We start from the raw sequence: 56,686 nt of genomic DNA, 5'->3' as shown, positions 1-56,686 counted from the left end.
TTGTCGCCGCTGTCCAGATGTAATGAAAACCAGTCCCAGCCGGTCTGGGACGGCGCGAGGGGTTGCGACGACCATTCCCGGTCCAGCCACGCCTGCCCGGTGACCGCCACCGGACCGGAGGGCAAATCCAGATGACCGCTGACTTGGTAGCCGGGTTGCGCGTAGTAATAGCTGGCCTGACCGCGCGGCGATTTCACCGAATAGCCGCCATCGCCGTGGCGAATGAGCGGTCCGTCGGCATCCAGTTGCAGGTCATAGGCAAAATCGGGTCCACGCGCGGTCAGGTCGAGGGCGCTGAGGCCGTCTTGGCCCGGTCCGGCGCGTCCGGTCATTGCCCAGTCGTTAATGAACGCCGCAAAGGGCGTCGCGGTGACGCCGGCCTGCCCGATGCCGCCCCGGGCATAGCTTTGTCCGACCAGATGGCGCTGGGCGCTGGTCACCGCAGCATGCGCAAACCAGATTTGCGGCGAGTCCCAGCCGGCGGTCTCGCCGGGATGCAGGGCCGAGCGGAACAGGGTCCACTGAACGCCGTAATCGCGCCCGGCCGTGTCGCTGAGATTGGCGGTGACATACCACCATTCAATGCGAAACGCCGGATGGGGGCCGTGATCGCGGGGAAAACTGAAACTTGGGTTCGGCTGGGGCAGGGCAAAGCCCTCGGCATCGCTGGCCAGACCGGCAAAGCCCTGTGCAAGACCAAGGCTTGGTTGCAGGGCGATGAGCCCGGCGCAGAGAAGGGATCTAACGCTCACTGGCAAATACCTTTAGCAGATCGGCGGCAGGGCGGGTGGCAAGGCGGCGCGCGGGCCATGCGGCTGCGGCCAGCGCCGCCAGCACGGCGATGCCGCCCAATAGCGCCCAATCGCCGGGAAACAGCACCATCGGCAGGCGCCAGCCGAACGCCGCGACATTGACCCGGGCCAGCAATATCCACGCCAAGGCCAGCCCCACCGGCAGCGCCAGAATGGCGGTGAACAGGGCAAGGACACCTGCACGCAACAGTTCAAGCTGCCCCAGACGTGCCCGGGTCATCCCCAGCGCCCAGAGCGGCGCAATCTGCGGCAAGCGCAAGCTGGCGAGGGTGAGCAAGCTGGTCAGGATCGCGACGCCAGCGACCCCCAAGGTCAGAACATTCAGTGCGGCAGTGACGGTGAAGGTCTGTTCAAAAACCCGCAGCGACGCAGCCTTGATGCTGGCCTGATCGATGATCTGATCCGGGCGCAACCCGAACCGGCCCTCCAGATCAAGGCGCAAGGCGGGCAGGTCCTCGGGGTCCATGTGCAGGCCGTAGCGTTGGACCGCGCGGTCGGGGAACAGCGCGGCAAAGGTGGCTGCGCCGACGATCGCCTGCGGGCGCGGATTGCCGTAATCGGAATAGATGGCTAGGATCGGCAGCGCGGTGCCGTCGAGGGTCACGGGATCGCCCGGAGCAAGACCGCTGCGATAGGCCAGTTGTTCGTTGATCAGCGCGCCGCGGCCCTCAGCCAGCCCCTCCCACACCCCGGCGGCGGGGCTGAGCAACGGCCAGTGATCGCGATAGCTGTGATCGTCGGACAAAAGTTGCACCTCGCCGGGGTGGCCATTCAGCCGGGCCTCGGTGGTGATGCGGGGCAGGATGGCGGTGGCGGTCTGGCGGAGGGCCGGCAACACTGCCTGCGCCGTTTCGGGCGATCCTGCGTCGATATAAACGTCCGCGACAAGGCGTTGGTCCAGCCACCCGGTGAAGGTGGTGCGAAAACTGCCGACCATGGTTGAGACACCGATATTGGCCGCCAGCGCCAGCAGCAGCGCCATCAGGGCCAGCGACAGGCCGGGGAGTTGCTGTTGGCTGTCGGCCCAGAACCACTGGGCGACGGGGCCGCGGGCCAGCCGGGTTCCCAGCGCCAATAGCCCCGCCAGAAGCGGTGGCAGGGCGAGGGCCGCGCCCAGCATCATCGCCGCAAGGCTGGCGAAGGCGCTGCCAAGGTGCGGCGGGGCGGCGGTTTGGGTCAGCAAGCCTGCCGCCAGCAACAGCAGCCCCGCCAACCCACCCTGCCAGCCCAGCCCCTTGGTCGAGGCGCGGCGCCATGCCCGCGGCGCGGCGCTGGCCAGAATGGGCAGGCGGTGCAGACGCCACAGGGCCTGACCGCCCGCCACCACCGTACCCAATAGCGACATGAGCAGCCCGGCGGCGATCCACCCGGGCCGCAGCCCAAGGCTATCGCGGGCCGGTGCGCCGTAGAGACCGCGCAGGGTGGCGGCCACGTCCGGCAGCAGGGCTGCGGCGATGCCATAGCCCATTGCGACGCCCAGCAGCCCGGCCATCAGCGCCACGGCCAGCAGTTCCAGCGCCAGAAGGCCGGTGAGGGCGCGGGCTGACAGGCCCAAAGCCCGCAGCGTTCGATACATCGGCCGGCGCTGTTCGAACGCCAAGCCGATGGCGCTGTGGACGATGAACAGGCCCACCGCGAAGGCCAGCGCGGCGAAGGCGGTCAGGTTCAGGTGAAAACTGTCGGTCAGCCCGGCAAGGTCGGAGCCGGGGGCGGGATCGGCCCGGATCAGGGCCGGGGCGATTTGGTCGAGGGGGGGCAGGTCGGTGGCTTGCGCGGGGGCAAGGACCAGACGGGTCAGGTGATCGGGTCGCCCCAGCAGGCGGGCCACAAGGGCAATATCGCCGATCAGATGATCCGGTGGCAGATCGTCTGATACGACGATCTCGGGCTGGACCGCGCCGTTCAGTTGGGCGGCGGTGTCGGGCGCGGCATAAAGTTGACCGGGCGGGCCAATGAACGGGGCAATGCCACCGGATCCTAGCGGCGCAGTTTGGGGCAACACCGGCCCGGACAGCGGATCGAGGCCCAGCAGGGTCACGGTGCGTCCGGCCAGCCGGGTGGTACCTTCCAGCACCGGGGCAACCTGCCACCCGGCTCGGCGCAGGCGCACATAGGTCGCCACCGGAATCGTGCCGCCATCTCGGGCGATTAGCGTTGTCTGGGCGTCTTGTGTCAGCACGGCGGTGGCGCGGGCATAGCTGGCGCGGGCCTCGGCGTTGATCGCCTGTACGCCGGTCCATAGCGCCGTTGCCAGCGCCAGCCCCAGCACCAGCGTCAGGGCCTGACCGGGGTGACGCCGCCAATGGGACCACAGCGCGTGGGCGGCGGCGCGTTTCATGCCAGCCGCCCATGGCTGAGATGGGTGCGGCGCCCCAGCCGTGCGGCGAGGCGGCTGGAATGGGTGACCATCAACAGCCCCGCGCCACTGTCGATCACCAGCTCCAGCATCAGATCGATGACCCGGTCGGCGGTGGCTTCGTCCAGATTGCCGGTCGGCTCATCCGCCAAGACCAGCGCGGGCCGCGCGGCCAAAGCTCGCCCGATGGCGACGCGCTGCTGCTGGCCACCGGACAACTGTTCGGGATAGAGCGACAGATGCCCGTCAAGGCCCAGCCGCTGGGCCACGATCGCGGTCCAGCCTTGGTCAAAGCGGCCCGCAAGCCGGGCCTGAAACGCCAGATTTGCCGCGACATCCAAAGAGGGGATCAAATTGAACTGCTGAAAGATCAAGCCAATCTGGCGACGGCGCATCTGGGCAAGGCGTCGGTCGGGCCAACCAGCGATGTCGGCCCCTTCGATTCGGATCTGGCCGCTATCGGGGCGGTCCAAGCCCGCAATCAGGGTCATCAACGTGCTTTTGCCGCTGCCGCTTTCACCGGTCAGGGCCAACGTCTCGCCAGCATCTAGCGTCAGCGAGACGCCGGACAGAACATGCCGAGCCGCATCCGTACCCGGTGCTGCCGGATAAGTCTTGGTCAGAGATTGAACCTGTAGCAGCATCGATGTGCCCTCCGTGCCCCCCGTCACCTAGGGCGCGGAAAGGGGCGGGACAGGGGGCGTGGTCAGTCTTGCGCCAGTTCAATCAGCTTCGCAACCTCAGGGCCGATCTGGTCAACGATCAGGGTCACACCATCGGGATTGGGGTGAATGCCATCGGCCTGAAAATAGCGCTGACGGATCGCGGCCGTGCCGCCGGGCTGTGCCTGAAGCGCCGCGAAGAAATCTGGCACCAGAAGGGTGCCGTATTTGGCCGCCAACTCGGGATAGATCGCATCGAAGTCGGATTTAAACGTCGCGCCGTAATTTCCGGCGGCGGGCAGGCCAATCAGCAGAACCGGCAGGTTGCGGGTCTGAACCTCGGATAGGATCGCATCCAGATTGGCGCGGCTGGTGGCCGGATCAAGCCCGCGCAGCATGTCATTGCCCCCCAAGAACACAATCATGGCATCGACATCAGGGGTCAGGGTCCAGCCCAGACGAGACAGGCCACCCGCCGTGGTGTCCCCCGACACTCCGGCATTCAGAATTATGGCCTCTGCACCATGATCTTGCAGCCATTGGTCCATTTTCGGGACGAATCCGTCGCCTTCGGGCAGGCCGTAGCCTTGGGTCAGGCTGTCGCCAAGCGCAGCGATGGTAACCGGTTCGGCCCAGACCGCAGCGCCGCTTGAAAGGACGGCGACCAAGGCAACTGCCGACAGGCGCTTGCGATGGGCGGCTGTCGCGCCATATGCAAGGGGATGCCGCAACCGCAGGAGCGCACTTATGGCCGACCCGATCCTATCCCTCACCGATGTGCGTCTGACGCTTGACGGCAATGCCGGGCCGGTGGACATCCTGCACGGGATCACGGTGGCGGTAAGTGCTGGTGAAACGCTGGGGCTGGTGGGGCCATCCGGGTCCGGCAAATCGTCTCTCCTGATGCTCATGGGCGGCTTGGACCGCGCCACGGGGGGGCAAGTCACGGCGCTGGGCCGCGATTTAGGGGCGCTGGATGAAGACCAGCTTGCGGTGTTCCGCAGGGATCATATGGGGGTTGTCTTTCAATCCTTCCACCTGATCCCGACCATGACCGCGCTGGAAAATGTCGCAACCCCGTTAGAATTGGCCGGACATAAGGACGCGTTCGACCGTGCCGCCGAAGAACTGGCGGCGGTCGGACTGGCCAGTCGGGCGGACCATTACCCCTCGCAGATGTCCGGGGGCGAGCAGCAGCGCGTGGCGTTGGCCCGGGCGGCGGCACCGCGCCCGGCGATCCTGTTGGCCGATGAGCCGACGGGCAATCTGGACGGGGCCAATGGGCAGGCGATCATGGATCTGCTGTTTGGATTGCGGGACCGACATGGCGCGACGCTGGTGCTTGTCACTCATGCGCCGGAACTGGCGGCGCGCTGTGACCGGGTGCTGCATCTGGCGGATGGCCGGGTGATCGATGACGCATCGGCGAGGGCGGCAGAATGACGCTGCGCGTTGCGGCGCGGATCGCCCGGCGTGAATTGCGTGGTGGCTTGGCGGGCTTTCGGATTTTCCTGTTGTGCCTGACCCTTGGGGTGACGGCGATTGCCGCGGTCGGCATGGTCCGTGCTGCGATTGAGGCAGGCTTGACGGATCAAGGCGCGGTCATTCTGGGCGGCGATGCCGAGATGGAATTCACCTATCGCCGGGCCGACGCGACAGAGCGGGCATGGATGGCCGATACGGCGACGGGCCTGTCGGAGGTGATTGATTTTCGGTCCATGGCCGTGGTCGGCGCGGGCACCGCAGCCGATCGCGGGCTGACGCAGGTCAAGGCGGTGGACGCTGCGTATCCGTTGGTGGGCGCGGTGGTCCTGGACCCGGTCATGCCGTTGGCGACGGCTTTGGATGGGTCCGGCGATCTGCCGGGGGCCGTGATGCAGCGCGGACTGATCGACCGGTTGGGCTTGGCGGTCGGTGACACCTTTCAACTGGGGGTGCAGACCTTCCGCCTGACGGCGGTGCTGGTCACCGAACCGGATGCGTCATCGGCTGGGTTTGGCTTGGGACCGCGCACCATTGTGCGGGCCAGTGATCTGGATGGATCAGGCTTGTTAAGCGAGGGCACGCTGTTTGACGCGAAATACCGCCTGAGCCTGCCCGAAGGCACCGATCTTGCCGCGCTGGAAGTCGTGGCCGAGACCCGGTTCCGCGATGCCGGAATGCGCTGGCGTGACAGCCGCAACGGCGCGCCGGGGGTGCAGCGCTTTGTCGAACGCATCGGCGCGTTTCTGGTGTTGGTCGGGCTGGCGGGGCTGGCCGTGGGCGGGGTCGGGATCTCGGCCTCGGTGCGGGCCTATCTGGCGGGCAAAACCGGGGTCATTGCGGTGCTGAAAACCTTGGGCGCTGACCGCGCCACGATTTTTGCCACCTATCTCATTCAGGTGGGGGTGCTGACAGTGGTCGGAGTGACCGCTGGGGTGGTTCTGGGCGCGGCACTGCCGCTGGCGCTGGCACCGCTTATTCAGGCGCAGTTGCCGGTGCCGGTTGCCTTTGGCGTCTTTCCCGCTCCGTTGCTGGAGGCGGCGTTGTACGGGACATTGACGGCGCTGATTTTCGTGCTGTGGCCGCTGGCCCAGACCGAGCGGGTCCGCCCCGCCGCGTTGTTCCGGGGGACGGGGCCGGGGGATGGCGGCTGGCCGCGATTGCCCTATCTGGCGGTGATTGCCGGACTGTTGCTGTTGCTGGTCGGGGCCGCGGCGCTGTTCTCGGGGGTGCCGGGGCTGGCGTTGTGGACGGCGGGCGGAATTGCCGGGGCGCTGGCCGTGCTGGCACTGGCGGCGCGGGGGTTGCGTTGGATGGCCCGGCGCTTGTCGCGCAGCCCGGTCTTGCGCGGGCGACCCGCCTTGCGCTTGGCCCTTGCGGCCGTTGGCGGGCCGGACGAAGCGGCGGTGTCCGTGGTGCTGTCGCTTGGGCTGGGGCTGACGGTGCTGGCGGCGGTTGGCCAGATCGACACCAACCTGCGCTCGGCCATTCAGGGCGAATTGCCCGCGGTGGCGCCGTCGTATTTCTTTGTCGACATTCAGCCCGACCAGATCGACGGCTTCCGCGACCGGCTGGACGGTGATGCGGGCGTCAGCCGCACCGATACGGCGGCGATGCTGCGCGGCGTTATTACCAAGATCAATGGGCGTCCGGCGCGTGAGGTTGCGGGCGATCACTGGGTGGTGCGCGGCGACCGGGGGCTGACCTATTCGGCAACACCGCCGCCGCGCACCATCGTGACGCAAGGCGCTTGGTGGCCGGAAGATTACACTGGCCCACCCCAGATGAGCTTTGCCGAAGAAGAGGCGCTGGAAATTGGTCTCAAACTGGGTGACCGGGTGACGGTCAACGTGCTGGGGCGCGAGATCGAGGCCGAGGTGACCAGCTTTCGGGTGGTGGATTTCTCGACCGCTGGGATTGGCTTCGTGATGACGATGAACCCGGCTGCGCTGGCCGGGGCGCCGCATACCTATATCTCGACGGTCTATGCCGATGAGGCGACGGAGGCCGCCGTGTTGCGCGATCTGGCGACGGCCTATCCCAACATCACCGCCATCCGGGTCCGGGATGCCATCGACAATGTCGCGGGCGTGCTGGCCGGGATCGCGGCGGCGACGTCCTATGGGGCGGCGGCGACGCTGCTCACCGGCTTCGTGGTGTTGATCGGTGCGGCGGCTGCGGGCGAGCGGGGCCGGATCTATGAAGCGGCCATCCTGAAGACGCTTGGGGCCACGCGTGGACGCATCTTGGGCAGTTTCGCGCTGCGGTCCGCCTTGCTTGGCGGCGCGGCTGGGCTGGTGGCGCTGGCCGCTGGGGCGGCTGCGGGATGGGGGGTGATGACTTATGTGATGGACGCGCCCTTCGCGCTGGCATGGGGGTCGGCACTGACGATCATTCTGGGCGGGGTTCTGGCGACGCTGATCTCAGGATTGGCCTTTGCATGGCGTCCGCTTGCGGTGCGTCCGGCCCGCATTTTGCGCAATCAGGATTAACGGGCCGGTCCCTTTCCCCGGCGCTAAGGGCAGTGTATCGACGGGCATGACTTTTCACCTGACCAACCTGTCCGATCTGGACGCCGCCGGGTTCGATGACCTCATCGATGCCCGCTCGCCCGATGAATTTGCCGAAGACCGGGTGCCGGGGGCGATCAGCCTGCCGGTTCTCGACAATGACGAACGCGCCCGGGTTGGCACCATGTATGTGCAACAAAGCCGTTTCGGGGCCCGCAAGATGGGGGCCGCGCTGGTGCTGCGGAATGTGGCCCACCATGTGGATACAGCATTGGCGGATCGGGATGGGGCTTGGCGGCCCTTGGTCTATTGCTGGCGCGGCGGGCAACGCTCGGGCACCTTTGGCTGGCTGTTGCGTGAGATCGGTTGGCGGGCCGAGATCCTTAATGGCGGCTATCGGACCTATCGTCGGTTGGTGGTTGAGGCGCTGTATGACCGGCCTTTGGCGCATCGGCTGGTGGTGCTGGAAGGCATGACCTGTACCGGCAAGACCGCGTTGCTGCACCGTCTGGCCGAGCGCGGCGCGCAGGTGCTGGATCTGGAAGGGCTGGCCCGGCATCGCGGCTCGGTCTTTGGCGGGCAGGCGGATCCGCAACCCAGCCAGAAATGGTTTGAAAGCACGATCGCGCGCACCTTGTCGCGGTTTGATCCGGCGCGTCCGGTTCTGGTCGAGGCCGAAAGCAGCAAGGTCGGCAATCTGCTGGTGCCGCCGCAAATCTGGCGCGGCATGATCATCGCGCCTCGGGTACAGATCGAGGTGCCGTTGGCGGCGCGTGCGGCGTTCTTCCCGCATGCTTATGCCGATCTTGTCGCAGATCCAGCGGGATTCAGCGCCTTGATCGGCAAGTTGAAGCCGTTGCACGGCGCGGCGCGTATCGCCGAATGGCAAGGGCTGGTGGCCGAGGGCGCGTTTCAGCAGGTGGCTGCGGCGTTGATGCTGCACCATTACGATCCGCGCTATGGTAAATCCGCAGACCGGCACAGCGATGCCGTCGTCGCCGGTGTGCATTTGGACGATCTCAGCCCCGACGCTGTGACCGCAGCCCTGCCGGAACTGGAAGCGGCGATTGAACTGGCAGACAACGGCGCTGTTGCCTCTTGAAACTGGCGGCAGAGGCCGTACTTAAGGCGTGCGAGGACGACCTCCCCCACTTGGGTTTTTGATTGGGACGACCCAATATCAATGAAGAGGTCGTCATGCGCACGTCCAAAGATCGTTTGCGTCACGCAATATCGTTTGAAATTTTCGGGTTGGCCCTGATTACCCCGCTGGGCGCGTGGGCGTTCGGCACCCCGATGGGCCATATTGGCATCGTCGCACTGGTGGGGGCCACCATCGCGACGGTGTGGAACTATGTCTACAACCTTGTCTTTGATAAGGCGATGATGCGCAGCTTCGGGCATACCCGCAAGACGCTGTGGTTGCGCCTTGGCCATGCTGTTCTGTTTGAGATTGGCATTCTGGTCAGCTTGCTACCGTTTATTGCGTGGTACATGGGGATCTCGGTAATGCAGGCCCTGTGGATGGATATCGGCTTTGCCGGCTTCTATCTGGTCTACGCGCTGGTGTTTAATTGGGTGTACGATGTGGTGTTCCCGGTTCCGGGCCCGCGGGTATTGGCCGGGGCCGACTGATCCCGCTTAGGCCCCCGCGCGTCGGTGCAGGCAGGCCGGTCCCGGTTCGACGTCCCCGATGTGGTGCGACGGCAGGCCCTGCGCCTCCAGTTCGGCCAACAACCGGCACATCTGATCCTTGGGAACCGCGGCCAGCAGACCGCCACAAGTCTGCGGGTCGAACAGCAGATCGGTTTGTGGGCTGTCGTCAAAGCCAAACATCCGCGGCAAGACGTGATCCCGGTTCGACGGAAACAGCGACGAGCGTAGTCCGGCGGCGGCGAGGTCTGCGGCCCCGTCGTAAAGTGGCAAGGCGGCAGGATTAAGGGTCATGGCGGTGCCTGAAGCGTCCGCCATGCCCAGCACGTGACCCGCCAGACCGAAGCCGGTGATGTCGGTCATCGCATGGGCAACCGGGGCCAGAATGGCGGCGGCCGGGCCTTGGCTTTTGGTCATCGCCCTATAAAGTGCTGCCATCCATCGGCCTTCGGCCCGGCCCTGCATCTCGGCGGCCAGCAAGACGCCGCTGCCGATGGGCCGGGTCAGGATCAGGGCGTCGCCGGGGCGCGCTCCGGCAAGGGTCAAGGGGCGGTCGGGCACAAGGCCGGTGACGGTGAAGCCAATGGTCAGTTCGGCGCCCAAGGTGGTGTGCCCGCCGACAATGTCGGCACCGGCGGCGCGGAATACGTCGGCGGCGGCGCGGGTGATCTCGTGCAAGGTTCGGGCTTGCAGCGCGGCAGACAGCGGCGGCAGGATCAAGGATGACAGCGCGCATTGCGGTGTCGCGCCCATGGCCCAGACATCGCCCAAAGCATGATGCGCGGCGATTTGGGCCATCAACCACGGGTCGTCCGTGACGGCGCGCAAGTGATCAGTGGTCAGCACTTGGCGCTGCCCGCCGATGTCCAGAACCGCAGCGTCATCGCCCGGTGCGGATAAGATGTCGGTCCTGATCGTCGGCGGCAGCAAGTCAATTGCGCTGTGCAGCGTGCCCGCGCCGACTTTTGAACCGCACCCCCCGCATAACGGTTTGCCGCCAGCCAGTTCATCGTGAACCCCGGCGGCGACGAGGTCGGGCAACGGCGGCGCGGGCATCGCCGGGGCCTGCCGGAATTGATCCATGAAGCGGCGATCAATGCGGTCCTTCAGCCGCCACAGCCACGGGGCCGCAAGGGTCACCGGGCCTTTCTCGACAAGGGCGGCCCGCTCGCCAAGCGAAATCAGCTTGAGGTAATCCCGCTGCGGCCAATAGGACCGGCGCGCGCCTTCGGTCAGATCAGCACGCAGGTTGTGGTCCAGAATTGGGGCTTCGCGCACCGCAAAAACTCCGGCTTTGGGGCGCGGCGCATGGGTCAGATGGGCGCAATCGCCAACCGCATAAATCGCCGGGTCGCCGGTGCTACACAGATCGGCGCCCACGTCGACGAACCCGTCGGTCAGCGGCAGGCCCGTGCTGGCCAGCCAATTATGTGGGCGGGTGCCAGCCGTGCCGGTGCAAAAGTCGAAGCTGAGGCTCTGGCCATCTGCCAGATGGATTTCGTTGGCGGATATATGGGTGATCTGGCGCTGTTCCAGAAGGGTGATGCCCTGTTGGTCCAGCGCCGTGCGCAGCCGGGCTTGGGCCGGGGGACGCAGGGCTGCGAGTGCGGTGTGCGCCTCAATCAGCGTGACCTTTGGCTGCCTCCCGCCGATCTGCCGCAGGCGGTGCGCCATGGCCATGGCCAGTTCAACCCCGGCGACCCCTGCGCCAATCACTACGACTGCGCCGTCCGCCTGACCGCCGGTTTCGGTAAACGCCCGCCACCGGGCGGCGAAGGGCCCCAATGGCTTGGCCGGAACGGCGTGGTCGGCAAAGCCCGGCAGGTCCGGCATGGCCGAGGTGATGCCGATATCGATGGAGGCCACATCATAGGCCACCGGGGCACGCCCGGCCAACAGCACCTTGCGGGCGGCCCGGTCAAGGCCAGTGGCAGCGTCAAGGATCAGGCGCGCTCCGGCCATCCGGGCCAGACGCACCAGATCGATCTCTAGGTCCTGACGGGAATAATGTCCGGCCACATGGCCGGGCAGCATGCCGGAATAGGCGGCAGCAGGCTGCGGATCGATCAGGGTCAGGCGTGTCCCGGGCAGGGGCCGCATCGCCCACCGCTTCAGCACCAAAGCATGGGTATGACCGCCGCCAACAAGCACCAGATCGCGGGTCAGAGGCAAAGGCATGTGCATGGTCAGGATCCTCGGGTGCGGGGTGAGGCCGGGATGAGGGCCGTGGGGGCGTGGCGTCCCGAACGGGCCGTTCTGTCGCATGGGACAGGCGTTTCGTACAGGACTGGCTGTGCTATCCCACGCCAAGGCTGCCTGATGCAACGCGTTGACGCGCTGGACCGAGTGCCGCAGCCTGACAGATACGGGGCGCGCACAGATCCGAACGCGACGAGGAAGGTTAAGACAATTATGATCCGGGATCACGAACTGCGCTATGCTTTGGCGAATGAACTTCATGCCCGGCCCTTTCCGGTGGTCTCGGCCCCCGGCACGGCGTTGTTTCTGGCGATCAAGCAGCCACAAGATGCGGCTGGGCGTGACCGCGAGGCCGACCGGGCCCATCTGATTGATTTGCTGGATCGCCACGGTGCCCCCCATCCGACGCCGGGGGCGACGCATTATTCCGGGGAAATCGGCAAACATGTCCTGAAATGGGAAAGCCATACCGAATTTGTGACCTATACGCTGTTTTCCGACGGCGACACCGGCGTGGCGTTTGATGGCCAGTCGTTCAAGATGTTGCCGGAAGATTGGCTGGACGCCGCGCCGGGGGTGCGGATGACCTCGGCCCTGATCCGGGTTGAGCGGTATACCGATCCTGACGAGGTCTCGGGCAAGGTTGAGGACTGGTTCGTCAATGAAAGCGTCGCGGTCAGCGAAGTGGTGGGCAGCGGGCTGATCATCGCCTCGGACTTTCGGATTGATGCCGCAGGTCACAAGCGGATTGCGGTGTTCGCGCCCGCAGACGTCACCTCGCGGCAGATCGGGCGCATCGTGCAGCGGATGTGTGAGATTGAGATTTACAACACCATGTCGATGCTGGGTCTGGCAATGGCGCGGGATCTGGGGGATGGGATGGCCCCCATTGAGGCCCGGCTGACCCGGATCGTGGAGGGCATGAGCGATCCGACCAACAGCGCCGAAGAGACCCTGAAATCCTTGCTTGAAATCGCCGCCGAACTGGAAAATCTATCGGTTCGGTCCAGCTTTCGCTTCGGCGCGTCCGGGGCCTATGAGGCCTTGGTCAATCAACGGGTCGAGGTCCTGCGCGAGACCCGCTTTCAGGGCCGCCAGACCTTTGCCGAGTTCATGATGCGGCGGTTTGATCCGGCGATGCGTACGGTGAAATCGGCCGAACGTCGACTGGCGGGCATGACCGACCGGGCCAATCGGGCGGGAGAGTTGCTGCGCACCCGGGTAGACGTGGAACGCTCGGCCCAGAATCATCAGCTTCTCGAAGGCATGAACCGCCGTGCCGAACTGCAATTGCAGTTGCAAGAAACCGTCGAGGGGCTGAGTGTGGTTGCGATCAGCTATTATGCCATCAGCATTTCGCTGTATGTTCTGGCGCCCGTGGGCAGCGCGATCGGCCTGTCGAAACCGGTGATCGGGGCGATGGTGACGCCCTTGGTCGTGGTGGCGGTCTGGTGTTTGGTGCGGCGGATTCGGCGGTTGGTGCACTGACCGAACAACGCAGCGACTGACCCGGTTGCGAGCTGCCGCAAAAAGCGGCGCATGCGGCAAAGGCGGCGCGCGGACAGCGCCGGGGCTGGTGATGCGCGGCGAGGTAGACTATCCGGGACAGGTCTGTCAGGGAATTGCGTCATGCCGATTAAGAACCGATTTGCCGAACTTCTGCCCGAAATCACCGCGTGGCGGCGCGATTTGCACGCCCATCCCGAACTGATGTTCGACACCCACCGCACCGCTGCATTTGTGGCGGATCGGCTGAAAGAGTTCGGCTGTGACGAGGTTGTCACCGGAGTCGGGCGCACCGGGGTTGTTGGTCGGATCCGCGGCCGCGGTGATCAGTCGGGACGGGTGATCGGCTTGCGCGCCGATATGGATGCCCTACCAATCCTAGAGGCGACGGGGCTGGACTATGCCTCGACCACGCCGGGAACAATGCATGCGTGCGGTCATGACGGGCACACCGCCATGCTGCTGGGCGCGGCGAAATATCTGGCCGAGACCCGGAACTTCGATGGCACGGTCATCGTGATCTTTCAGCCCGCTGAAGAAGGCGGTGGCGGCGCCAAGGTGATGATCGATGACGGTCTGCTGGACCGCTTTGATATTCAGGAAGTCTATGGCATGCACAATTGGCCCGGCTTGCCCGATGGGCGCTTTGCCATCCGGCCCGGCGCGTTTTTTGCTGCCACAGATACCCTTCGGATCACGCTGACCGGGCGCGGTGGTCATGCCGCTAAACCGCATGAGACGGTGGATCCCATCGTCATGGCCAGCCATCTGGTCCTTGCCTTGCAAACCATCGTCAGCCGGAATGCCGATCCCGTGGCGCAGGTCGTGGTCTCTGTGACCAGCATTGAAAGCGACAGCAAAGCGTTTAACGTCATCCCGCAATCGGTACAACTGCGGGGCACCGTCCGCACGCTGGATCCGGTGCTGCGCGATCTGGCCGAAGCCCGGATCACGGCGATTTGCCATGCCACGGCAGAGATGTTTGGTGGCAGCGCCAGCGTCACCTACACGCGCGGCTATCCGGTGATGGTCAATTCCGAATCCGAGACCGACTTCGCCGCCGAGGTGGCGCGCGGCGTGGCCGGCGAATGCGGGCTTGCGCCGCTGGTCATGGGGGGCGAAGATTTCGCCTATCTGCTGCAAGAACGGCCGGGTGCCTATATTTTGGTGGGCAATGGCGACAGCGCGGCGATTCACCATCCAGAGTACAATTTTAACGACGAGATCATCCCGGCGGGCTGTTCATGGTGGGCCGAAATCGTCGAACACCGCCTACCCATCGCTTGAGGCGGGCGCAGAGCGGACAAGACTGGACGCACATTGAAAAATAAGTCACTTCTTGGGCGCGATACAAAAACTTGTGTCGTCATCGAAACGCGGCAGCGCTGACTGCCGCGGAACAAATACAAGGATGATATCCATGGGTTCTGCACGTTATTTTGGCTACGGTCTGGTTGGGGCAATGATGGGGCTGCTTGGCAGCCAAGCCCAAGCTCAGGAACTGCAGATGGTCGACCAGCTGGGCGACTGGACACTGTATTACAGCAAGGCCTTGGGGGATAGCTGCCTAGCATCGCGCACCGATGCAGAAGGCCGTCAGTTTCAGGTCGGCGTCGACCGCAAAAAAGAGCTAGCCTATGCTGGCCTGTTTGCCAAAGTCGAGGCAGGTACCACAGAGGGTGATTTCGTGCCCGTGGCCATGACGCTGGGTGAAACTATCTTCACCGGCGAAGCGAAAGAGTACAACAAAGAAGGCGTTCAGGGCGGCTACGTCTTTTTCAACAACCTGAACTTTGCCTATGAGCTGGCCAAGCAGCAGACCCTGATCGTTGACCGCTCCAACGGTGAGTCGGTGACTGTTGACCTGACCGGATCGGCCAAAGCGATTGAAGCTGTAATCGATTGTCAGATTGCGACCATGCAGTAAGCGATCTTGATCCGTCGCGGTCGTTCTGATCGCGGCGGATCAGCCGCCGGTATGGCTCATGTGGCGGGTCATCTGCCCATCCGGCCGTGCCCGGGAATAATCAAAGTCGTGCCCCTTGGGCTTGTGCGAAATCGCGGTGCGGATGGCGGCTTCCAGCGGCGCATTGCTAGTCAGATCAGCGCGCAGCGGTTTGCGCAGATCGGCCATGTCTTCCTGCCCGAGGCACATGTATAATTCGCCAGTGCAAGTCAGGCGGACCCGGTTGCAGCTTTCACAGAAATTATGGGTCAGGGGCGTGATAAAGCCGATCTTCTGGCCGGTTTCCACCACACGCACATACCGGGCGGGGCCACCGCTGCGTTCGTCCAGATCGGTCAGGGTGACGCGCTCTGACAAGCGGGCGCGCAGGTCCTTTAGGGACCAATACTGACCAACCCTGTCTTCGTTGCCAAGATCACCCATCGGCATCACTTCTATGAAGGTCAGGTCCATATCGCGGCGAGCGCACCAGTCGGTCAGGGTGAACAGTTCATCCTCGTTGAAGCCTTTTAAGGCGACCGTGTTAATCTTGACCCGCAGGCCCGCAGCCTGTGCCGCATCGATCCCGCGCAGCACTTGCGGCAGTCGCCCCCAGCGCGTGATCGTGGCGAACTTCGTCTCATCAAGCGTATCGAGTGAGACATTGATCCGACGCACGCCGCACGCCGCCAGATCGGCGGCGTATTTTTCCAATTGCGAGCCGTTGGTGGTTACGGTCAGTTCGCTCAGCGCGCCGCTGTCCAGATGCCGGGTCATGGCGCGGAAAAAGGTCAGGATGTCGCGACGCACCAATGGTTCGCCGCCGGTGATGCGCAATTTTTTCACCCCAAGGCCGATAAAGGTGGTGCACATGCGATCCAGTTCTTCCAGCGTCAGCAATTCACGCTTGGGCAGAAAGGTCATGTTTTCGGACATGCAATAGACGCAGCGAAAGTCGCACCGATCCGTCACCGATACCCGCAGGTAGGTGATTGCGCGGGCGAAAGGGTCGACAAGGGGCGCAGTCATGTCTCTGTCGTAATCCTGCGCGCCTTTCCCGGCAAGGGCTAACGCAGGGACGCCGGACCGCCGGCGCGCTTTTATTTCCGGTCGTCGGCCTGTACTGGCACAGCGACAGGGACCGTTTGGAACAACAGGGCAGGCACCGGCATGGCGACAGTAGTTTTCGATCTGGATGGGACATTGGCAGACACGTCGGGCGATTTGATTGCCGCAGCCAATCAGGTGTTCCGGGGCATGGGCCATGGCGATCTGTTGGACCCGGCGCTGGATCAAGCTGCGGCGTTCCGCGGTGGCCGGGCGATGCTGGCCTTGGGATTTTCCCGCCTTGGCCAGCCCGAAACGGGCCCGGCGATTGAAGCCGGGTATCCCGATCTTCTGGCGGCCTATGAGGCTGCGATCGATGTGCATACGGCGCTGTATCCCGGGGCGATCGCTGCCGTGGATCGGTTGCTGGCTGCCGGATACCGGACGGCCATTTGCACCAACAAGCCCGAAGCGCTGGCCGAACTGCTGTTAGGCAAGTTGGGCATTCGCGATCGGTTTGGGGCGCTTGTCGGGGCCGACACCTTGCCGGTACGCAAGCCCGATCCGGCGCCGTTCGTCGAAGCGGTACGCCGTGCAGGGGGGAACCCGGCCCGTGCCGTTTTGATCGGGGATACGGTCACGGATCGTCACACGGCTAAAGCCGCGGGGGTGCCATGCGTGCTGGTCACCTTCGGTCCCGATGGCGAGGACGTGGCGGGGCTGCATCCCGAAGCCCTTCTGCGGCATTTCGATGATCTAGACCGGGTGCTGGAACCATTGTTGTCCGTCACGGCGTAGCGCCATTGCGTGGTCCCGTGCCACGGAACTGCCCGCCGTTTTTTCACTGGACGTCGACGCGTTGCGCGGGGATCATCTGACGACAGTCGGGCAGGGCATTTTAACATGGGGTCAGGATTGCGATGAAGGTTTTACTCGGATGTGTTGGGATCGCGGTCCTCATCATGACGTTTCCGGCGCAGGCAGACACTTATGCAGCTATTCTTGACAACTGTCTGGCGAACAGCGCCGGGGAAGACGGCGATCTTGCCTGTCGCGATCTGGTTTATGAAGCGTGCCAAGCTGCCAGCGGCGATCAGACCACATACGGAATGAGCGCCTGCTTGGTTGCCGAAAACGCCGAGTGGGACCGGGTGTTGAATGACCTGTGGCCCGCGATCCTTGCCGACGCTAAGGCCCGCGATGTCGATGTTCCGGATCAGCAGGGTGCCAATGTGGAGCACCTTCTGGCGGCGCAACGGGCTTGGATCGCCTTTCGCGATGCGGAATGTGCCAACGTTTATCAAACGTTCATCGGCGGCACGATCCGATCCATTGTCGGCGGGGCCTGCCTGATCGAACTGACCTCGGATCGGGTGATCCAGTTTCGCCACGGAATGGCCTACGGCAACGAACCGCGCTGAGGGCTGCGTTTAGATCATCGCCAGTGCCAGCGTTCGGCATTTTTCAGCGCGCCGCATCTGGGCGTTATGCGGGGCAGGGCGCTCAGGGGCGTGTCGCCCTTGTGCCAATCGCGCCTTGCACAGGCCCGCAATGAGGTGATCGGCCCGGAAGTTCTGGGCTGCGCCAATTGTCACCGTTCCGATCTGTCCATCCGGTTCCACATGCACGATCCGTTGCAACATCCGCGCAGCCGTGGCGACGCCAGACGTCACACCGATATCGAACATCATCAGGTCGACGCCGGGGGCAAGCGCATCGCAGTTCAGTCCATTCCAATAGGTGATCCGCAACCGCGCCGCCGTCTCGGCCGGATCGCGATCTGTGGCGGCAGCGCCATCAAGGCAGGTGCCGGGAAAGGCCAGTGACAGTTTGCGCACCTGCGCGAGGCAGAGCGAGAACTGCCGGGCATCCTTAGGGTTTGGTGCCGTCGTCGGCGCGTGGGATTGTAAAGGGGCGACGTGTGCCGGGGGCAGGACATTGGTGCTGACCCTTTGCAAAGCGGTCCGGTCCTTTAGGCGCGAGCCCTCGGATGAGCCAAGCCAAAAGCTGACCACAGTGGCAAATGCAGCGGTGAGGGCGCCCACCGTAATGTTGACGATCTGAATGACGCTTTGATTGGCGCTGCTGCTGGCGTCGGGTGACCGGATCAGCGCGATCAGAAAAATTAGGGTGGCGAAGAAGCCCCCGGTCACAACAAGCGATACGGCGACCGGTGCCCAGGCCAAGGACAGATTACCTGCGGCAGGTTGGGCGATTGGAGATGGCGTGCCCCATTGATTGCTGAACCGGTTCGCAAAGTCGTGAACCATCTCAGCCCGAAATTGCGCTTGCGCGTCGGTTTCGATTTCAGCCAGCCGCAAGCGCAGGGTTCCGGCCAGATGCATGTCGGCGACGCGCAGGGCGGCCTCGTCTGGATCGTCGGTTCCCAGAACATCGCGGACTATCGCAACGACCCGGTCTTGGATTTCCGGCATGGCGCCCGGGGTCAGGTGTTTGGCGAGATCAGGAAGCACGGACAGGGCAAGGGCAATTATTGGGCTCATCTGGTCCTCCGGCATGGCGGCGATTCAAACGCTGCCACCGGTGATACGCTGATATTTCAGGCTGTTGCGGTGCAGGGTGATTAACCGGACGCGGCGTCAATTACGTCAAAAGGACCGGATAACGGGTTGGAAAAAAGCAGAAAAGGGCCATGCGGCATACCGGCGCTACCAAAAAGTGGCGCCAAGTAAGGCTGTGAAAAATATGCGCTTTTTTCATCGCCTAGAATAGGGACTTGCGGTTGACCGGTTTGGGGTGGAGGTTTACACGGAGGGCTACTCGATAACGACTGAACGCCGCGTAACGGAGGCCGAATCTCTTGGAAGAGCTGCTTCGCGAATATCTGCCGATCCTCATTTTTCTCGGAATAGCGATTGCGCTGGGATTGGTCCTGCTTCTGGCGGCTGCCATTCTTGCAGTGCGGCACCCGGACCCCGAGAAAGTCAGCGCCTATGAGTGCGGGTTTAACGCTTTTGATGACGCGCGGATGAAATTCGACGTGCGCTTCTATCTGGTGTCGATCCTGTTTATCATCTTTGACCTTGAAGTTGCATTCCTGTTTCCGTGGGCCGTGGCCTTCAAGGATCTCGGGATGCTGGGCTTCTGGTCGATGATCATATTCTTGGGTGTGTTGACGATCGGGTTCATCTACGAATGGAAAAAAGGGGCGTTGGAATGGGAGTGAGCACTGCCGTGAACACCGCCGGTCCTGATCGCGAAGTTGCGACGCAAGAGTTGAATCGCGAGTTGCAGGACAAAGGGTTTCTGCTGACCTCGACTGAGGATATCATCAACTGGGCCCGGACCGGGTCCTTGCACTGGATGACCTTCGGTTTGGCCTGCTGCGCCGTTGAAATGATGCACACCTCGATGCCGCGCTACGATCTGGAACGGTTCGGAACGGCGCCGCGCGCCAGCCCGCGTCAGTCCGATCTGATGATTGTGGCCGGAACGCTGACCAATAAGATGGCTCCGGCGTTGCGCAAGGTGTATGATCAAATGCCCGAGCCGCGCTATGTGATCTCTATGGGGTCCTGCGCCAATGGCGGCGGCTACTACCATTACAGCTATAGCGTCGTGCGTGGCTGTGATCGCATTGTTCCCGTGGATATCTATGTTCCCGGTTGCCCGCCCACCGCCGAGGCGCTGCTTTATGGCATTTTGCAGCTTCAGCGTCGGATCCGGCGCACCGGTACGATCATCCGCTAAGCCGCCCGCGACCAAGGACACCACTGCCCATGACCGAACAGCTTCGCGATCTTGCCGAATATCTGGAAGCCACGCGCCCTGATTGTATCGTGACCACGTCAATCGGGTTTGGCGAGTTGAATGTCACCGTGACCGCGGCGGCACTGGTTCAGTTCTGCGAGTTTCTGAAGGCCGATCAGACCTGCCGTTTTTCGACGTTGGTGGATATCACCGCCGTCGATTACCCCTCGCGCGAGCGGCGCTTTGATGTGGTCTATCAGTTCCTGTCGATGTACCAAAATCAGCGCATTCGTGTGCGGATCGAGGCGCGCGAAGAAGACATGGTGCCATCGCTGATCGACGTCTACCCGGCTGCAAACTGGTTTGAGCGGGAAGTGTTTGACATGTTCGGCCTGTTGTTCTCTGGCCATCCCGATCTGCGCCGCATTTTGACCGATTATGGGTTTCGTGGGCATCCCCTGCGGAAGGACTTCCCAACCACAGGGTATACCGAGGTCCGCTATGACGAAGTGCAAAAGCGCGTCGTCTATGAGCCGGTGACCCTTGTTCAGGAATATCGGCAGTTTGATTTCATGTCGCCGTGGGAGGGAGCCGAATACATCCTTCCCGGAGACGAAAAGACAGGTGCTTGAATGACGTCGGGTCTGGCATCAACGGCATGCGCTGGCGCTTTGCGTAACGGCACTCCGGCGGAGGCCGTATGATGGGCGTTTTGTGGTTCCTACTGATTGGCGCGCTGACAGTGTACCCACTGTTCAAGTTGCTTCCGAAATATAAGCTGAACCCGTGGTGGTCGGTGGTTGCAATTCTACCCGTTGGCTTGATCATCTTGTTGTGGATGATGGCCGCGCGGGCGGACGAATAAAGGACGACCCGATGGACGGTACCAAATTCGAAGACGCCCTGACCGGCGAACAGAAGATCCGGAACTTCAATATCAATTTCGGGCCGCAGCACCCGGCTGCGCACGGCGTTTTGCGTCTGGTTCTGGAACTGGATGGCGAGATTGTCGAGCGTTGCGATCCCCATATCGGGCTGTTGCATCGCGGCACCGAAAAATTGATGGAAAGCCGGACCTACCTGCAGAATCTGCCCTATCTGGACCGGCTGGATTATGTGGCACCGATGAACCAAGAGCACGCGTGGTGCTTGGCGATTGAGAAGCTGACGGGCACCCCAGTGCCGCGCCGGGGCAGTCTGATCCGGGTGCTCTATAGTGAAATGGGCCGAATTCTCAGCCACCTGCTGAACGTGACCACGCAAGCGATGGATGTCGGGGCGCTGACGCCGCCGCTCTGGGGCTTTGAAGAACGCGAAAAGCTGATGGTGTTCTACGAGCGGGCTTGCGGTGCGCGCCTGCACGCAGCGTATTTCCGTCCGGGCGGGGTGCATCAGGATCTGCCGCCTGCCTTGATCGATGATATTGAGGCGTGGTGCGAAACCTTTCCTCATGTGCTGGACGACATCGACGGCCTGCTGACGGAAAACCGGGTTTTCAAACAGCGCAACGCCGATATCGGCGTCGTCACAGAGCAGGACATTCTGGATTGGGGCTTTTCCGGCGTCATGGTCCGGGGGTCGGGCCTGGCGTGGGATTTGCGTCGGTCACAGCCCTATGAATGCTATGACGAGTTTGAGTTTCAGGTGCCGGTGGGCAAAAACGGCGACTGCTATGATCGCTATCTCTGCCGCATGGCTGAGATGCGCGAAAGCGTGAAGATCATGCAGCAGGCCTGCGCCAAACTGCGCCTTGAAAAGGGCGATGTGATGACGCGTGGCAAGCTCAGCCCGCCGACGCGCAGCGACATGAAAACCTCGATGGAAGCGCTGATCCATCACTTCAAGCTGTACACCGAAGGCTTCCACGTCCCCGCCGGTGAAGTCTATGCCGCGGTTGAAGCCCCGAAAGGGGAATTCGGCGTCTATCTGGTGGCAGATGGCAGCAATAAGCCGTATCGCGCCAAGCTGCGCGCCCCGGGCTTTTTACATCTTCAGGCCATGGACTATATCTCTAAGGGCCATCAACTTGCGGATGTCGCGGCCATCATCGGCACGTTGGATGTGGTTTTTGGGGAAATCGACCGATGACCGATTTTGCAACACTGGGCCGGGCTTTCGTGCGTCTTGGCCAACCTACTCTCGCCGGGGGCCTGCGCCCATGCCGTGCGCCCTCTGCTCAGATTTCGAAGGACTGCGCCTGACATGCTCCGCCGCCTCCACCCCACCCAGCCTGACAGCTTTGCCTTCACGCCTGCCAATCAGGCTTGGGCCGAAGCACAGATCACCAAATATCCCGAGGGCCGTCAGGCCAGCGCGATCATTCCGCTGCTTTGGCGCGCACAGGAACAAGAGGGCTGGCTGACCCGGCCTGCGATTGAAGGTGTCGCACGGATGCTGGATATGGCCTATATGCGGGCGCTGGAGGTTGCGACCTTCTACTTCATGTTCCAGCTGCAACCCGTCGGCTCGGTCGCACATATTCAGATTTGTGGCACGACGTCCTGCATGATTTGCGGGGCCGAGGATCTGATCGCGGTCTGTAAGGACAAGATCGCACCGCAGGCGCATGCCCTTAGCGGTGATGGAAAGTTTTCGTGGGAAGAGGTCGAATGCCTTGGGTCCTGCGCCAACGCGCCGATGGCCCAGATCGGCAAGGATTATTACGAAGACCTGACCACCGATGGTTTCGCGACCCTTTTGGACCGGATGGCCGCGGGCGAAGTGCCTGTGCCCGGACCGCAGAACGGGCGTTATGCAGCGGAACCTTTGGGTGGTCTCACCAGCCTGACTGCACATGGCGACAATCGCCTTCCTCAGAATGCGTCTGTGACCTTGGCGACCGAGATCGGCGATACCCTGAAGCGGATTGATGGCACCGAAGTTCCGCTGACGACCCCGTGGCTGGGCATCGGCGCAGGAGGTGAAGAGGATGCTTTGGATGACGCCCCCGAAGTCGAGGACGACGCGGTCGGCGACGATCCTGTTCTCGCACCCGGCGCGTTGACCGAAGCCCGTTATGGCAAGGCTGACGATCTGAAGACCATCAAGGGTGTTGGGCCGAAGCTTGAAAAGCTTTTGAATTCCATCGGGATCTTCCATTTTGACCAGATCGCAGTCTGGAACGACACGGACGTGGCCTGGGCGGATGAGGAACTTGTGGGGTTCAAGGGCCGGGTCTCTCGCGATGAGTGGGTGGCGCAGGCGCGCGCGCTTGTTGCTGACGGCCAAGCAACCACACCTGATGATAAGGACGCCGACTGACATGTCACCGGCTTCGCCCCCCCAACGTGATGCCGCCAAAGCGACGGAGCGTCAGGCACGCACCGTTGCCTTGGTCATCGCGGGTGCGATGCTGCTGTGGCTTGCGGCACAATTTCTTGGCCAGCATTTCGACTGGCCTGCGCGCTATGCGTTTTTATTCGATTTCGCGGCATTGGCGGCCATGTTCTGGTCCCTGGTCGTGACATGGCAGATCTGGCGAAAGCGCCGATCCGGGCAAGCGACCGATATGAGTGAGGATAGCTGAATGCTGAAAGACGAAGACCGGATCTTCACCAATATCTATGGAATGCACGACCGGTCCCTCGCGGGGGCCAAGTCGCGCGGACATTGGGACGGCACAGCGGGCATCCTTGATAAGGGTGCTCCATGGATCGTGGACCAGATGAAAGCCAGCGGCCTACGTGGGCGTGGCGGGGCAGGGTTCCCGACCGGCCTGAAATGGTCGTTCATGCCCAAGGAAAGCGACGGTCGCCCCAGCTATCTGGTGGTGAATGCCGACGAATCCGAACCCGGCACCTGTAAGGACCGCGAGATCATGCGCCATGATCCGCATACCTTGATCGAAGGCTGCTTGATCGCCAGCTTCGCAATGCAGGCACATGCCTGTTACATCTACATCCGCGGTGAATATATTCGGGAACGCGAAGCCCTTCAGTTGGCCATCGACGAGGCCTATGAAGACGGCTTGATCGGCAAGAACGCCTGTGGTTCGGGCTGGGATTTCGATCTCTACGTCGCCCACGGCGCTGGCGCCTATATTTGCGGCGAAGAAACCGCGTTGCTGGAAAGCCTTGAAGGCCGCAAGGGAATGCCGCGGATGAAGCCGCCATTCCCGGCTGGCGCGGGGCTGTATGGTTGCCCAACCACAGTGAACAACGTCGAATCCATCGCGGTTGTGCCGACCATTCTGCGCCGTGGCCCGGAATGGTTCTCCAGCTTTGGACGTCCCAACAACGCGGGCACGAAGCTGTTTGCGATCTCGGGCCATGTGAACCACCCTTGTGTGGTCGAAGAGGCGATGTCGATCTCGTTCCAAGAACTGATCGACAAGCATTGCGGCGGTATCCGCGGCGGGTGGGGCAACCTCAAGGCGATCATTCCGGGCGGCTCATCGGTTCCGTGTCTGCCGGCGCCGATCGCCAAAGAGGCGATCATGGATTTCGATTGGCTGCGCGAGCAGCGCTCGGGTCTGGGAACGGCGGCCGTGATTGTCATGGACGAAAGCACCGACATCATCAAAGCGATCTGGCGGTTGTCGAAGTTCTATAAGCATGAAAGCTGCGGTCAGTGTACGCCCTGCCGTGAAGGCACGGGTTGGATGATGCGGGTCATGGACCGCTTGGTTACGGGCGAAGCCGAGGTTGAAGAAATCGACATGCTGTTCGACGTCACCAAGCAGGTCGAAGGCCACACGATTTGCGCCTTGGGCGATGCGGCGGCATGGCCGATCCAAGGCCTGATCCGTCACTACCGGAACGAGATTGAAGACCGCATCAAGCACAAGCGCACTGGGCGCGTCAGTGCCGTGGCGGCGGAATAAGGAGAGGGGTGTTGGATATGATGCATATCGGCGTCCCTGCCTTGATTGTCGCGCTGTTGTATCTGGTGTTCCAACCGCTTTGCTTTTGGAAAATTTGCCAGAAGGCGGGGTATAACGGTGCGTGGGGCTTGCTTTCCGTTGTGCCGATTGGCGCAGTGGGTCTGCTTGGCTTTCTGGCATTTTCGGACTGGCCCCCCCGTGCGAAAGACGTGGCTTAGGGATGCAGCCTGCTGGCCATCATCTTGCGCAGCTGAATATCGGGCGGCTGATTGCGCCGACCGATGATCCGCGCGTTGCGGCCTTTATGGCGGCGCTTGATACGGTGAACGACATCGGCAAGCGCAGCTCGGGCTTTGTTTGGATGATGGAGGGATCGGGAGAGCCCGGCACCGGCAATACCAACACCAAGGTCGGCAATGACCCGCAGGCGGTGATGAACCTGACAGTCTGGACGGATGTGCCCAGTCTTGAAAGTTTCGTCTGGAATACAGTACACCGACAGGTCTACAACCGCCGGGCAGACTGGTTCGAGGGACTCGGTAAACCGCATTTCGTACTGTGGTGGGTGCCGGCCGGACATCACCCGTCCGTAGATGAGGCACTGGCCCGGCTGGACCATCTTGAGACACATGGAAACACGGATCACGCCTTTGGCTGGTCCCATTTGAACGACGCGCAGCTCTGGAAAACCCAGTCCTGCGCGCAAGTTGCAGCGGAGTAGCGAATGACCAATCTGCGCAAGATCATCATTGACGGCCACGAGGTCGAAGTCGATCCGGCAATGACGCTGATTCAGGCCTGTGAGCAGGTCGGGGTAGAAGTTCCGCGCTTCTGCTATCACGAACGACTGACCATCGCTGGCAACTGCCGGATGTGTCTGGTCGAAGTTGTCGGTGGCCCACCCAAGCCCGCCGCGTCCTGCGCGATGCAGGTCAAGGATTTGCGTCCCGGTCCGGAAGGCGCGCCGCCGGTGATCAAAACCAATTCGCCCATGGTCAAGAAGGCCCGTGAAGGCGTGATGGAATTCCTGCTAATCAACCACCCGCTGGATTGCCCGATCTGCGATCAGGGCGGCGAATGTGATCTTCAGGATCAGGCAATGGCCTATGGTGTGGATTTCAGCCGCTACCGCGAGCCTAAGCGCGCCTCTGAGGATCTGGATTTGGGTCCGTTGGTCGAAACCCACATGACGCGCTGCATTTCTTGCACCCGTTGCGTGCGCTTCACGACCGAAGTGGCCGGAATCAGCCAAATGGGCCAGACGGGTCGCGGCGAAGACGCCGAGATCACCAGCTATCTGGGGCAGACGCTCGACAGTAACTTGCAGGGCAACATCATTGATCTTTGCCCGGTGGGCGCTTTGGTCTCCAAACCCTATGCGTTCACGGCGCGGCCTTGGGAGTTGACCAAGACCGAAAGCATCGATGTCATGGATGCGCTGGGTGCGAACATCCGGATCGACACTAAAGGGCGCGAAGTCATGCGGTTTTTGCCGCGCAATCATGATGGCGTGAACGAAGAATGGCTGTCCGACAAATCCCGCTTCGTGTGGGACGGGTTGCGGCGGCAACGTTTGGACAAGCCCTATATTCGCGAAAACGGCAAATTGCGTCCGGCAAGCTGGGAGGAAGCCCTTGGCGCGGCCGCAGCAGTAATGGCGGGCAAGAAAGTGACGGGCTTGGTCGGCGATCTTGCGCCGGTTGAAGCGGCGTTCGCGTTGAAGCGGCTGATCGAAGGCTTGGGCGGGAAAGTCGAATGTCGGACCGATGGCAGCAAACTGCCCGCTGACAACCGCTCGGCCTATGTGGGCACGGCGACGATTGCAGATATCGACTCGGCTGAGATGATCCTACTGGTCGGCACCAACCCCCGCGAAGAAATGCCCGTTCTGAACGCCCGGATCCGCAAAGCGTGGCTGGCCGGGGCCGAAGTGGCCGTAATTGGCCAAGCCGGTGATCTGACTTACGACTATTTCCACGCCGGAACAGATCGTGCCGCGTTGGTTACCATGGCAGGTGAAACGGTTTCGGACGCGACCCGCGACAAGAATACCGTCGTGATCATCGGGCAGGGCGCCTTGACCGAAAGCGATGGCGAGGCGGTGCTGAGCCAAGCGATGCGCATGGCCGATGTGTCGAACTCTAAATTTATGGTGTTGCACACCGCTGCGTCCCGGGTCGGGGCGATGGACGCCGGATGTGTCACCGATGGTGGAATCACGGCAGCACTGGAGGGTGCTGAGGTGGTCTACAACCTTGGCGCGGACGAGATCGAGATCGCGGCAGGGCCTTTTGTGATCTATCAAGGCAGCCACGGCGACCGCGGCGCACATCGGGCCGACATCGTGTTTCCTTCGGCCGCATGGACTGAAGAGCAGGGCCTGTTTGTCAACACCGAAGGGCGTCCTCAGTTGGCGCTGCGCGGCAGCTTTCCCCCGGGCGAGGCCAAGGAAAATTGGGCGATCCTGCGGGCGCTGTCCCCGCGTCTGGGTAAAACCCTGCCATTCGACAATCTGGCACAATTGCGCACCGCGTTGATCAAGGCCGTGCCGCACCTGAAGAAAATCGACACGGTTCCGGCTAACGCTTGGACGCCATTGCCAGTGGCGGAGCCTGCCAAGGCCGACTTCCGTCTGGCGATCAGCGATCACTACCTGACCAATCCGATCTGTCGGGCGTCGACCTTGATGGCGGAACTTAGCGCCAATGCGCGGGCACGTGCCTCAACGGCGATGGCGGCGGAATGATGATGCAAAGCGAAGCCAGAATGCCGCGACATCTCCGCACAAGACCACCTGTGCCTGCTGGAATTGTGGCGGGACATGCTGTTTATCAGCGCTCAACGGGGGCCGCCGTGTCGCCCTTGCCTGTCGTTCACACGCAGTATCCGGAGGTAACCGCCAATGGCTGATTTCTTTGCCACCACTGCCGGGATTGCCGTGATCATCGTGGCGCAATGTCTGGCTGTGCTCGCTTTTGTCATGATCTCGCTGTTGTTTCTGGTCTATGGCGACCGCAAAATCTGGGCCGCGGTTCAGATGCGCCGGGGGCCAAACGTTGTTGGGCCTTGGGGCCTTCTACAGACGGTGGCTGACGCACTGAAATATGTCGTCAAGGAGATCGTCGTTCCTGCCGGGGCGGACAAAACGGTCTTCCTGATGGCGCCGATGACTTCATTCGTGCTGGCCATGGTCGCGTGGGCGGTGATCCCGTTCACGGACACATGGGTCCTTGCCGACATCAACGTCGCCATCCTTTATGTCTTCGCGATCTCGTCTCTTGAAGTGTATGGCGTGATTATGGGGGGCTGGGCGTCCAACTCGAAATACCCGTTCCTAGGCAGCTTGCGGTCTGCGGCGCAGATGATTTCCTATGAAGTCTCGATCGGGTTGATTATCGTTGGCGTCATTCTAACCACCGGGTCGTTGAATTTCGGCGATATCGTGCGGGCGCAAGATGGCAACCTTGGGTTTTTCAACTGGTACTGGCTGCCGCACTTCCCGATGGTCTTCCTGTTCTTCATCTCGGCCTTGGCCGAAACCAACCGGCCGCCGTTTGACCTTCCGGAAGCGGAAAGCGAACTGGTCGCTGGCTATCAGGTAGAGTATTCATCGACCCCGTTCCTGCTGTTCATGGCGGGCGAGTATATTGCGATCTTCTTGATGTGCGCCTTGATGACCCTGCTGTTCTTTGGCGGCTGGTTGTCCCCGATCCCGTTCCTGCCGGATGGGGCGCTTTGGATGGTTGCGAAGATGGCGTTCTTCTTCTTCATGTTCGCCATGGTGAAAGCCATCACACCACGCTACCGCTATGACCAACTGATGCGGATCGGCTGGAAGGTGTTTCTGCCGATGTCGTTGGGCTGGGTCGTCTTCGTGGCGTTCATGGCGAAATTTGAACTGTTCGGCGGCGCCTATGCCCGCTGGGTAGTAGGAGGCTGACATGACGGTTATGGACTGGACCCGAGCCGGGAAATATTTCCTGCTGGCGGATTTCGCGGTCGGGATGAAGCTGGGGCTGAAGTACTTCTTCGCTCCCAAGGCCACCCTGAACTATCCGCATGAGAAGGGGCCGCTTAGCCCTCGCTTTCGCGGCGAACATGCCCTGCGCCGTTATCCGAACGGCGAAGAACGCTGCATCGCGTGTAAGCTGTGCGAGGCGATCTGCCCGGCGCAGGCCATCACCATCGACGCCGAGCCACGGGAAGACGGCTCGCGCCGCACCACCCGCTATGACATTGACATGACCAAGTGCATCTATTGCGGGTTCTGCCAGGAGGCCTGTCCGGTGGATGCGATTGTCGAAGGCCCGAATTTCGAATTCGCGACGGAAACCCGCGAAGAACTCTTCTACGATAAGACCAAGCTTCTGGAAAACGGAGATCGCTGGGAAGCCGAGATTGCCCGCAACCTCGAGATCGATGCGCCGTACCGATGATCCGTGAAACCCATATGTCCGCCCAGCAGGTTTCGGACCGACAGGAGGCCAAAGCATGAGCGTGGTAACCCTTGCCTTTTATGCCTTTGCGATCTGCGTGATCGCGGGTGGCCTGTTTACGGTAATCTCCCGAAATCCGGTCCATTCGGTGCTTTGGTTGATCCTTGCCTTTCTGTCCTCGGCGGGATTGTTTGTTCTGCTCGGCGCCGAATTCGTCGCGATGTTGCTGATCATCGTCTATGTCGGCGCGGTAGCCGTGCTGTTCCTGTTCGTTGTCATGATGTTGGATGTCGATTTTGCCGAGCTTAAGGCGGAGATGGCAAAATACATTCCGCTGGCCCTGTTGATTGGGGTCGTCATTCTAATGCAGTTGACGCTGGCTCTTGGGGTTTGGGATTACTCGAACGACGCCCTTGCGGTTCGGGCCAACGTGACGCCGGATCCGGAAGTTGTGCACAACACGGCGGCGCTTGGGCTATTGATCTATGACAAGTACTTCCTGCTGTTCCAACTGGCTGGTTTGATCCTGCTTGTGGCCATGGTTGGCGCCATTCTTTTGACCCTGCGGCACCGTGCCGACGTCAAACGTCAGGATGTGTTGGCGCAGATGTACCGTGACCCGGCCAAGGCGATGGAACTGAAAGACGTGAAGTCGGGCCAAGGGCTATAAGATGCGCCGGTACACTTCTTCTGTACCGGCACAAGACGACGAAACGGGCTCAAGACCCGAAGGGACATGTGATGATCGGACTTGAACACTATCTGGCGGTGGCGGCCACGCTGTTCGTCATTGGCATTTTCGGCCTCTTTCTCAACCGAAAGAACGTCATCATCATTCTGATGTCGATCGAATTGATCCTGTTGGCGGTCAACATCAATCTGGTCGCCTTCTCAAGCTATCTCGGTGATCTGACCGGACAGATTTTCACGCTGTTCGTACTGACAGTCGCCGCCGCTGAGGCCGCGATTGGCCTTGCCATCCTCGTCTGCTTCTTCCGCAATCGCGGAACGATCGCGGTCGAGGACATCAACAACATGAAAGGCTGACCTGCGATGGAAACGATCATCCTGTTTTCGCCGCTGGTAGGCGCCCTGATCTGTGGCTTCGGCTGGAAGTTCATTGGCGAAAAGGCGGCCATGTGGACCGCGACCGGCCTGATGATTTACGTCTGCTTCCTTTCTTGGGTCGTGTTCCTTGGCTTTGACGGTGAGCTGTACAGCATCACGATTGCCCGCTGGATCGAAAGCGGCAGCTTGTCGACCAGCTGGGGCATCCGCGTGGATCGTCTCACGGCGATCATGCTGATTGTCGTGACCACTGTGTCCACGCTCGTCCACATCTACAGCTTTGGCTACATGGACCACGATCCGCAGTGGAAAGAGGGCGAAGTCTATAAGCCGCGCTTCTTTGCGTATCTGTCCTTCTTTACCTTCGCCATGCTGATGCTGGTGACCTCGGACAATCTGGTACAGATGTTCTTTGGCTGGGAAGGCGTGGGCGTTGCCTCGTATTTGCTGATCGGTTTCTATTACCGTAAGCCAACCGCCAATGCCGCCGCGATCAAGGCCTTCGTGGTCAACCGGGTCGGCGACTTCGGGTTTGCGTTGGGCATCTTTGCGCTGTTCTTCCTAACCGACAGCATCGACTTCAACGTGATCTTCGCATCTGCGCCTGAGATCGCCCAGACCGAGCTGACGTTCTTGTGGCGCGACTGGAACGCGGCCGAAGTGGTTGGCATCTTGCTGTTCATCGGTGCGATGGGGAAATCCGCTCAGTTGTTCTTGCACACTTGGTTGCCGGACGCGATGGAAGGTCCGACCCCAGTGTCGGCCCTGATCCACGCGGCAACCATGGTCACCGCCGGTGTCTTCATGATGTGCCGGATGTCGCCCTTGATGGAATTTGCGCCGAACGCGCTGACCTTCGTCACCTTTATCGGCGCCTCGACCGCATTCTTTGCCGCGACGGTGGGTTTGGTGCAGAACGACATCAAGCGCGTGATTGCGTATTCGACCTGTTCGCAGTTGGGCTATATGTTCGTGGCCGTTGGGGTTGGCGCTTATGGCGTCGCCATGTTCCACTTGTTGACCCACGCATTCTTCAAAGCGCTGCTATTCCTCGGGGCAGGGTCGGTCATTCATGCGATGCATCACGAACAGGACATGCGGAACTATGGTGGCTTGCGCGGCAAGATTCCCGCAACCTTCTGGGCGATGATGATCGGTACACTGGCGATCACGGGGGTTGGCATTCCGCTGACGGGGATCGGGTTCGCCGGCTTCCTGTCGAAGGATGCAATCATTGAATCCGCCTTTGCCGGGACCAATTCCATGGCTGGTTACGGGTTCTGGATGCTGGTCATCGCGGCTGCGTTTACCTCGTTCTACAGCTGGCGCCTGATCTTCCTGACATTCTATGGAACGCCGCGCGGGGACAAGCACACCCATGAGCATGCGCATGAAAGCCCAAGGATCATGTTGATCCCGTTGGCGGTGTTGTCGCTGGGGGCGATCTTCTCGGGGATGCTGTGGTACGGGTCGTTCTTCGGTGACCATGACGAAATGACCACGTTCTTCGGTATTCCGCATCACGTCGAAGCCGAGCAGGGCGCCCATGGCGATGCCACCGCTAACCATGACGCTCCGGCGACGGATGAGGCAGGTCATGACGCGGTTGCGACCCATGTTGGGTCTGCGGCAGAGCCCACCAGCCTTCAGCCGATCGGTGCCATCTATATGGGACCGGATAACCACGTGATCGACGATGCGCACCATGCCCCGATTTGGGTGAAGGTGTCACCGTTCGTGGCGATGTTGCTAGGGTTCGGCTTGGCATGGACGATGTACATTCGTCGGCCCGACCTTCCCAAAAAGGTCGCCGATGCGAACTGGCCGCTTTACCAGTTTCTGCTGAACAAATGGTACTTTGATGAAATCTACGATTTCCTCTTTGTCCGTCCAGCGCGCGGGATTGGCCGACTTTTGTGGAAGTACGGCGATGGCGCAACCATCGATGGCGGCATTAACGGCTTGGCCATGGGGATCATTCCGTTCTTCACGCGTCTCGCCGGGCGGGTCCAGTCGGGCTACCTCTTTCACTATGCGTTCGCGATGGTCCTGGGCATCGCTGTATTGATCACCCTGATGACCCTCACCGGGGGAAGCGAGTAATGAACAACCTTCTGTCCATTGTCACCTTCTTGCCTGCGGTTGCGGCGCTCATTCTGGCGTTGTTCCTGCGTGGCGAGGACGAGGATGCCAAGCGCAACGCGCGTTGGGTCGCGCTGGCCGCCACGGTCCTGACCTTTTTCCTGTCAATCTTCATTCTGACAGGGTTCGAACCGTCCAATACCGGTTTCCAGTTCGTCGAAGAACATGACTGGCTGCTAGGGCTGAAGTACAAGATGGGTGTCGATGGCATCTCGGTGCTGTTCGTCCTGCTGACGACCTTCCTGATGCCGATCACCATTGCGGCGTGCTGGACGGTTGAAACCCGGGTCAAGGAATACATGATCGCGTTCCTGATGCTGGAAACGCTGATGCTGGGCGTGTTCTGTGCGCTGGACCTCGTGCTGTTTTACCTCTTCTTCGAGGCGGGCCTGATCCCGATGTTCTTGATCATCGGCATCTGGGGCGGGGCGAACCGCATCTATGCCAGCTTCAAATTCTTCCTCTACACCTTCCTTGGGTCGGTCCTGATGCTGGTCGCCATTGTGGCCATGATCAGCGATGCCGGGACGGCCGATATTCCGACCCTTTTGAACCATCAGTTCGGGACTGAAAGCTTCAACCTTCTTGGGTTCCACGTGGTAGGCGGGTTGCAAACCATGCTGTGGCTGGCCTTCTTCGCGAGTTTCGCAGTGAAGATGCCGATGTGGCCGGTGCATACGTGGTTGCCGGACGCGCACGTTCAGGCCCCAACGGCCGGGTCCGTGGTGCTGGCGGCTATTTTGCTGAAGATGGGCGGCTACGGGTTCTTGCGGTTCAGTCTGCCGATGTTCCCGGTTGCGTCCGATATCATGGCGCCCTTCGTCCTGTGGCTGTCGGCCATCGCGATTGTCTACACCTCGCTGGTGGCGCTGGTGCAGACGGATATGAAAAAGCTGATTGCGTATTCGTCAGTTGCCCATATGGGCTATGTCACCGCCGGTATCTTTTCCGCCAATCAACAAGGCGTCGACGGGGCGATCTTCCAGATGATCAGCCACGGCTTCATCTCTGGCGCGCTGTTCCTGTGTGTCGGTGTGATCTACGACCGCATTCACACCCGTGAGATCGACGCCTATGGCGGTCTGGTCAATCGGATGCCTGCCTATGCGATGATCTTCTTGCTGTTCACGATGGCCAATGTCGGTCTGCCGGGGACCAGCGGGTTTGTGGGCGAGTTCCTGACCCTGATGGGGATGTTCCAAGCCAATACCTGGGTCGCGGCAGTGGCCACCTCTGGGGTGATCTTCTCGGCGGCCTATGCGCTTTGGCTTTATCGCCGGGTGGTGATGGGCGAATTGCTGAAGGAAAGCCTGAAATCAATCACGGACATGTCCCGCCGGGAACGCGCGATCTTTGCGCCGCTGGTGTTTATGACGCTGTTGCTTGGCGTCTATCCTAGCTTGGTGACGGATGTGATCGGGCCATCGGTCGAGGCGCTTGTGTCCGGCTATGAAACTGCGGTTCTGGATGCGACGCCTGCATCTCAGATCGCAGCGCAACATTAAGGGTGGCGATATGACCTCTGCTGATTTTTCTGCCATCCTGCCGGAAGTCCTGCTTTCGCTGTTCGCAATGGCCGGGCTGATTTTTGGCGCCTTCGCGGGCAAGGACAAGGTTGCACCGCACCTGCTTTGGGCGACGGCCGTGGTCCTGATCCTTGTGGCGGCATCCGTTGGATATAACGGTGGCGGCAACCGGGTGGCCTTTGGCGGCTTGTTCTACGAAGATGCGTTCTCGCGCTTTGCCAAGGTGGCGATCCTGCTGTCGGCGGCGGCCATCCTGCTGATGAGCGAAACCTATATGCAGCGCCGCGATTTGCTGCGGTTCGAATACCCGATTCTGATCACCTTGTCGGTGGTGGGCATGATGGTCATGGTTTCGGCCGGGAACCTGATGTCGCTCTATATGGGGTTGGAGCTTCAGTCCTTGGCGCTTTACGTCGTGGCGTCGTTGCGGCGCGACAGCGTGAAAAGCACCGAAGCTGGGATGAAGTACTTCGTGCTTGGGGCGCTAAGCTCTGGCTTGTTGCTGTACGGCGCGTCGCTGACCTACGGCTTCGCGGGCACCACCGACTTTGCCGGCATTCTTACGGCGGCGACGGAAACGACGGCTCCGCTTGGGCTGTTGTTCGGTCTGGTCTTCTTGATCTCCGGTCTTGCATTCAAGGTCTCGGCTGTGCCGTTCCACATGTGGACCCCCGACGTGTACGAGGGCTCGCCAACCCCGGTTACCGCCTTCTTCGCGACGGCCCCGAAAGTGGCAGCAATGGCATTGTTTGCGCGGGTCATGCATGACGCCTTCGGACATATGACCTCGGACTGGCAGCAAGTGATTGCGCTGCTCAGTGTTGCGTCAATGTTCCTTGGCTCGATCGCGGCAATCGGACAGACCAATATCAAGCGCCTGATGGCCTATTCGTCGATCGCCCATATGGGGTTTGCCTTGATGGGCTTGGCCTCGGGTACGGCGTTCGGGGTGCAGGCGATGCTGATTTACATGGCCATCTATGTGACCATGAACGTCGGGACCTTTGCCTTCATTCTGTCGATGGAACGTGATGGTCAGCCGGTCACAGATATCCGGTCGCTCAACATGTATTCGCGCCGCGATCCCTTGCGGGCTTTGGCGATGTTGGTGCTGTTGTTCAGCTTGGCAGGCGTGCCGCCCTTGGTTGGCTTTTTCGGCAAGTATTACGTGCTGACCGCGGCCTATCAGGGTGGCTTGGCGTGGCTGGCAGTGGCCGGTGTGATCGCATCTGTGATCGGCGCGTTCTATTACCTGCGGGTGGTGTACTACATGTACTTCGGTGAGCCTGTTGATCAGCCGCTGGATGTTGGCCGCTCGCCGGTTCTGTGGGGCTTCTTGATGGTCTCGGCAGCCGCCATGGTGGTGGGTGTTGTGAACCTGTTCGGGATTGAGGCACTTGCGGCTGCTGCGGCGGCAACACTTGTCCAGTAAGACACCGGCCTGGCCCGACGGCGTAGGCCGCCGGGTGCTTGCCGAGGTTGACAGCACCAATGCCGAAGCCGCGCGGATCGGTGCCGATCTTGCTGGCCCGACTTGGATACTGGCCTTGCGTCAAACTGCCGGGAAGGGACGCCGCGGACGACCGTGGGCGGATCCCGTTGGCAATTTCGCAGCCACCTATATCTCACGCCCGACCACCGGCCCAGAGGGGGCCGCTTTGCGGTCTTTCGTGGCGGCGTTGGCTCTGGCCGATGCGGTGTCTGATCTTTCGGGCCGCGCCGATGCCATCACCCTGAAGTGGCCGAACGATGTCTTGATGAACGGCCAGAAGCTGGCCGGGATCCTGCTGGAATATGTCGGGGCAGCGGGACACAATGGTCTGCTCTCTATCGGTATTGGCGTGAACCTGATAAACAGCCCGGATGTCACCGGTCTGGAAAACACGGCGTTTCGTCCGACTTCGGTGTTGGATGCGGCAGGGGTGCAGATTGATCCTGAAACGTTGCTGGACCACTTGGCACCTGCCTTTGCCCGCTGGGAGGCCCAGCTTGATACTTTTGGCTTCGATCCGATCCGAACTGCCTTTTTGGCGCGTGCTGCACGGCTGGGTGAGGTCATCACTGCGCGCACCGGCCGCGAAGAATTGACGGGTACGTTTGAAAGCATCGATCAAACTGGTGCGCTCGTGCTAGTGACGGCCTCGGGTCGAATTTCTGTACCTGCTGCCGATATTTTCTTCTGATCCGTATCGTTGACGGGGGATATTCAATGCTGCTGGCAATCGATTGTGGGAACACAAACACCGTATTTTCGATCTGGGACGGGACCAGGTTCTTGGCGACGTGGCGCGCCTCGACGGATCAAAGCCGTACGGCGGATCAGTATTACGTCTGGCTGAGCGCGTTGATCGCGGCTGAGGGGCTGGATGTGGCGATTGACGAGGTTATCCTGTCGTCGACCGTTCCGCGCGTGGTGTTCAACTTGCGCGTTTTGGCCAACCGGTATTTCGATTGCCGGCCGCTGGTGGTGGGCAAGCCGGAATGTTTGCTGCCGATTGCGCCGCGTGTCGATCCCGGAACGCAAGTCGGGCCAGACCGGTTGGTGAACTCGGCTGCCGGTTTCGATCTGTTTGGCGGGGATCTGGTGGTGGTTGATTTCGGCACCGCGACAACATTTGATGTGGTCGATCGCGATGGCGCTTACGTTGGCGGGGTGATTGCGCCGGGTGTGAACCTGAGCCTTGAGGCCCTGCATCTGGCCGCAGCGGCCTTGCCTCACGTGGATATCACCACGCCGGACCACGTTATTGGCCGAAATACCGTTGACTGCATGCAGTCCGGGGTGTTTTGGGGGTATGTCGGTCTGGTTAAGGAAATTACCTCCCGGATCCGGGTTGAATTCGGACGACCTATGAAGGTGATCGGAACCGGTGGGCTCGCTCCCTTGTTTCAACAAGGGGCTGTCCTGTTCGACGCGTTTGAAGAAGGTCTCACAATGCACGGGTTGACCGTGATTCATAAATACAACAAGGAAGCGAACCCCTCATGAGTGCTGCCCGATTGATCTACTTGCCCCTGGGAGGGGCGGGCGAGATCGGAATGAATTGTTATGTTTACGGGTATGGTCCCGAGAACAAGGAACGTTACATCCTTGTCGATCTTGGCGTGGCCTTCCCGGACATGGACAGCTCGCCGGGAGTTGACCTGATATTCGCCGATATCGCCTGGCTGGAAGAGCGTGCGGACCGTCTGGACGCCATCTTCATTACCCATGCCCACGAAGACCATGTTGGGGCTGTTGGCCACCTCTGGTCGCGTCTGAAGGCCCCGGTCTATGCCCGCCGCTTCACCGCCAACATCGCTCGGCGCAAGATGGAAGAGCAGGGCAACGATCAGGACGAGGTCCATACGGTTGAAGCATGGCCTGAAACTGTCTCGGCGGGCCCGTTCAAGGTCGGCTTCTTGCCGATGTCTCACTCCATCCCGGAATCCTCGGCGTTGGTCATCGACACGCCAGCGGGCCGGATCGTGCATACCGGGGATTTCAAGCTCGACAAGACCCCGTTGGTCGGCGAACCGTTCGTTCCCGAGGCGTGGTCCGAAGTGTCCAAGGACGGCGTTCTAGCGCTGGTTTGTGACAGCACGAACGTGTTCAATCCCAATGCGGGACGGTCCGAGGTTGTTGTTGGTCCGGCGATCGAATCCTTGGTCAAAGGGGCAGGCGGCATGGTCGTGGCGACGACCTTCGCGTCCAATATCGCCCGGGTCCGCACCTTGGCCGAAGCCGGTCGGGCTGCTGGCCGGTCGGTGGTCTTGCTGGGCCGTGCTATGCGTCGGATGGTGACAGTGGCGGCGGAAACCGGCATCATGTCCGACTTCCCCCATACCATCCCGCCCGAAGAGGCCAGTCAGATCCCGCGCGAGAACCTGATGTTGATTGTAACTGGGTCGCAAGGCGAGCGTCGGGCGGCATCGGCGCAATTGGCGCGTGGTAAGTTCCTTGGACTTAGCATGAAAGAGGGCGACCTCTTCCTCTTCTCGTCCAAGACTATTCCGGGCAACGAACGCGGCGTGGCGAAGATCATGAATGCGTTCAGCGAGATGGGCGTCAACGTGGTCGACGACAGTGGCGGCTTGTATCACGTCTCTGGTCACGCGAACCGGCCCGACCTGCAAGAGATTCACAACCTTGTCAAACCGCAGGTCGTGATTCCGATGCATGGCGAACACCGGCATCTGCGCGAACATGTAGGCTTGGCTGCGGAGACCGGATTGGCTGGTGTGCTGGCGCCGAACGGCACCATGGTCGAACTGACCGGCAATGCGCCGAAGGTCGTCGGATACGTGGAAACTGGGCGGACCTATCTGGATGGCACCGTGCAAATCGGTGCGATGGACGGGGTTGTGCGCGACCGGATCCGCATGGCGTTGAACGGCCACGTCACCGTCACCCTCATTATCGATGAGAATGACGAACCGCTGGGCGAGGCATGGTGCGAAATCCTTGGACTGCCGGAAACGGGACGGTCGCGGACACCGCTAAGCGAGGTGCTTGAAGCCGAACTGGAACAGTTTCTCGGTCGAGCCGATGACAGCCTTCTGGCCGATGATGGCAAGCTGAGCGAAGCGTTGCGGCGCAACGTGCGCAACGCTGCCAACAGCGAAATTGGCCGGAAGCCGGAAGTCACCGTCGTCGTCAGCCGTCTGGCGCAGTAAACGCAAATCAATGCCGGGGGCGGTGGCCTTCGGCATTTGACAGGACGACATCGCGCGAAACGCGCCATGGAAATAAAAAACGCCCGGCGACCTGAGAGGTCGCCGGGCGTTTTTTAGTGTGGCGTCGCGGTGTCTTGCGGCCGCGAGGCGGTCGGGCCAGCTTAGCTGACCCGGCGCTCTTCAAAGCTGAGCGCGATAAAGCTGGGCAGGTGATCGCCCATGCCAACCACGGGATCATTTCTTCGGCCGCGGTCTTGTTCTTGACGGGCCTTGCCACGCGGCGCGCGCTCGGGCCGGGTGCGGGGCTTGGCCTCTTCAGGCTTTGCTTGCGGTTCTGCGACCGGCGCGGCTTCGACGACGGCGTCTGCTTCCACGGGCTTGGCAGTCCGGGTGCGGCTGGCAGAGGTCCGGCGGCGGCTTGGCTTTTTCTCGGGCGCATCAGCGGCCGGGGCGGGCGCTGCAGCGACCGCGGCTACTGCAAGCGGGTTTTCAGCGCGCGGGATCGTGGAACTGATCAGGGTTTCAATGGCGGTCAGATTCTTTTCGTCTGACGGCGTGCTGATCATCAGTGCCGTTCCGGCGCGTCCGGCGCGGCCCGTGCGGCCAATCCGGTGGACATAGTCTTCCGCATGGCTGGGAACGTCGTAGTTAAACACATGGCTCACATTGGGGATGTCCAAGCCACGAGCTGCCACATCCGATGCGCAGAGGAACCGAAGGTTGCCATCACGGAAGCCTTGCAGCACTTCGGTACGCTTGGACTGTTCGAGATCACCGTGGATCGGGGCCGCATCGTAGCCGTGCGTTTTCAGGCTTTTGGCCACGATATCCACGTCGGTCTTGCGGTTGCAGAACACGATCGCATTGGTGCAAGCGGCACCTTCGGCTTCGATCATCGCGCGCAGAACGTTGCGTTTTTCTTGGGACTGACGGTCTTTGCGACTTGCGGTGAATTCCACCACGCTTTGAACAATGGTCTCGGACGCCGAGGATTGCCGTGCAACCTCGACCCGGGCCGGATTGGACAAGAAAGTGTTGGTGATCCGTTCGATCTCAGGGGCCATGGTGGCCGAGAAGAACAGGGTCTGGCGGGTGAACGGCGTCAGCGAAAAGATTTTCTCGATGTCAGGGATGAATCCCATATCGAGCATCCGGTCCGCTTCGTCGACGACCATGATCTGCACCCCGGTTAACAGCAGCTTGCCGCGCTCGAAGTGATCCAGCAGCCGTCCCGGCGTTGCGATCAGAACGTCGACGCCGCGATCAATGAGCATGTCTTGCTCTTTGAACGACACGCCGCCGATGAGCAGCGCCTTGGTCAGCTTCAGGTGGGTGGAGTATTTATCGAAATTCTCGGCGACCTGGGCTGCCAGCTCTCTCGTGGGGGCCAGTACAAGGCTGCGCGGCATCCGCGCCCGGGCCCGGCCACGCGCCAGCATGGAGATCATCGGCAGCACGAAGGCGGCAGTTTTGCCAGTCCCTGTCTGGGCGATTCCCAGTACATCGCGGCCTTCCAATGCGGGCGGGATCGCACCAGCCTGAATCGGCGTCGGCGTCTCATAGCCCGTATCGGTGATTGCTTTCAGGACCTTGGGCCCCAGCTTGAGGTCGGAAAATTTCGTCATATAGTCCCATCTCGGCAAGATCGGCCTGCCGGTTGTGTAGGGACGCAAATTTGACGTCCCGCGTGCATCGCACTTTATGTGCTGGGCATCCCTTTAACGGATTGGTCTGAAAAGGTCAAACAGCCTCGGCGTTTGTTGCGTGTCTCTGGGTGGAATATCCAAACGTCTCGAGATCGTTGCGATAGATTGCCGTAATCAGCTTGGTTTCTTGTGGGGTGAAGGCGGTGCTGTAGTCGGCACGGCTGGTGTTCAGATGTGGCAAGGGGGCAGGATTCGGGCCGCCATTTGCCGTAATTCGCCGGGATATTTCCGGCCAATCGGTGTTCAGGGTCTCAAAATGGAACACACTGAGTCGCCCCGTCGCCAGCGCCCGTTGCGACAGCATGGATTGCGGCATGAAGTGGTCGTTCAACAGCCGTGGCGGCCAGCCGCGCAGCGCACTGAGCAAGGTGGCGTGGCTGTCATCGGGTTGAAGGCCCATCCGCCGAAGCGATCGCTGATTCTCGACCCGTTTTCGCAGGACTTTGTCGGTCCATGCGCTGAGGGACCGGTCGAACGGGTCGCGAACGATGGTAAATATAAACCAGTCATCCTCCGCCAATTTCAACGCTTCGCTTAGGGGCAGGGTTGGAATGCGGCGATCCCGGTGAACGTCGATCTTCGGGTCCGCCTCCAGCCCCAATGTTGGGTAAAGCGCCCGCTTGACCGATGAATTCGCCGCCTTGGGGATCGGGATGTAAAGCGTCCGCGCCTGCGCTAGGACCACGGTCTTGGTATCGCTCAGATCGGCACCATCAATCCAAGCTTTCTTCCAGTCTATCAACCGGTTGAATTGGTATTTGCCGTGCTGCATGGGCGGTCCTGTTCGGGGTCTGGTCGTAAGATTGCCCGAACGTGGCCGCCGCTGCCAGCGTGCGTTTTCGGTTAGACCATCATCTCTTTGGTGGCGCTGAGGGTCAAGTCAGGGAAATCGCGCTCGATCCGGTCAATATCCCATTGCAGGCGCGTCAGGTAGACCGTGTCGCCGTCATTGTCTTCGGCGATGTGGCCCTTGTTGACATTGACGAATTTGTCGACCGCGGCTTTGGCCCCGGTGACCCAGCGGGCCGAGGTGAACTGGCTTGGCTCGAACCGCACCGGCAGGCCGTATTCCTGTTCAATCCGGCTGGCCAGAACTTCGAACTGCAAGGCCCCGACAACGCCGACAATAAAGCCCGAGCCGATCATCGGCTTAAAGACCTTGGCGGCACCTTCTTCGGCGAATTGCATCAAGGCCTTGTCCAAATGTTTGGCTTTCATCGGATCGAGGGCGCGGACGGTCTGCAGCAATTCCGGCGCAAAGCTGGGAATGCCGGTGACGCGAATCGCCTCGCCTTCCGTCAGGGTGTCGCCGATGCGCAATTGGCCGTGATTGGGGATGCCGATGATGTCACCGGCCCAAGCCTCTTCGGCTAACTCTCTGTCAGAAGCCAAGAAAAGCACCGGGCTAGAGATCGCCATTGGCTTTTTTGACCGCACATGGGTCAGCTTCATGCCGCGCAGGAAGTGACCCGAGGCAAGCCGGACAAAGGCCACGCGGTCCCGGTGTTTGGGGTCCATATTGGCTTGGACTTTGAAGACAAATCCGGTCACTGCGGTTTCATCGGGTGCAACCTGACGCGGCGAGGCGGATTGCGGCTGCGGTTGCGGGCCGAACGTCCCGATCCCGTCCATCAGTTCCTTGACCCCGAACGAATTGATCGCCGAGCCGAACCAGATCGGCGACAGCGTGCCGTCCAGCAGCGCCTGACGGTCCATGGGGGGCAGCAATTCGCGGGCCATTTCAATCTCGTCCCGGAACTTGGTTAATAGCTCGGCGGGGACGTGATCGGCCAGTTTCGGATCGTCCATGCCATTGATTTCAATGGAGGCGGCAACCTTGTTCCGGTCGGCGCGATCCATGATTTCTAAACGGTCGCGGATCAGGTCATAGCAGCCGACAAAATCCCGGCCCATGCCGATCGGCCAACTGGCCGGAGTGATGTCGATGGCCAGATTTTCTTGAATTTCATCAATGATATCAAAAGTATCGCGGCTTTCCCGGTCCATCTTGTTACAGAAGGTCAGGATCGGCAGGTCGCGCATCCGGCAGACCTCGAACAGCTTTTGGGTTTGGCTTTCCACGCCCTTGGCGCCGTCGATCACCATGACCGCCGCATCCACCGCCGTCAGGGTGCGATAGGTGTCTTCGGAAAAGTCAGAGTGACCGGGCGTGTCCACCAGATTGAAGCGGTACTCTTTGAAATCAAACGACATTGCCGAGGCTGAGACCGAGATGCCCCGGTCCTTTTCCATCTGCATGAAGTCCGACCGGGTGCGCCGGGCTTCGCCCTTGGCGCGGACCTGTCCGGCCATCTGAATGGCCCCGCCGAAAAGCAAAAACTTCTCGGTCAGCGTGGTCTTGCCCGCATCGGGATGCGAGATGATGGCAAAGGTCCGGCGCCGGGCAATCTCGGGCGGCAAGGACGGGGCGTTGGTGGGTGTATCGAGCATAGGCGCCATATAGCGGTGGGCGCAGGGCGGCGCAATCGGGGGAAAATAGGGTGTCGGACTGACGTCGGACTTTTATCGGACTTTCGTCGGGCAACGTGTCGGACCCTTGCGCGACCATGGATGGGGCGGGCCGGGGTGGTCGGGGGGGATCGAGGGTTGATTCGCTGGGGCGGATGTGGTGCCTGTGGGCGCACCCAAAGGAGGGATTGGAATGAAGACTGTGTTGATCGCGAACCGCAAGGGCGGCTGTGGCAAGACTACGGTGGCGATTACGCTGGCGGGGGCGCTGGCCGAACGCGGGTTCCGGGTGGCGCTGGCCGATGCCGATCCGCAAAAGTCGACCACCCGGTGGTTAAAGCGGCGTCCGGGCGATGTGCCGGTGATCGCACCTTTGGACTGGACCGAAGACGGGGCACTGGGGTCCGCGCCGAAAAAAACCGATTGGGTGGTGATCGATGCGCCCGGCGCGCTGGACAGCGACGCGGCACAGACGTTGGTGGCCGAAGCGCGGGCGGTGATTTGCCCGGTGATGCCGTCTTTCTTTGATGCCGATAGCACAAAGCGGTTTCTGAAAGACCTGCAGGACATCAAGCGCGTGCGCAAAGGTAAGGTCGGCATTGAACTGCTGGCCAATCGGGTCCCCCCGCGGGGCCGGGCCAATGCGCGGCTGGATGCGTTTTTTGAGAAGATCGGCCAAGAGCCCTTGGCGCGGATTTCCGAGCGGGTGGCTTATGGCGATCTGGCAGAGTTGGGGCTGACGGTGTTCGATAAGAATCAAGCGCTGTACCGGCCCATTCGGGCGCAGTGGGCACCGGTGCTGCAAGCGTTGGTGGCCTAGCCTGACCTGACCTTTGTCTTGGTGATGCCTGCGACTCAGGGTAGGATGTGAACACTTCGTGAACACCAGCGGGAGGCCACAAGATGACACTGAAAGATATTGCCGATGAATTGGTGGCAGGGTGCCGCGAAAACCGGACCATTGCCAATCTGGACAAGCTCTATGCCGAGGATGCCGTGTCGGTCGAGGCGAGCGATCCCATGGGCAAAGGGCGCGAGACCCACGGGCGCGACGGCATTCGCGGCAAGCATGAATGGTGGGAGGCGACGGCCCAGATGCATTCGGCCTCGGTCAGCGACCCGATGTTGCATGGCGATGACAAGTTCGCGGTGATCTTCGAGATGGATGTGACCATGCCAGAGAGCGGGCGCATGCAAATGAAAGAGGTCGCGATCTATCACGTTGCCGGCGGCAAGATCGTGCGCGAGGAATTCTTTTACTAAGTCCGCGCAGCTGGATCAGGCGGTCAATTCCCCCATGGACATCTGGCGCCGGACCTTGGCAGGTTGGGCGCGTAATGGATTTGGGAGACTATGATGGATCTGGGAATTTCCGGTAAGCGCGCTTTGGTGACGGCAAGCTCCAAGGGCCTCGGACGGGGATGCGCCGAGGCGCTGGCCGCGGCCGGGGTCAATCTGGTGCTGAATGCACGTGGGGCCGAGGCGCTGGAGGCCACAGCGGCAGAGATCCGCGCGACCTATGGTGTTGAGGTTGCGACGGTCGCCTGCGATGTGACGACGGCGGACGGACAGGCGGCGGTTCTGGCGGCGGCGGGCGACGTGGATATCCTTGTCACCAATGCCGGTGGTCCACCTCCGGGCCTGTGGTCGGATTGGGACCGGGACGATTTCATCAAGGCGTTGGATGGCAATATGCTGACCCCGATTGCCCTGATGAAGGCCTGCCTGCCCGGGATGATTTCCCGCGGTTGGGGACGGGTGGTGAACATCACCAGCGGTTCGGTCAAGGCGCCGATCGCGCAGCTGGGCTTGAGCAATTCGGCTCGGGCCGGGTTGACCGGCTATGTTGCCGGAACCTCGCGGCAAGTGGCGGAACATGGGGTGACGATCAACAATCTGTTGCCCGGCATCCATGATACCGACCGGGCGCAGCAATTGGATGGCGGCGTGTCCAAGACCCAAGGCATCAGTATGGATCAGGCGCGGACCAACCGGCAGGCGACGATTCCGGCCCGCCGCTATGGCACGGCGGCCGAGTTTGGCGCGACCTGTGCCTTTTTGTGCTCGGCCCATGCCGGGTTTATCGTCGGCCAGAATATCTTGGCCGATGGCGGCGCGATCAACGCCACACTGTAAGCCGGGCCTTCTGGCGCTGCGCGCGGGCGGCCGGGCGCAACCGCAGGGCGGGGCTTGCCCCGTCCTGCGCGGCCCAACCCCGGACAAGCGCGCTTCGCGCGACGGCCGGGGGCGGGAGTGCCCCCCGGGGCCAACCTGCCGACGCCTCCACGGCTTTTGCATGATCACACCCGCGGCTCGCGCGCGATCACAACCGTGTTGGTTGGCTGGTCGAAAGACCGGCGGGCTGCTACCGCTCGCTCCGACAGACCGGAGTTGCCCATGCTTGCCTTTGCCGTTTTCGCTGCCTTTGCGCTGGTGGTGCTTGCCAGTCTTGCCGTGGCGCCGCGCCGCGCCTCTGTCGCGGGCTTTTTCGGCGGGCTTGACCCGGATGGCACCCCGCCGGGGCTGTGGGTTTTGGTCTTCAGCCAAGTCACAACGTGGATCTTCGCCCGCTCACTGATGAACGCGGCCATTCTGGGCTATTATTACGGCATTGCCGGGGTCGTGGCCTACACCGCGTATTACGGATCTTTTCTGACTGGCGCGATGATTGTCGACCGGTTGCGCCGGGACGGGCGGCGATCGGTGCAGGATTGGCTCGGGGCCCGGTTCGGGCGCAGCGGCGTGGTCAGTTACACCGTGATCGTCGCCATGCGTCTGCTGTCCGAAGTTTTTGCCAATCTGCTGGTGGTCGGTCTGATCGCCTCTGCGGTTCTGCCGGGGTTGCCCGGGTCCGGGACCGGGGCCATCGTGCTGGTGGCAGCATTGGCGCTGGCGTATTCCGCGTGGGGCGGGCTGTCGGCGGCCTTGCGCACTGACGTGGTGCAGATGCTGGTGTTCCTTGTGGTGTTCGGGATCGCGGTTGTGGCGCTGGTCCTGTCGCCCGGTTTCGATCTGGGCGCGGTGCTGACGGCGCCGGGCACGAGCGGCCCCCGGGCAGGGTGGGTGCTGTTGCTGGTCGCGCTGTTGCAGGTGTTCAGCTACCCGGCCCATGATCCGGTGATGATGGATCGCGGCTTTCTGGCCGATCCGCGCACGACCCGGCTGTCGTTCCTGCACGCCTTTTGGCTGTCCAGTCTGTGTATCTTTGCATTCGGGGTCTTTGGCATTCAGGCCGGGCTGGTCGGCGCGGCCTATGAGAACGAGTTGATCGGGACATGGGGCACGATCTTTCCGGCGCCGGTCTTCATTGCCCTGATGGTGTCGTTGCTGATTTCGGCGCTGTCGACGCTGGATTCGACACTGTCCTCGGCGGCGCGGCTGATGGTCGAGGAATGTGGCCTGCCGCGCAGCTTGACCGCCGGGCGCGTGACCATGGTGGGGTTTCTTGCGCTGGGGGCAAGCCTGACCCTGTGGGGCAGCGCCACCTTGTTTGATGCGGTGGCGGTCAGCGGCACCGCGTCCATGTTCCTGACCCCGGTGTTGGTGGCCGGCCTGTTGCAGCAACGGGCGGTGCCGCTGTGGTCCTATCTGTTGGCCTATGCCGCAGCGGTGCTGGGGGCGCTGGCCTTTCTGTTCCGGTCGGTGCCGTTTGTGGCGCGCATCCTGCCTGACGGCCCGAAATATGATCAGCTTTTGGTTATCTGTGTCGCGGTTCTGCTGGTGGGGTTTGCGGCCGTGACGGCGGGGGGGTGGCAGCGGCGCAGGGTTGCAGGCGAATCCTGACGGTGCTAGCTGCGGGTATCTTATTGAAACCATCGGGAATGGGGCGCCCATGGCACCTGCCGCGCAGCGATTAGAGGCTGAGGGACTGATCCGCCGTTTCGGTGGCCGCGCCGTTGTGGACGACGTGTCGCTGGCCATTGGCGCGGGCGAGGTGCTGTGTCTGCTGGGCCCCTCGGGCTGCGGCAAGACCACCACGTTGCGGATGCTTGCTGGGGTCGAATCCCCCGATTCGGGCCGGATCCGGGTTGATGGCCGCGAGGTCTTTAGCCCGCAGCGGTCGGTGCCGCCCGAGGGGCGTTCCGTGGGCCTGATGTTTCAGGATTTCGCCCTGTTCCCGCATCTGTCAGTGGCCGAAAACGTCGCCTTTGGCTTAACCGGGGCACGGGCCGACAGGCGCGCGCGGGTGGTCGAACTGTTGGATCGGGTCGATCTGAGCCGCCACATCGACGCCTATCCGCATGAGTTGTCCGGCGGCGAGCAGCAGCGCGTCGCCTTGGCGCGCGCCTTGGCGCCAAAGCCACTGGTCATGCTGATGGATGAGCCGTTCTCTGGGCTGGACAACCGCCTACGCGACGGTATTCGGGACGAGACCCTGACGCTGCTGAAAGAAGAAGGCACCGCGGTGGTGATGGTGACCCATGAGCCGGAAGAGGCCATGCGCATGGCCGATACCATCGCACTGATGCGCAATGGCCGGATCGTCCAGCAAGGTGCCCCCTATAACCTGTATAACAGTCCCGTCGACAAAGCTGCTGCCGCGTTCTTTTCCGATATCAATGTGATTCGAGGCCGGGTGGATGGCGGTTTGACCCGCACCGCATTTGGCGAATTTCTGGCCCCCGGCCACAGCGATGGCAATTTTGTCGATATTGTGATCCGCCCCCAGCATCTGAAGCTGGATTTTCACCGCGACGGCCAGGCGCCGCTGCCAACCTCGCAGAACGGGGTGCCGGCATTGGGCCATGTCCGGCGGGCGCGGTTTTTGGGCCGGGACAGCCTGATTGAATTTGAAATGGCCTTTGATGGCTCGACCTTGCAGGCGGTGGTGCCATCCGTCTTTCTGCCCAAACCGGGACTGCCCTTGTGGCTGATGATGCGCCGGGACCGGTGTCACGTTTTCCCAGCGGTCAGCGCCAAGGCCTGACCAGGGCCGGGCGGTGCTGCGGCGCTGGCTTTAGGGGAAAAGCCCGGCGGCTTTGGTTTTGACGCTTTAATCTCTGTCTCAAACTCATTACATACAGACCATCAACAGGATGGCCGGGGTAACAATTCCCCTGCCAAAGGAGTTACGGATATGGCAAACATCGGTCTTCCCGGCCTGCTTCTGATTGCGGTCGTGGTGCTGGTTCTGTTCGGACGCGGAAAGATTTCGTCTCTGATGGGCGAAGTTGGCAAAGGCATCACTGCGTTCAAGCGGGGCGTCAAGGACGGGTCGCAAGAGATTGAGGATGCCTCGTCGGACGATAAAGCCCGCGATGTGACCCCGCTTGCGGAAGATGCACCCGAAAAGGACAAGGTCTGAGCTTTGCTCACGACGGATAGGCGCGTAAGCAATGCTTGATATCGGATGGTCAGAGCTTCTGGTTGTCGGTGTGGTTGCCCTGATCGTGGTGGGTCCGAAGGATCTGCCGATCTTGTTCCGCAGACTGGGCGAGTTTACCGGTCAGGCGCGCAAGATGGCACGGGAATTTACCTCGGCGATGGAAAACGCGGCTGATGAGGCTGGCGTGAAAGACATTCAGCGCGATCTGCGCAAGATGACCAACCCCCGCCAGACCGGGATGGACGCGTTCAAGGATGCGACCAAGGATCTGGGCGATTGGTCGGTTCTGGATGACGAGACCAAGCGCAAAGGCACTGTGCCCGCGGGCGGCGCCGAAATGACCGAAGACCGGGCCAACGCAGCGGCGAAGATTGACGCGGCTGCGGCGCGGACGGCCACGGCACGGCAAAGTGCCGACGCTGCCGGGCCTGCACCGCACTTACCGGACAGCCCGACCGCATCCGCCGATGCCGCGGCACCGGTTGCCCCTTCTTCTTCGGCGATGGACGAAAAACCCACATGAGTGACGAGATTGACGACAGCTCAGCACCGCTGATCGAGCATCTGGCGGAGCTGCGCACGCGGCTGATCTGGTCCGTCGTGGCCTTCATGGTCGGGGTCGTGCTGTGTTTCACGATTGCTGAGCCGCTGCTGAACTTTTTGGCCGAGCCGATTGCGCAGGCCATGGAAGCGCGTGGCGAAAGCCCGCAACTGATTTTCACAGCCCCGCAAGAAAAGTTCTTTGTCTTGATCCGGATTTCGATGATCGGTGGCTTCGGTCTGGCCTTTCCGGTGATTGCGCATCAGCTGTGGCGCTTTGTGGCGCCGGGGCTGTACAAGTCTGAAAAGAATGCCTTTTTGCCATTCGTGATTGCGTCGCCGGTCTTGTTTCTGATGGGGGCCGCTTTTGCCCATTACATCGTGACGCCGATGGCGATGACCTTTTTCATCAGCTTTTCCGACGCGATCCCGGCCCTCGCCAGCATGGTCGCGGGGCAAGAGAACGTCGTGGTGGACCCGAATACGTCCGAGATCAGAACGGTGTTTCTGGGCTCGGTGCGTGAAAGCCTTGATCTGTCGCTGAAGTTCATTTTTGCCTTTGGCCTTTGCTTTCAGTTGCCGGTGTTGCTGACCCTGATGGGCAAGGCTGGGCTGGTATCGGCTGAAGGTCTGATGAACGTGCGGAAATACGCGGTGGTGGCCATTTTGGTGCTTGCCGCGGTGGTGACGCCGCCGGATGTGATTTCGCAAGTGGTTCTGTTCGTTGTGGTCTACGGGTTGTACGAGGTGTCGATCCAACTGGTTCGCTATGTCGAGCGGAAGCGCGAGGCCGAGTTGCGCGCCCAGGGCTTGTGGGTGGATGACGACGAAGACGACACGGACGAGACCACTGCGAAGGATGGACCGACCCCATGACTGACTCTGCTCTGATGCGTATCGCGGCTGCGTTGGAGCGGATCAGCCCGGCCCCGGCCGAAGCCCCCGACTTCAGCCGGGCGGACGCCTTCGTCTGGCATGCTGCGCCGGATCGACTGGTGCCGGTGACGGCGATCAACCGGGTCGATATGGGGCTGCTGGTAGGGATCAACCGTGCCCGGGACATCCTGCTAGAGAACACGTTGCAATTTGCCCGTGGTCTGCCCGCCAACAATGCGTTGCTTTGGGGCGCGCGGGGGATGGGAAAGTCATCTCTGGTCAAAGCGGTCCATGCGGCCGTCGTGGCGCAGGGGCATCCGTGCAAGATCGTCGAGGTTCAGCGCGAAGACCTGCCAAGCATTGGTCGCCTTCTGACCTTGCTGCGCGCCGCGGACCATCGGTTCGTGCTGTTTTGCGATGACCTGTCGTTTTCCCATGATGACCAGCATTACAAGAGCCTGAAGGCGGTTCTGGATGGCGGCATTGAGGGCCGTCCAGAGAATGTGGTGTTCTATGCCACCTCGAACCGGCGCCACCTGATGCCGCGTGACATGATTGAAAACGAACGCTCCAGTGCGATCAGCCCGTCCGAAGCGACCGAAGAGAAAGTGTCGCTGTCGGATCGGTTTGGGCTGTGGCTGGGGTTCCATCCTTGCAGTCAGGACGAATATCTGGAGATGATCCGGGGCTACTGCGCCGAATGGGGGCTGGAGATCGACCCTGCGGAGATGCGGGCCGAGGCCATCGAATGGCAAGCGACGCGCGGGGCCCGGTCGGGCCGGGTGGCGTGGCAGTATTTCACAGATTTGGCCGGTCGGCGGGGCATGCGTCTGGACTGAGGTCCAAGCGGATGGCCAAGCGGTAACGGCAGTCCCGGATCGGGCGCGACATCCGCCGGGCGCGAGGTGCTCTCCCGCCACCGGGCCGTCGCGCGATGCGCGCTTGTCCGGCGTTGGGCCGGGCGCGGCTGCGCCGCGCAGTGCCGCCTGTGGCGCGGCTTTAGCCTGAATAATTTTGGGGTGACCCACGTAGCGTGCCGACGCTTTGCGACCCGATGCCCGGACGTTTGCAGCCGGAGGGGCGCGGTCCCGAAGCGGCTGATGGGCGCTTCGGGACCTTTGATTGATCAGTTCGAGAGGTAGAGGACGGGATCGACGCTGTCGAAGCCCTTGCGGACCTCAAAGTGCAGATAGCTGGGATCGGTGCTGCGGACTTTGGCGATGATCTGGCCCCGGCTGACGGTCTGGCCTTTTTCGACAGTGATCTCTTCGACATTGGCATAGACGGTTAGCAGATTGCCGGAATGGCGGATCACCAAAATCGGGACCTGATCGACGTCCCGGGTGATGGCTGCGACAACGCCAGAATCGGCGGCACGCACCGGCGCCCCGGCACCAGCGCCGAAATCCAAGCCTTCATTCTTGCCGGGCTGGTAGCCGCGGATGATCTTGCCACTGACCGGTTGCAGCAGACGCGCATTGTCCGAGGCGCTGGTCTGGCTGCCCGATATCGGCGCAGTCGCGGCGGGGGTGGCCGCAGCAGCGGTGGCCGCGGCGGCCGAGGGCAGGTCCTTGGCGGGCTGCGGTGCCGCGGCGCTGGGAGGTTCGGGCGCGACACTGCCGGCACCCGGAACACTGGTGGTGTCGGCGGTCGCAGGGACCGGACCGGTCACAGGCGGGATCAACAGGATCTGACCTTCGCGCACTGTCATCGCGGAATCGAGGCCGTTCCAATCGGCCAGCGCCCGGACAGAGATCCCGTAGCTGCGCGCGATGGAATAGGCGGTTTCGCCGCGCAGAACCTTATGGCGGATCGGCTCGACCCCACCGGGTGTGGTGGTCTTGGCGGTGGTGGTTGGCGTTGCGGTGGTCGTGGTGGTGTTGCCATCGGCGCGGTCCAGCGCCGACCCGGCGAGGACGGCCACATCGACCGATCCGCCCGGCGTGACGGCGCCGCCCGTGGTGGGGCTGGCCGCGACGCGAGACGACAGCAGTACCAGTTCGCCGGGATTGAGTTGGGTGTCGAGGGGCAGGCCGTTGGTGGTGGCCATCGCCTGCGCGTTCAGCCCCAAACGAGTGGCGATCGATTGCACGGTGTCCCCGTCGCGGGCCACGGCGACCTGATAATTCGGATAGGAGATCACACCGAGTGAGTCCGGTTTTGGCCGCTCGGCAGTGGGGGCGCGGACCTCGCCCGGGGCGGGGCTGTTGATCAGGTCAGGGCCGCCTGGGATCGACAGGGAGCTGCACCCTGCGACCACGGCAAGGCATCCGACAGCAAAGGCCAGGCGGAAGGTCCCGGGGTTCTCGGTCATAGCTCGTGTCCTCATGGGCCGCCGGTTCTGGTGCTGGCGGCTTTGCAAATCAATCCTGTCCCAGCCCTTCGATCAGTGGCACGAAGCGCACTGGGCTGAGTTCGTCATAGTCGAAGCCTTGGTCAGTCCGGGTCACCTTGATCAGGGTCTGGACGGTGTCGGACTGGCCCACGGGCACCACCATGATACCGCCCATCCGCAACTGCGCCAAGAGCGGACCGGGGGGGTCTTCGGCGGCGGCAGTCACGAGAATGCGGTCAAACGGGGCCTGTGCCGGCAGCCCGAAAGAGCCATCGCCGGTAAAGACAGTAATATTGTGCAGGTCCAGCTCGCGAAAGCGGGCCTCGGCGGCTTCGGCCAAGCGCCGATAGCGGTCAATCGTATAGACTCGCCGGGCCAGTTGGCTGAGGATCGCGGCCTGATAGCCCGAGCCAGTGCCCACTTCCAGCACCGTATCCCGAGGGCCGATGTTCAGCGTCTGGGTCATCAACCCGACAATCGACGGCTGGCTGATGGTCTGGCCGCAGGAAATCGGCAAGGGCATGTCATCATAGGCCCGGTCCGAAAAGGTGCCGCGAATGAAATGGGCGCGATCGATGCGTTCCATTGCGGTCAGCACCCGGGTGTCGGTCACGCCTTTGGAGCGCAGGGTGTAGATGAATTGAAGGGTGCGTTCGTCGCGGCCGGTCATTCCAGGCGCTCCCGCAGGGCGGCGAGGCGATCATGGGCGGTCAGGTCACAGCGCAGGGGCGTGATGCTGATATGCCCGGCCAAGTTTTCGGTCACATCAGTGCCGGGGCCGGTGTCGACGGCTTGCTGGCCGCCGCGCACCCAGAGAAAGCGCCGGCCCGAGGGGGCGAGATGCGGTTCCACCCTCATGCGCGTCTCAGGGCGGAAGCCTTGGCTGGTGACCTTGATGCCCTTGACCTCGGATGCGGGGCAGGGCGGGAAGTTGATGTTGTAGAACAGACGGTAAGCGGCATCGTCCCAGTCGCCGTGGTCCAGCAGACGGCGAATGACCGCCGCGCCGCTGGTCCGGGCCGCTTCGAACGGATCGGGTAGGGTGGCGTTGCCGGGGCCATAGAATTGCGACAGGGCAATGGCGGGCAAGCCTTGTAGTGCGCCCTCCATGGCGCCGCCGATGGTGCCGGAATAGAGTACGTTCTCGCCTGCATTATTGCCACGATTGACCCCGGACAGGATCAGATCAGGACGCCCGCCGGGGATCACATCGTACAGCCCGGCCAGCACGCAATCGGCGGGAGACCCTTCGGCGGCGAAGCGGCGTTCGGCCAGTTGCGCGATCATGGTGGGGTGGGTGTAGGAAATGCAGTGGCCGACGCCGGATTGTTCAAATGCCGGTGCCACGGTCCAAACTTCGCCATCCGCGCCTGCGATCTCACGGGCGATGTCTTCGAGCACAGCAAGGCCCGGGGCGTTGATGCCGTCGTCATTGGTGACAAGAATGCGCATTGGGTCGGCTCCTGACCAGTCGGTTCCCTGTTAGATCAGGCGAACGATACGGTAAAGGTTTCCCGACGACATGGCGTGGATCAGCCCTGTGGCAGGCTGTCGAGAAGTCGGATGGCTTCGGCTGCGGGATCGGCCAAGACGGTGCGGTCTTCGCCGGGGAAGAATCGCGCCCGTGTGGCTGTGGACATCGGATTGGGGGTGAGGATGGACACTGGCGGGCCGGTGCGGGCGGATTCGGCGGCCCAACTGCGGGCGAGGGCGATTTGCGCGGCTTTGGTCGTGCCGTAGCTGCCAAAGAACGGCAGGCCACCACGGGGGTCGTCAAAAAACAGCGCGCGCGCGCCGTCGGTCGCGGCCAGTAGGGGGGCGACATAGGCGATCAGGCGGCGGGTGGATTCCAGATTGATGGCAACGCTTTTGGCCCAGTCGCGGCCATCAATATGGGAGGCAAGGGTCAGAGGCGCGGCGTGAATGGCGGTATGCGCCCAAAGCGACAGCCCGCCCCAGCGTTCATGCACCGACCGGCACAGGTGCTGCATTGCACCATCGTCGGTGATGTCGAGCGGGGCCAAGGTGGCACTGCCGCCAGCGGCTTGGATGCGGTCATCCAGCTCTTCAAGCCCACCGGTGGTGCGGGCGACGGCAAGGACATGATACCCGCGTTCAGCGAGCGTGAGGGCAAGCGCCGCGCCAAGCCCGCGCGAAGCGCCGGTCACAAGTGCGGGACGATCAGGCGAAATGGTGTTCATGGCTCGGTTTAGGCGTGTGCGCACCGTAAAGGCAAGGTGGGGCGCTTGACTTTCATGCTGCAACGGCAAAAAACGGTCTGATCTGTGTTTTGGCTGCGCCACTCTGGGCGGAGCGAGCCAGTCACACCGTCCTGCAATTCCATCCGGAAGGATCATCGAATGACCCGTGAAACGACCCTGAGCCAAGCTCTGATGCCCACCTCTTCGCTTCTGAAAACGCTGGCGCTGGTGGCGGCCGGTTCCGGACTGGTCGCTTTGGGCGCGCAGGTTGACGTGCCGATGTTCCCGGTGCCGATGTCGTTGCAGACGCTGGCGATCTCGGCCATCGGCCTGACCTATGGCTCGCGTCTGGCCGGATTGACCATGCTGGCCTATCTGGCCGAGGGCGCCATGGGTCTGCCGGTGTTTGCCGGTGGCGGTGCCGGTCTGGCCCATCTGTTCGGACCGACCGCAGGCTATCTGTTTGGCTTTATGGCGATGGCGTGGCTGACCGGCCTGATGGTTGAGCGCGGCTTTAGCCAAGGGATCGTAAAGCTGTCGGTGGCGGCTCTGATCCCGGCGACCCTGCTGTTCGTTCCCGGCGCTCTGTGGCTGTGGGCGGTGACGCCGCTTAGCCTGTCCGGTGCTTTTGCCGCCGGTGTGCTGCCGTTCCTTGTGGGCGGTGTGGTCAAGTCGGTTCTGGCGGCGGTGGCCGTGACCGGTGGCTGGTCGTTACTGCGCCGTCGCGGATAATACCGCGGCCCGACCCGCGCGTGCAGTGACTCTTACTGCGCGCGCGGATTGAGCAAGACCGATCGGATCGTTAGGCTGAGACGCCGGTTGCCCCGAGAGAGTTCAGACCAGAAAAAAGCCCGCGACCTCAGCCGAGGTCGCGGGCTTTTTGCTGTCAGATCGACGCGGGGTGCGCTGCTTATTCTGCCGCTTTCAGGGTGAACCCTTTGGCCAGCATGTCGGCGGGGCGCACCGGGTAATCGCCCGAGAAGCAGGCATCGCAATATTGCGGCTGTGCGTCGTTGCGCCCCTCGGCTTCGCCAACCGCGCGATACAGACCATCCAGAGAGATAAACCGCAGCGAATCAACGCCAAGGTAGTCGCGCATTTCCGTTTGGGTCATGGTCGCGGCCAACAGCTTTTCGCGCTCTGGGGTGTCGACGCCATAGAAACAGGGCCAAGACGTGGGCGGGCTGGCGATGCGGAAGTGCACCTCGGCGGCACCAGCATCCAGCACCATTTCCTTGATCTTGCGGCTAGTGGTGCCGCGGACGACGCTGTCATCCACGAGGATGACGCGCTTGCCTTCGATCAAGGCCCGGTTGACGTTCAGCTTTAGCCGCACGCCCATGTTGCGGATCTGTTCGGTCGGCTCAATGAAGGTCCGGCCGACATATTGATTGCGGGTGATGCCAAGCGCAAATGGCAGGCCACTTTCGGCGGCAAAGCCGATGGCGGCGGGGGTGCCGCTGTCGGGAATCGGGACCACGAGATCGGCATCGACCGGCGCTTCTCGGGCCAGTTCTACGCCGATCTGACGCCGGGTTTCATAGACCGACCGGCCACCGAGGATCGAATCGGGGCGCGAGAAGTACACATGTTCGAAAATGCAGAATCGGGGCTTGATCCGGTCGAACGGGAAAAAGCTGGTGACGCCGCTTTCGCTGATGACGACCATTTCGCCGGGTTCGATTTCACGGACAAACTCGGCGCCGATGATGTCCAAGGCGCAGGTTTCTGAGCTAAGCGCCCAGCCATCCCCGATCCGCCCCAAGACAAGGGGGCGCACCCCAAGCGGGTCACGGACGCCAATCAACTTTGACCGAGTCATGGCGACAATCGAAAACGCGCCTTCGACCCGGCGCAGCGCGTCTTTCATCCGTTCTGGGATGTCGCGTTGCAGCGAGCGGGCCATCAGATGGATGATGCATTCGCTGTCCGACGAGCTTTGGAAGATCGAACCGCGTTCAATCAGTTCGCGGCGCAGGGCATCGGCATTGGTGATGTTGCCGTTATGGGCGATGGCTGCCCCGCCCATGGCAAATTCGCCAAAGAACGGCTGAACATCGCGGATCGCCGTCTTGCCCTTATTTCCTGAAGTCGAATAGCGCACATGACCGATGGCCAAAGTGCCCGGCAAATCGTCCATGACATCGGCAGACGTAAAGTTGTCGCGGACATAGCCAAAGCGGCGCACGGTGTTGAAGCCAAAGTCGCGGTGATGCGCGGCGATGCCGCCTGCTTCTTGCCCCCGGTGCTGCAACGCGTGCAGGCCAAGCGCCACAAAGCTGGCGGCCTCGGCCGTGCCAAGCACACCGAAGACGCCGCATTCTTCATGCAGTTTGTCGTCGCCGACAGGAGAATAGGGGTGCCTTGGGAAGCGATGGTCCGCCTCGGCCAATGGCTCCGGCAAGGCAGCGCCGGAAGGGATTTCACACGTCAAAACGGTGGCTCCGAATCCATTTCGTATTTGGCACGACATAGACCCTATCCGGGGCAGTGTCACGAAAGGATCACTGACCTGCGACGCTTCCGTGCAGCACAGGCCAAAGGGAGGCCACAAGAAGCAGCGCCATTGTAACAGAGGTGGTCGCAAGAATTCGGACCAGTTGCTAAGCTTTAGCGACTGACGAAGGACCGACCTGAGATGACAAAACGAAAGCGCTATTCTGCGGAGTTCAAGGCAAAGGTGGCACTGGAAGCCATCCG

55 protein-coding genes (1 of these 55 cut by a window edge) are annotated in these 56,686 nt (G+C 61.9%); 40 read left to right on the top strand and 15 right to left on the bottom strand.

Annotated features, from left to right (window positions below):
* The 4 genes from BV911_RS12365 to BV911_RS12350 form a co-directional block, all read right to left on the bottom strand.
* On the bottom strand, positions 1-752 hold the 5' portion of the coding sequence (locus tag BV911_RS12365) for a lipocalin-like domain-containing protein (protein WP_086053930.1). It extends 328 nt beyond the left edge of the window; 752 of the gene's 1,080 nt are visible here — the first part of the coding sequence; it begins with the start codon at positions 750-752; the stop codon falls past the left edge of the window.
* Positions 742-3,150, bottom strand: a complete 2,409-nt coding sequence (locus BV911_RS12360) for an ABC transporter permease (protein ID WP_086053929.1) — start codon at positions 3,148-3,150, stop codon at positions 742-744. The genes BV911_RS12365 and BV911_RS12360 overlap by 11 nt, the downstream gene beginning before the upstream one ends.
* On the bottom strand, positions 3,147-3,812 hold the full coding sequence (locus tag BV911_RS12355; RefSeq protein WP_086053928.1) for an ABC transporter ATP-binding protein: 666 nt from the start codon (positions 3,810-3,812) through the stop codon (positions 3,147-3,149). The genes BV911_RS12360 and BV911_RS12355 overlap by 4 nt, the downstream gene beginning before the upstream one ends.
* Positions 3,813-3,874: 62 nt before the next feature.
* On the bottom strand, positions 3,875-4,561 hold the full coding sequence (locus tag BV911_RS12350) for an arylesterase (protein ID WP_240512230.1): 687 nt from the start codon (positions 4,559-4,561) through the stop codon (positions 3,875-3,877).
* 16 nt (positions 4,562-4,577) lie between these two features.
* Between BV911_RS12350 and BV911_RS12345 the strand changes: the two genes are divergently transcribed.
* From BV911_RS12345 to BV911_RS12330, 4 genes are all read left to right on the top strand, one after another.
* Positions 4,578-5,273, top strand: a complete 696-nt coding sequence (locus tag BV911_RS12345) for an ABC transporter ATP-binding protein (RefSeq protein WP_086053927.1) — start codon at positions 4,578-4,580, stop codon at positions 5,271-5,273.
* The gene (locus BV911_RS12340) at positions 5,270-7,804 is read left to right on the top strand and encodes an ABC transporter permease (protein WP_086053926.1); all 2,535 of its coding nucleotides are present in this window, start codon (positions 5,270-5,272) and stop codon (positions 7,802-7,804) included. The genes BV911_RS12345 and BV911_RS12340 overlap by 4 nt, the downstream gene beginning before the upstream one ends.
* 46 nt (positions 7,805-7,850) lie before the next feature.
* The gene (gene mnmH / locus BV911_RS12335; protein WP_086053925.1) at positions 7,851-8,924 is read left to right on the top strand and encodes a tRNA 2-selenouridine(34) synthase MnmH; all 1,074 of its coding nucleotides are present in this window, start codon (positions 7,851-7,853) and stop codon (positions 8,922-8,924) included.
* Positions 8,925-9,019: 95 nt separating this feature from the next.
* Positions 9,020-9,457 carry a PACE efflux transporter gene (locus BV911_RS12330; RefSeq protein ID WP_086053924.1) on the top strand — a complete coding sequence of 146 codons (438 nt, stop codon included), beginning with the start codon at positions 9,020-9,022 and terminating at the stop codon, positions 9,455-9,457.
* 6 nt (positions 9,458-9,463) lie between these two features.
* Here the strand turns inward: BV911_RS12330 and selD are convergent, their stop codons facing one another.
* A complete protein-coding gene (gene selD / locus BV911_RS12325; protein WP_086053923.1) occupies positions 9,464-11,659 on the bottom strand; it encodes a selenide, water dikinase SelD in 2,196 nt (731 codons plus the stop codon).
* A 228-nt stretch (positions 11,660-11,887) separates the two neighbouring features.
* On the opposite strand from selD, the gene BV911_RS12320 reads away from it, so the two are divergent.
* The 3 genes from BV911_RS12320 (at position 11,888) to BV911_RS12310 (ending at position 15,107) form a co-directional block, all read left to right on the top strand.
* Positions 11,888-13,162 carry a DUF3422 family protein gene (locus tag BV911_RS12320; RefSeq protein ID WP_086053922.1) on the top strand — a complete coding sequence of 425 codons (1,275 nt, stop codon included), beginning with the start codon at positions 11,888-11,890 and terminating at the stop codon, positions 13,160-13,162.
* A gap of 141 nt (positions 13,163-13,303) precedes the next feature.
* Positions 13,304-14,467, top strand: coding sequence for a M20 aminoacylase family protein (locus tag BV911_RS12315; protein WP_086053921.1), 1,164 nt, complete (start codon positions 13,304-13,306; stop codon positions 14,465-14,467).
* Between the two features lie 133 nt (positions 14,468-14,600).
* Positions 14,601-15,107: a hypothetical protein gene (locus BV911_RS12310; protein ID WP_086053920.1), complete on the top strand. Its 507-nt coding sequence runs from the start codon at positions 14,601-14,603 to the stop codon at positions 15,105-15,107.
* A gap of 39 nt (positions 15,108-15,146) precedes the next feature.
* Here the strand turns inward: BV911_RS12310 and moaA are convergent, their stop codons facing one another.
* Complete coding sequence (moaA, locus tag BV911_RS12305; protein ID WP_086053919.1) at positions 15,147-16,154, bottom strand: GTP 3',8-cyclase MoaA; 1,008 nt, start codon at positions 16,152-16,154, stop codon at positions 15,147-15,149.
* 141 nt (positions 16,155-16,295) lie between these two features.
* Between moaA and BV911_RS12300 the strand changes: the two genes are divergently transcribed.
* Both BV911_RS12300 and BV911_RS12295 read left to right on the top strand, forming a co-directional pair.
* Positions 16,296-16,970 carry an HAD-IA family hydrolase gene (locus BV911_RS12300; protein WP_086053918.1) on the top strand — a complete coding sequence of 225 codons (675 nt, stop codon included), beginning with the start codon at positions 16,296-16,298 and terminating at the stop codon, positions 16,968-16,970.
* Positions 16,971-17,092: 122 nt separating this feature from the next.
* Positions 17,093-17,593: a lysozyme inhibitor LprI family protein gene (locus tag BV911_RS12295; RefSeq protein ID WP_086053917.1), complete on the top strand. Its 501-nt coding sequence runs from the start codon at positions 17,093-17,095 to the stop codon at positions 17,591-17,593.
* A gap of 9 nt (positions 17,594-17,602) precedes the next feature.
* Here the strand turns inward: BV911_RS12295 and BV911_RS12290 are convergent, their stop codons facing one another.
* Positions 17,603-18,676, bottom strand: a complete 1,074-nt coding sequence (locus BV911_RS12290; RefSeq protein WP_139840075.1) for a hypothetical protein — start codon at positions 18,674-18,676, stop codon at positions 17,603-17,605.
* A gap of 317 nt (positions 18,677-18,993) precedes the next feature.
* Here BV911_RS12290 and BV911_RS12280 point away from each other — a divergent pair, with 317 nt between their 5' ends.
* From BV911_RS12280 to BV911_RS12185, 21 genes are all read left to right on the top strand, one after another.
* Positions 18,994-19,359, top strand: a complete 366-nt coding sequence (locus BV911_RS12280; protein WP_086053914.1) for an NADH-quinone oxidoreductase subunit A — start codon at positions 18,994-18,996, stop codon at positions 19,357-19,359.
* The gene (locus tag BV911_RS12275) at positions 19,350-19,883 is read left to right on the top strand and encodes an NADH-quinone oxidoreductase subunit B family protein (RefSeq protein ID WP_086053913.1); all 534 of its coding nucleotides are present in this window, start codon (positions 19,350-19,352) and stop codon (positions 19,881-19,883) included. The genes BV911_RS12280 and BV911_RS12275 overlap by 10 nt, the downstream gene beginning before the upstream one ends.
* Before the next feature lie 29 nt (positions 19,884-19,912).
* The gene (locus tag BV911_RS12270) at positions 19,913-20,515 is read left to right on the top strand and encodes an NADH-quinone oxidoreductase subunit C (protein ID WP_086053912.1); all 603 of its coding nucleotides are present in this window, start codon (positions 19,913-19,915) and stop codon (positions 20,513-20,515) included.
* A 68-nt stretch (positions 20,516-20,583) separates the two neighbouring features.
* Positions 20,584-20,748, top strand: a complete 165-nt coding sequence (locus BV911_RS19570; RefSeq protein ID WP_168184058.1) for a hypothetical protein — start codon at positions 20,584-20,586, stop codon at positions 20,746-20,748.
* An 11-nt stretch (positions 20,749-20,759) separates the two neighbouring features.
* Complete coding sequence (locus tag BV911_RS12265) at positions 20,760-21,971, top strand: NADH-quinone oxidoreductase subunit D (protein ID WP_086053911.1); 1,212 nt, start codon at positions 20,760-20,762, stop codon at positions 21,969-21,971.
* Between the two features lie 114 nt (positions 21,972-22,085).
* A complete protein-coding gene (nuoE, locus tag BV911_RS12260) occupies positions 22,086-23,144 on the top strand; it encodes an NADH-quinone oxidoreductase subunit NuoE (protein WP_086053910.1) in 1,059 nt (352 codons plus the stop codon).
* A gap of 1 nt (position 23,145) precedes the next feature.
* A complete protein-coding gene (locus tag BV911_RS12255; RefSeq protein WP_086053909.1) occupies positions 23,146-23,409 on the top strand; it encodes a DUF5337 domain-containing protein in 264 nt (87 codons plus the stop codon).
* Positions 23,410-24,705, top strand: coding sequence for an NADH-quinone oxidoreductase subunit NuoF (gene nuoF / locus BV911_RS12250; protein ID WP_086053908.1), 1,296 nt, complete (start codon positions 23,410-23,412; stop codon positions 24,703-24,705).
* Positions 24,706-24,713: 8 nt separating this feature from the next.
* Complete coding sequence (locus BV911_RS12245; protein WP_205963853.1) at positions 24,714-24,923, top strand: hypothetical protein; 210 nt, start codon at positions 24,714-24,716, stop codon at positions 24,921-24,923.
* Between the two features lie 2 nt (positions 24,924-24,925).
* On the top strand, positions 24,926-25,426 hold the full coding sequence (locus BV911_RS12240; RefSeq protein WP_086053906.1) for a DUF3291 domain-containing protein: 501 nt from the start codon (positions 24,926-24,928) through the stop codon (positions 25,424-25,426).
* Between the two features lie 3 nt (positions 25,427-25,429).
* A complete protein-coding gene (gene nuoG / locus BV911_RS12235) occupies positions 25,430-27,451 on the top strand; it encodes an NADH-quinone oxidoreductase subunit NuoG (RefSeq protein ID WP_086053905.1) in 2,022 nt (673 codons plus the stop codon).
* A 156-nt stretch (positions 27,452-27,607) separates the two neighbouring features.
* On the top strand, positions 27,608-28,645 hold the full coding sequence (gene nuoH / locus BV911_RS12230; protein WP_086053904.1) for an NADH-quinone oxidoreductase subunit NuoH: 1,038 nt from the start codon (positions 27,608-27,610) through the stop codon (positions 28,643-28,645).
* Between the two features lies 1 nt (position 28,646).
* Positions 28,647-29,141, top strand: coding sequence for an NADH-quinone oxidoreductase subunit NuoI (gene nuoI, locus BV911_RS12225; protein ID WP_086053903.1), 495 nt, complete (start codon positions 28,647-28,649; stop codon positions 29,139-29,141).
* A gap of 61 nt (positions 29,142-29,202) precedes the next feature.
* Positions 29,203-29,811, top strand: coding sequence for an NADH-quinone oxidoreductase subunit J (locus BV911_RS12220; protein ID WP_371588143.1), 609 nt, complete (start codon positions 29,203-29,205; stop codon positions 29,809-29,811).
* 71 nt (positions 29,812-29,882) lie between these two features.
* Positions 29,883-30,188 (top strand): NADH-quinone oxidoreductase subunit NuoK, encoded by a 306-nt coding sequence (nuoK, locus tag BV911_RS12215; protein ID WP_086053901.1) that lies wholly within the window; start codon positions 29,883-29,885, stop codon positions 30,186-30,188.
* Between the two features lie 6 nt (positions 30,189-30,194).
* Complete coding sequence (gene nuoL / locus BV911_RS12210; protein WP_086053900.1) at positions 30,195-32,312, top strand: NADH-quinone oxidoreductase subunit L; 2,118 nt, start codon at positions 30,195-30,197, stop codon at positions 32,310-32,312.
* Positions 32,312-33,856, top strand: a complete 1,545-nt coding sequence (locus BV911_RS12205; RefSeq protein ID WP_086053899.1) for an NADH-quinone oxidoreductase subunit M — start codon at positions 32,312-32,314, stop codon at positions 33,854-33,856. Before nuoL ends, BV911_RS12205 begins: the two co-directional genes overlap by 1 nt.
* A gap of 10 nt (positions 33,857-33,866) precedes the next feature.
* Positions 33,867-35,309 carry an NADH-quinone oxidoreductase subunit NuoN gene (nuoN, locus tag BV911_RS12200; protein ID WP_086053898.1) on the top strand — a complete coding sequence of 481 codons (1,443 nt, stop codon included), beginning with the start codon at positions 33,867-33,869 and terminating at the stop codon, positions 35,307-35,309.
* Positions 35,299-36,060 (top strand): biotin--[acetyl-CoA-carboxylase] ligase, encoded by a 762-nt coding sequence (locus tag BV911_RS12195; protein WP_086053942.1) that lies wholly within the window; start codon positions 35,299-35,301, stop codon positions 36,058-36,060. Before nuoN ends, BV911_RS12195 begins: the two co-directional genes overlap by 11 nt.
* Positions 36,061-36,086: 26 nt before the next feature.
* Positions 36,087-36,866 (top strand): type III pantothenate kinase, encoded by a 780-nt coding sequence (locus BV911_RS12190; protein ID WP_086053897.1) that lies wholly within the window; start codon positions 36,087-36,089, stop codon positions 36,864-36,866.
* The gene (locus BV911_RS12185) at positions 36,863-38,533 is read left to right on the top strand and encodes a ribonuclease J (RefSeq protein WP_086053896.1); all 1,671 of its coding nucleotides are present in this window, start codon (positions 36,863-36,865) and stop codon (positions 38,531-38,533) included. Before BV911_RS12190 ends, BV911_RS12185 begins: the two co-directional genes overlap by 4 nt.
* 161 nt (positions 38,534-38,694) lie before the next feature.
* Here BV911_RS12185 and BV911_RS12180 read toward each other — a convergent pair whose 3' ends face one another.
* From BV911_RS12180 to BV911_RS12170, 3 genes are all read right to left on the bottom strand, one after another.
* Positions 38,695-40,158: a DEAD/DEAH box helicase gene (locus tag BV911_RS12180; protein ID WP_086053895.1), complete on the bottom strand. Its 1,464-nt coding sequence runs from the start codon at positions 40,156-40,158 to the stop codon at positions 38,695-38,697.
* A gap of 115 nt (positions 40,159-40,273) precedes the next feature.
* Positions 40,274-41,011, bottom strand: a complete 738-nt coding sequence (locus BV911_RS12175; RefSeq protein WP_086053894.1) for a sulfotransferase family 2 domain-containing protein — start codon at positions 41,009-41,011, stop codon at positions 40,274-40,276.
* Positions 41,012-41,082: 71 nt separating this feature from the next.
* Positions 41,083-42,690, bottom strand: coding sequence for a peptide chain release factor 3 (locus tag BV911_RS12170; RefSeq protein ID WP_086053893.1), 1,608 nt, complete (start codon positions 42,688-42,690; stop codon positions 41,083-41,085).
* Between the two features lie 211 nt (positions 42,691-42,901).
* Here BV911_RS12170 and BV911_RS12165 point away from each other — a divergent pair, with 211 nt between their 5' ends.
* The 9 genes from BV911_RS12165 (at position 42,902) to BV911_RS12125 (ending at position 50,289) form a co-directional block, all read left to right on the top strand.
* On the top strand, positions 42,902-43,528 hold the full coding sequence (locus BV911_RS12165; protein WP_086053892.1) for a ParA family protein: 627 nt from the start codon (positions 42,902-42,904) through the stop codon (positions 43,526-43,528).
* 83 nt (positions 43,529-43,611) lie between these two features.
* Entirely contained in the window at positions 43,612-43,971 is a 360-nt protein-coding gene (locus tag BV911_RS12160; RefSeq protein ID WP_086053891.1) for a nuclear transport factor 2 family protein, read from the top strand.
* A 93-nt stretch (positions 43,972-44,064) separates the two neighbouring features.
* Complete coding sequence (locus BV911_RS12155) at positions 44,065-44,844, top strand: SDR family oxidoreductase (RefSeq protein ID WP_086053941.1); 780 nt, start codon at positions 44,065-44,067, stop codon at positions 44,842-44,844.
* Between the two features lie 261 nt (positions 44,845-45,105).
* Positions 45,106-46,491, top strand: a complete 1,386-nt coding sequence (locus BV911_RS12150; RefSeq protein WP_086053890.1) for a sodium:proline symporter — start codon at positions 45,106-45,108, stop codon at positions 46,489-46,491.
* Between the two features lie 49 nt (positions 46,492-46,540).
* Positions 46,541-47,635, top strand: coding sequence for an ABC transporter ATP-binding protein (locus BV911_RS12145; RefSeq protein ID WP_086053889.1), 1,095 nt, complete (start codon positions 46,541-46,543; stop codon positions 47,633-47,635).
* 150 nt (positions 47,636-47,785) lie between these two features.
* Positions 47,786-48,013, top strand: coding sequence for a twin-arginine translocase TatA/TatE family subunit (locus BV911_RS12140; protein ID WP_086053888.1), 228 nt, complete (start codon positions 47,786-47,788; stop codon positions 48,011-48,013).
* A 31-nt stretch (positions 48,014-48,044) separates the two neighbouring features.
* Positions 48,045-48,557 (top strand): Sec-independent protein translocase protein TatB, encoded by a 513-nt coding sequence (gene tatB, locus BV911_RS12135; RefSeq protein WP_086053887.1) that lies wholly within the window; start codon positions 48,045-48,047, stop codon positions 48,555-48,557.
* Complete coding sequence (gene tatC / locus BV911_RS12130) at positions 48,554-49,450, top strand: twin-arginine translocase subunit TatC (RefSeq protein WP_086053886.1); 897 nt, start codon at positions 48,554-48,556, stop codon at positions 49,448-49,450. Before tatB ends, tatC begins: the two co-directional genes overlap by 4 nt.
* Positions 49,447-50,289, top strand: coding sequence for an ATP-binding protein (locus tag BV911_RS12125; protein WP_086053885.1), 843 nt, complete (start codon positions 49,447-49,449; stop codon positions 50,287-50,289). Before tatC ends, BV911_RS12125 begins: the two co-directional genes overlap by 4 nt.
* Positions 50,290-50,576: 287 nt before the next feature.
* Here BV911_RS12125 and BV911_RS12120 read toward each other — a convergent pair whose 3' ends face one another.
* The 4 genes from BV911_RS12120 to BV911_RS12105 form a co-directional block, all read right to left on the bottom strand.
* Entirely contained in the window at positions 50,577-51,764 is a 1,188-nt protein-coding gene (locus tag BV911_RS12120; protein WP_086053884.1) for a LysM peptidoglycan-binding domain-containing M23 family metallopeptidase, read from the bottom strand.
* Between the two features lie 49 nt (positions 51,765-51,813).
* The gene (locus BV911_RS12115) at positions 51,814-52,455 is read right to left on the bottom strand and encodes a protein-L-isoaspartate(D-aspartate) O-methyltransferase (RefSeq protein ID WP_086053883.1); all 642 of its coding nucleotides are present in this window, start codon (positions 52,453-52,455) and stop codon (positions 51,814-51,816) included.
* Positions 52,452-53,237 carry a 5'/3'-nucleotidase SurE gene (surE, locus tag BV911_RS12110; RefSeq protein WP_086053882.1) on the bottom strand — a complete coding sequence of 262 codons (786 nt, stop codon included), beginning with the start codon at positions 53,235-53,237 and terminating at the stop codon, positions 52,452-52,454. The genes BV911_RS12115 and surE overlap by 4 nt, the downstream gene beginning before the upstream one ends.
* A gap of 80 nt (positions 53,238-53,317) precedes the next feature.
* Complete coding sequence (locus BV911_RS12105) at positions 53,318-53,986, bottom strand: SDR family oxidoreductase (RefSeq protein ID WP_086053881.1); 669 nt, start codon at positions 53,984-53,986, stop codon at positions 53,318-53,320.
* Between the two features lie 159 nt (positions 53,987-54,145).
* Here BV911_RS12105 and BV911_RS12100 point away from each other — a divergent pair, with 159 nt between their 5' ends.
* On the top strand, positions 54,146-54,718 hold the full coding sequence (locus BV911_RS12100; protein ID WP_086053880.1) for a biotin transporter BioY: 573 nt from the start codon (positions 54,146-54,148) through the stop codon (positions 54,716-54,718).
* 178 nt (positions 54,719-54,896) lie between these two features.
* Here the strand turns inward: BV911_RS12100 and purF are convergent, their stop codons facing one another.
* The gene (gene purF, locus BV911_RS12095; protein ID WP_240512231.1) at positions 54,897-56,378 is read right to left on the bottom strand and encodes an amidophosphoribosyltransferase; all 1,482 of its coding nucleotides are present in this window, start codon (positions 56,376-56,378) and stop codon (positions 54,897-54,899) included.
* Positions 56,379-56,686 lie beyond the last annotated feature (308 nt).

The sequence above is a fragment of the Pseudoruegeria sp. SK021 genome (genome assembly GCF_002119405.1).
GTDB lineage: Bacteria > Pseudomonadota > Alphaproteobacteria > Rhodobacterales > Rhodobacteraceae > Meridianimarinicoccus.
Note: the sequence above shows the minus strand (reverse complement) of the source record. Positions and strands in the feature narration are given on the sequence as shown.

Coding starts and splice junctions, on each gene's coding strand:
- BV911_RS12170 (WP_086053893.1), bottom strand. CDS start 42,690: ATGCTCGATACACCCACCAACGCCCCGTCCTTGCCGCCCGAGATTGCC.
- BV911_RS12340 (WP_086053926.1), top strand. CDS start 5,270: ATGACGCTGCGCGTTGCGGCGCGGATCGCCCGGCGTGAATTGCGTGGT.
- BV911_RS12120 (WP_086053884.1), bottom strand. CDS start 51,764: ATGACCGAGAACCCCGGGACCTTCCGCCTGGCCTTTGCTGTCGGATGC.
- BV911_RS12295 (WP_086053917.1), top strand. CDS start 17,093: ATGAAGGTTTTACTCGGATGTGTTGGGATCGCGGTCCTCATCATGACG.
- nuoG (WP_086053905.1), top strand. CDS start 25,430: ATGACCAATCTGCGCAAGATCATCATTGACGGCCACGAGGTCGAAGTC.
- BV911_RS12160 (WP_086053891.1), top strand. CDS start 43,612: ATGACACTGAAAGATATTGCCGATGAATTGGTGGCAGGGTGCCGCGAA.
- nuoH (WP_086053904.1), top strand. CDS start 27,608: ATGGCTGATTTCTTTGCCACCACTGCCGGGATTGCCGTGATCATCGTG.
- BV911_RS12330 (WP_086053924.1), top strand. CDS start 9,020: ATGCGCACGTCCAAAGATCGTTTGCGTCACGCAATATCGTTTGAAATT.
- BV911_RS12150 (WP_086053890.1), top strand. CDS start 45,106: ATGCTTGCCTTTGCCGTTTTCGCTGCCTTTGCGCTGGTGGTGCTTGCC.
- moaA (WP_086053919.1), bottom strand. CDS start 16,154: ATGACTGCGCCCCTTGTCGACCCTTTCGCCCGCGCAATCACCTACCTG.
- surE (WP_086053882.1), bottom strand. CDS start 53,237: ATGCGCATTCTTGTCACCAATGACGACGGCATCAACGCCCCGGGCCTT.
- nuoE (WP_086053910.1), top strand. CDS start 22,086: ATGCTCCGCCGCCTCCACCCCACCCAGCCTGACAGCTTTGCCTTCACG.
- BV911_RS12145 (WP_086053889.1), top strand. CDS start 46,541: ATGGCACCTGCCGCGCAGCGATTAGAGGCTGAGGGACTGATCCGCCGT.
- mnmH (WP_086053925.1), top strand. CDS start 7,851: ATGACTTTTCACCTGACCAACCTGTCCGATCTGGACGCCGCCGGGTTC.
- nuoI (WP_086053903.1), top strand. CDS start 28,647: ATGACGGTTATGGACTGGACCCGAGCCGGGAAATATTTCCTGCTGGCG.
- BV911_RS12125 (WP_086053885.1), top strand. CDS start 49,447: ATGACTGACTCTGCTCTGATGCGTATCGCGGCTGCGTTGGAGCGGATC.
- BV911_RS12190 (WP_086053897.1), top strand. CDS start 36,087: ATGCTGCTGGCAATCGATTGTGGGAACACAAACACCGTATTTTCGATC.
- BV911_RS12300 (WP_086053918.1), top strand. CDS start 16,296: ATGGCGACAGTAGTTTTCGATCTGGATGGGACATTGGCAGACACGTCG.
- BV911_RS12240 (WP_086053906.1), top strand. CDS start 24,926: ATGCAGCCTGCTGGCCATCATCTTGCGCAGCTGAATATCGGGCGGCTG.
- BV911_RS12165 (WP_086053892.1), top strand. CDS start 42,902: ATGAAGACTGTGTTGATCGCGAACCGCAAGGGCGGCTGTGGCAAGACT.
- BV911_RS12185 (WP_086053896.1), top strand. CDS start 36,863: ATGAGTGCTGCCCGATTGATCTACTTGCCCCTGGGAGGGGCGGGCGAG.
- nuoN (WP_086053898.1), top strand. CDS start 33,867: ATGACCTCTGCTGATTTTTCTGCCATCCTGCCGGAAGTCCTGCTTTCG.
- BV911_RS12265 (WP_086053911.1), top strand. CDS start 20,760: ATGGACGGTACCAAATTCGAAGACGCCCTGACCGGCGAACAGAAGATC.
- BV911_RS12100 (WP_086053880.1), top strand. CDS start 54,146: ATGACCCGTGAAACGACCCTGAGCCAAGCTCTGATGCCCACCTCTTCG.
- BV911_RS12290 (WP_139840075.1), bottom strand. CDS start 18,676: ATGAGCCCAATAATTGCCCTTGCCCTGTCCGTGCTTCCTGATCTCGCC.
- BV911_RS19570 (WP_168184058.1), top strand. CDS start 20,584: ATGATGGGCGTTTTGTGGTTCCTACTGATTGGCGCGCTGACAGTGTAC.
- BV911_RS12275 (WP_086053913.1), top strand. CDS start 19,350: ATGGGAGTGAGCACTGCCGTGAACACCGCCGGTCCTGATCGCGAAGTT.
- nuoF (WP_086053908.1), top strand. CDS start 23,410: ATGCTGAAAGACGAAGACCGGATCTTCACCAATATCTATGGAATGCAC.
- BV911_RS12355 (WP_086053928.1), bottom strand. CDS start 3,812: ATGCTGCTACAGGTTCAATCTCTGACCAAGACTTATCCGGCAGCACCG.
- tatC (WP_086053886.1), top strand. CDS start 48,554: ATGAGTGACGAGATTGACGACAGCTCAGCACCGCTGATCGAGCATCTG.
- selD (WP_086053923.1), bottom strand. CDS start 11,659: ATGCACATGCCTTTGCCTCTGACCCGCGATCTGGTGCTTGTTGGCGGC.
- BV911_RS12205 (WP_086053899.1), top strand. CDS start 32,312: ATGAACAACCTTCTGTCCATTGTCACCTTCTTGCCTGCGGTTGCGGCG.
- BV911_RS12255 (WP_086053909.1), top strand. CDS start 23,146: ATGTCACCGGCTTCGCCCCCCCAACGTGATGCCGCCAAAGCGACGGAG.
- tatB (WP_086053887.1), top strand. CDS start 48,045: ATGCTTGATATCGGATGGTCAGAGCTTCTGGTTGTCGGTGTGGTTGCC.
- BV911_RS12115 (WP_086053883.1), bottom strand. CDS start 52,455: ATGACCGGCCGCGACGAACGCACCCTTCAATTCATCTACACCCTGCGC.
- BV911_RS12315 (WP_086053921.1), top strand. CDS start 13,304: ATGCCGATTAAGAACCGATTTGCCGAACTTCTGCCCGAAATCACCGCG.
- BV911_RS12270 (WP_086053912.1), top strand. CDS start 19,913: ATGACCGAACAGCTTCGCGATCTTGCCGAATATCTGGAAGCCACGCGC.
- nuoK (WP_086053901.1), top strand. CDS start 29,883: ATGATCGGACTTGAACACTATCTGGCGGTGGCGGCCACGCTGTTCGTC.
- BV911_RS12175 (WP_086053894.1), bottom strand. CDS start 41,011: ATGCAGCACGGCAAATACCAATTCAACCGGTTGATAGACTGGAAGAAA.
- BV911_RS12320 (WP_086053922.1), top strand. CDS start 11,888: ATGATCCGGGATCACGAACTGCGCTATGCTTTGGCGAATGAACTTCAT.
- nuoL (WP_086053900.1), top strand. CDS start 30,195: ATGGAAACGATCATCCTGTTTTCGCCGCTGGTAGGCGCCCTGATCTGT.
- BV911_RS12360 (WP_086053929.1), bottom strand. CDS start 3,150: ATGAAACGCGCCGCCGCCCACGCGCTGTGGTCCCATTGGCGGCGTCAC.
- BV911_RS12140 (WP_086053888.1), top strand. CDS start 47,786: ATGGCAAACATCGGTCTTCCCGGCCTGCTTCTGATTGCGGTCGTGGTG.
- BV911_RS12345 (WP_086053927.1), top strand. CDS start 4,578: ATGGCCGACCCGATCCTATCCCTCACCGATGTGCGTCTGACGCTTGAC.
- BV911_RS12155 (WP_086053941.1), top strand. CDS start 44,065: ATGGATCTGGGAATTTCCGGTAAGCGCGCTTTGGTGACGGCAAGCTCC.
- BV911_RS12180 (WP_086053895.1), bottom strand. CDS start 40,158: ATGACGAAATTTTCCGACCTCAAGCTGGGGCCCAAGGTCCTGAAAGCA.
- BV911_RS12310 (WP_086053920.1), top strand. CDS start 14,601: ATGGGTTCTGCACGTTATTTTGGCTACGGTCTGGTTGGGGCAATGATG.
- BV911_RS12105 (WP_086053881.1), bottom strand. CDS start 53,986: ATGAACACCATTTCGCCTGATCGTCCCGCACTTGTGACCGGCGCTTCG.